This is a genomic window from Streptomyces sp. NPDC002133, assembly GCF_040296405.1.
GTDB lineage: Bacteria > Actinomycetota > Actinomycetes > Streptomycetales > Streptomycetaceae > Streptomyces.
The window spans coordinates 1-57,671 of record NZ_JBEOXF010000029.1 but is presented as its reverse complement, the minus strand read 5'-3'; the positions used below and the strand labels follow the sequence as shown (position 1 = coordinate 57,671).

Below are 57,671 nucleotides of genomic sequence, written 5' to 3'. Positions count from 1 at the left end.
AGGGCGCCGCCGAACCCGCGTTGGCGAGGGTCAGGGAGCGGATGCGGGACTGCTCGGCCGGCAGGACCAGCTCGTACTTCTCGGTGTCGGCCGAAACCACACCGGTCGTGAGGACCGCGTCGGCGACCTCGATGCCGCCCGCCTTCACCGAGCGGGTGGCGCTCACCGTGGAGTAGTGGGCGGCGGTGAGGGACACCGCGTGGTCGGCAGCGTCGGTGCCCGCCGGGACGGACACCAGGTACTGGCCGTCGGCGGCGGTGGTGCCACTGCCCACGGTTGCGCCGTCCTTGGCGACGGTGACGGTACCGCCCCCGACGGCCATGCCGTCGTTGGCGTCGGTGACCGTGCCGGTGACCACACCGCTCTTGGTGGTGCGGAAGGCGATGCTCATGCCGTCGGTGACGGTCTTCTGGTTCAGGGAGTACAGGAAGGCCTCGGTGCCGGTCTCGTTCTCCACACCGATGGTGGCGCCCTCACCGCCCTCGTACGTCCCGGTGCCGATGTCCTTGTAGTGGTAGGACACCGAGCCGTCCTCGGAGATCACGGCAGCGAAGGTGACGCGGTTGGCGCTGGCGCTGGAGAAGTACACGTTGCGCCACTCGACGACGATCTGGCGGTGCGGCGCGGTGCCCCGGGCCGCCCAGTAGATGCCGGCTTCCGCGTCCACCGTCATGTTGTCCCAGAACGGGTAGAGCGAGCCGTTCGGGGTCGACGTGCTGGGCAGGCTGCCGTTGAGGCTGCTGGTGCTGGTGGTCCCGAAGTTCAGCGAGCCTTCGGTGGTGGCGGTCGCCGCCCGGTACGCCTTGCCGTACAGCGGCACCGGGAACGGGAAGTCGATCCTGGCCTGGGCGGTGGTGGTGCTGGACAGGGTCAGCTTGGTCTCACCGGTCGGAAAGTCGCCGCCCGACGAGAGCCGGCAGGTGTGGCCGAACGCGTCGGCTCGGTTGGGCAGTTGGATGTCCTGCGTCTTGTCGGCGGCCAGCTCGACGGTGACGCTGGTGGCCGAGGCGCACTTGCCGGTGGGGGTGACGGCCACGTTGTACGTGCCGACCGGCAGCGTCATCTCGTACGCGCCGTCAGCCGCCGCGGTGGCCGTGACCGGGGTGCCCTGGACGACCAGGGACGCGCCCGCCTCCGGGCCCCCGTCACTGGACACCTTGCCCTTGAGGACGGCCGACGGAGCCGGGTCCACGGTGAAGTCCCGGGAGGTGGTCTGTCCTTCGGTGACGGTGAGGTCACCGGTGCCGGTGAGGTAGCCGAACTTGGTGACGTTGACCTTGTAGTCGCCGACCATCAGCTTGGGCCAGGAGAAGGAACCGTCGCTGCCGGTGGTCTTGGTCGTCTTCATCGGGCCGTCGAGGGCGACGGAGGCATCGGCCAGCGCGTTGCCGCCCGAGGTGACTTTGCCCGCCAGGGCGCCGAGCGCGCCGCGCGGGGTTGCGCTGACCGCGGCGAACGCGTCCAGGCGGCCTTCGCCGAAGACGTTGTTGTTGGCCGCGGTGCCGCCGCAGGTGGTGGCGTCGACGTCGATGGCGGTCTGGTTGAGCAGCTTCTCCGTCTCCGCGATGTCGCCGCGGATGGCCGGCGAGGCCGACCACATCAGGGCCACGGCGGCGGCGGTGTGCGGGGAGGCCATCGAGGTGCCGGAGTTGGCTCCGTAGCCGCCGCCGGCCACGGAGGAGCGCACGTTGACGCCGGGGGCCGCGATGTTCGGCTTGATCGTCCCGCTCTCACCGGTGCCGCGCGAGGAGAAGGAGGCGATGTTGTTGTTCACGTCGAAGGCACCGCTGGCGTACGAGTTCACGTACGCGCCGGGCGAGCCTGCGGTGTTGCAGCCGGGGCCCGCGTTGCCGTTGGAGAAGGCGGGGAAGATGCCCGCGTTCCGCCAGGACTGGACGGTGTCCTTGTACCAGGTGTCGATGACGTTGGCGCCCCAGGAGTTGTTGACGACGTCCGGGGCGAGTTCCGGCCTGGGGTTGGCGCCGGTGAGGTCGGTGGGCGCGACTACCCACTGGCCCGAGGCGAGCAGCGAGTCACGGGAGCAGCTGCCGGACTCACAGCCCTTGGCCGCGATCCACTTTGCCGCCGGGGCCACACCGATCTGGTTGGCGCCGCCGTCGTCGCCGACCATGGTGCCCATGGTGTGGGTGCCGTGCCCGTTGTTGTCGCAGGGGGTGTCGCCCGCGCAGACGTTGGCCGGGTCGAAGAAGTTGTAGTTGTGGTCGTACGTCCCGTCCGGCTTCAGGCCGCGGTACTTGGCCTTGAGCGCCGGATGGTCGTACTGGGCGCCGGTGTCGATGTTGGCGACAACGATGTCCTCGCCCCTGATACCCAGCTCGTTCCAGACCTTGGGGGCGTTGACCCGGTCGACGTTCCACTCGACGCCGTTGACCGGGGGTTCGGTGTCCGAGGCGATCGGGTCGGGGATCTCGACGGGGCTGTCGGCCTCCAGGGCCGCCACGTCGGAGCGCGCCGCGAGTTTCTCGGCGAGCGCCTGGGTGCCGGTGACCTTGACCGTGTTGGAGATCCAGAAGGACTTGTACTTCGCCCCTGCCGCCTCGGCGTCGGCGATGACCCCGGCCTGCGACTCCTTGGCGAAGGCGGTCTCGGCGGCGCGAACCGCGCGCGCCTTGGCCGCCTTGGACTTCGCCTTCTTCGCCGCGCTCAGGTCGGCCGAGTCCTTCATCGTGACCCAGAAGGCGACCTTGGCCCCGTCGGCCTTCTTGGCGAACTGGTCGAGCAGTTCGCCCTCGCTCTTGGCCGTGAAGGCGCTGGACGCGGGCGGGTCGTCGGTCTGCGCCAGGGCCGGCTGGGCCCCGATCGCGAAGGGAAGCGCCATGACCGCGGTGGTCAGTACGCCGAGCGCCGTTCTCCGTCGTCTGCCGAAGCTGGTATTTCCGCGTCTAGCCACGAACTCTCCTCGGGTTAAGTGGGGTCCGTACCGACGCTCAATCCGCTCAGTCCTGTCCCTGATGTGGGGGTCGTGCGCGGGATATCCAGTTGTGCCCCGTGCGGTTGGGGGGTGCAGAGGCGGCGGTGAGCCGAGAGAGAGCATGCAGGGCTCCCCCGCGACTTGACCAGTACACCTCAGGTGCACTTTCGGCCAACTACGCACCACAGGGAACTCCGGCCCGCCGAGCACCTCGACCGCACGAGGAAGGCCTGACGAATCGGCGAAAACCAGCCAACAGCCGCTCACCGCTCATCCCGGCGCTCGGCACCGTGAATGCCCGGTTCCACAGCAGGCGACGAAGGTCACCGAGGGGGCCGATCACACCGAGCGCGATCAGCGCGATATCGGCCACGGCCGGGCCGCCGGGTCGGCGCAGCGCCCGGCGGCATCGCCTTCACCTCACCGCCGAACAGCGGAGTCCGCGATCACCGCGACCGTCAGCGCTCCGGGAAAGACCACACGTCCAGAGTGCTTCTGGCGGGTAAAAATGCAGCGCGAATGGCGAGATCCCGACCAGGGCACCCCCTTCACCGATACAGCGGAACCGTGACGCTGGTTACGTTTCAGCACTGGCTGTGGGAACCGGTCGCGCCTGCGCCCGGCCGACTTCGACCACGACTTCCCCGCCCTGATCGCCCGCACGCTCAGCGACCTCACCACCGACGAACGGCACGTCCTGCGCTCGATCGCGCTGCCCGACAGCTTCGATCTGGCTCTGGCGACCCTGGCCGCGGGCCCGAGCCACCAGGCACCCGCGATGCGGCTGATCGAGCGCCCCTTCATCCGCGAGGACCCGCTCGGCCTGCGGCCGTACCACCTCCATGGGCTGATCCGCTCCACCATCCGCAACGCCGGCGACCACGCCGATGCCACGAGAACCGGGCCGCTGTGCTCGGGCTGGGCATCGCGCAGGTAGTGCATGGCGGTGTGCGCGGACATGCCGAAGAGCCTCATCAGGTACATGGGATCGGAGATGTGCTTGGCCTCGTCGTAAACCGACCGCAGGAGCTCGGATACCGGCTCTGAACTGCGACGATTCATAGACTACATGTCCGTGACGCCGAGTTGGGGTCGATGTTGTCGTCCGTCCGAGTGATCCGGGGGTGCCCCATGTCTTTGGTCAAGGGAAACGAGGCTGCGCTGGATCGGGGAGCCGGGCAGCATGGCGGTGTGGCTGATCTGCTGTGGGATGACGTGAGCTGTTTCTTCGACCCGGACCTGATGGGGTCGCTGCCGGACTTGCGTGTCCCAGATGCCTCGGTCGAGGACTGGCAGGCGGTCCTCGATCTTGTCGAGGCGAGAGGTTGGCAGTGCCAGTACTCCGAAGGCGAGACGGTGCTGCCGGTGCCTCGGGCGGAGACCGTGCTGTCCCGCCCGGCGGGCGCTGAGTGCCCAAACCTGCGGGTCTGGCCGACTGCCGATGTTCTGGCGGTCTTCCGTTTCCATGACGACCATGAAATCGACTTCGACGTTGACCTGCGGGAGTTGCAAGGTCAGGAGCGACTCGATGTGTTCTGCGACTTCTTGCGGGAGATCGGCCTACGCTTGGGCAAGCCGGTGCTGATGGACCCGGAGGGCGATTATGGCCATCCGGTGCTCGGCTTCGACATCGAGGCCGATCGAGTCGTCCTCTTGGCTGAGCCGCTGGTCAGGTGATTGCGGCCATCGAGCGCGAGGATCAGTCGGCGGCGCCCGCCGAGCGCCCGAGATCGCCCCTGGTCCGCGGCCGGCCCTTCACAGGCATCGCCCCCGAGCACACGCCGGGCCGAGCCGGTCAACCAGGAGATGGTCTCCGCGGTCGTGGACGTCGCGTACGAGCTGTCCACCCGCCGCAGGGAAGCAGACGACATCCCCGGCGCCTTGTGGACCACTCACCGCGGCCTGCTCGCTGCCGAGGAGAGCGAGATGCTGCACCGCCAGATCTTCCTTGCGCACCACGCTGCGGGCGACATTGACGCCCTGCGCGAGGCTGCCGCCCGTCTCGCCCGCATCGACGAACAGCTGCTCGGCGGCGTCGACATGGAGGCCGAGACCGCCGAACTGCTGCGCAACCTGCTGCCCCGACCGATCACCCGCGCTCGTTGACGGACGGACTCCACGCGAGGACGGGTCGCCGTCTCAGGCCTCCTCAACCCACCACGTAGTAGACCGTCTAACCCAGTAGGTGTCTTTCGACCTCGAAGCCGCAGGTCAGGGCGGGTTGTGTGGCTCACGAGGCAGAAGCCGCCGTTTCAGTTTCGCGTGTCGGAAACGACATATCGAGACGGCAATGGAGCGACAATCCGTTCACAGAGACCTCTGATCGCGTTCGCCAAGCCGCCCGACGCCGCGAGCGCGTCCCCTCGACCGGCCGGAACAGAGGTTCGTCATGGATGACCGAGCGGCTCGGAGCGGGGCCCGGAAGCGCGGGCAGGGGACGATGAGCACAGAAAGGACCGAGATGACTGACGATGTCCAGATCGCGAACCGCCGACTCGACGCGAGCGGGAACGAGGCGCTGATCGGCATGGCTCGGATGGGCGCGGATGCGTTCGGATACACAGCGGAGTTGCGGATCGACCGCGGCCTCGCCCAGCTCCTGCGCCTGCGGGTCTCGCAGCTCAACAACTGCACCTACTGCCTCAACCTGCACTACCAAGCGGCGCGCGAAGCGGGCATCCCCCGAGCCAAGATCGACACGCTGACCGCGTGGTGGGAGACCGAGCTTCACTCCGAGGCCGAGCAGGCGGCGCTCCGCTACGCCGAGGCGCTCACCCGCGCCGCCGACACCGACCGCGACGCAGCGTTCCAGCGCTTCCACGACGCGCTCGCTGTGCACTTCAGCCCGGAGGAGATGCTCGAGATCGTCGCCGTCGTCGTCAACATGAACGTCTGGACCCGCATCAAGCTTGCCGAGGGCGCAATGCCGGGCCCGGCGGATTGAGCGGCTCCCGTAGCTCCCTTCGTCGGGGGAGGCGATGCCCTGCCCGCCGTCCCGGCTGACGACCTGGCGTGGCGCTCGGTTGACGAGGTCGCGCGGTACCCCGCGCCGTCAGATCCAATTCCGTCGCGCCGGCTCCGAGGCCGCGGGGCGCCCCTGGCCCGGGCTGCACGGCAGCCCGGGCCAGGGCATCCTGCCCATGTGAGGCCGCGCGTTCCCAGCAAGCCTCGCCCACGGAAGCCCGCTGGGCCCGACAGGAGGATCACACAGTGACCAGGAACCTCGACGGCATGGCCGCCCAGGACGGCGCACGTGTGCCGCCCGAGCACATCCCAACCGCCGTCACCGCAGGAACCCTCCTCTACGGCGACGGCGCAACGCAGACCTTCGACCCCGACGGAGCCACCCGCTACCTCGAGGCCGGGCGTCGGACGGAGGGGACGTGGACCGTAGACGAGAGCGGCCACTTCAGCTCCTTCTGGCCGCCCTCCTACCGGGCCTCCTACGATCTCCGATGGGTAGTGGAGCAGGGGCAGGTCGTCGGCCTCCGGTTCACGGACCTCAACAGCGGAGCCCGCTTCGACGGCCGCTACCAGTAACGACTGGGTCGGCGATTGAGGCCGGGACGTACTCTCGTGGCGGTTCGGCTGGTGGTTGTTCAGCAGGTGCTCTGTCGGGCGAGCACCAGTTCGGTGCTGTGGGAGGGCTGGGTGGCCCGCTGGGCGGCGCGGTCGGTGACCAGTCCGGCGATGGTGCTGTGTGTCTCGGCGTGATCTTCGCGGCGCCCGGTGCAGCGCTGGCCGACACTGTCGCATTTCGGCGTTGGCGTGCTCGACGACGATGCGGCGGGAGGACTGGCGGCGGCGCATCTCCGATGCTCGTATCTGCGCGGCCATCGTGGACCGCCTCACCTTCGGCGGCAACATCATCGACCGGCAGCGACTCCTACCGCCTCGCCCACACCAAAGCCCGCCAGCAGGCCGCCGCCAGCGCTTGATCACACTTGCTCTGCTGGGACGCGCGTCGGGCGGCGGCCCGGCGCTGGAGATATGAGACTTGACTCTCACAATATGTGAGAGGAAACTCTCACGTCATGGATTCTGGTAATCGTCTGGGCGATATCGAAATCACTGATCCGCAGGCGATGCGGGCGCTGGCGCATCCGGTGCGGCTGGCGATCCTCGAACGCCTTCAGCGGCACGGGCCGGCGACGGCGACGCAACTTGCGCCTGATGTGGGAGCAACCCCGTCGGTGACCAGCTGGCATCTTCGGCATCTGGCGGGCTTCGGCCTGGTCCGCGATGCCGAGCCCGGCCCGGACCGTCGCCAGCGGCGGTGGGAGGCGGTGGCGCGCGGCTTCCGGTTCGAGGTGCCGGAGGACCCGGACGACAAGGAGGGCACGTCGGCCGCGCGGGTCCTGTCCCGGGAGATGTTCCTGCGCTCCGGAGACCTGCAGAACCAGTGGGCTGCCGAGGTCGAGCCCGAGCTCGATCCCGTGTGGCGGCGGCTTGCGGGTCTGGCCAACACCCGCGTCGTCGTCTCCGCCGACGAACTCGCCGCCATCGAGGATGCGATCGAACGCATCCTCGCGCCCTACGTGACGCGTGACGAGGCCGCGCGTCCGGCCGACGGCCGTGGCGTCCGGCTGCTGCGATACGTCCTGCCGGAGGGTGCCGAGGGGCAGACCGGCGGGACGTCATGAGCGCTGCAGACCAGGCCATACCCGTATCGCTGTGGCGTGACCAGCGGTTCCGTCGTTTCTGGGCCGGTCAGTCGATCTCGCAGTTCGGCGACCGGATCACCGAACTGGCCCTGCCGCTGATCGCGGTGGGGGCGCTGCACGCTTCGGCCAATCAGGTGGCGTGGCTGACCGCGCTTATCTGGACCCCGAACCTGCTCGCGATCGTCCTCGGTGCTTGGGTCGACCACCGTGTCCGCAAGCGGCGCCTGATGGTTCTCGCCGACCTGGCGCGCGCCGCGGTATTGCTCTCCATCCCGGCTGCCTATCTGCTGGGGGCGGTGACGCTGAGTCAGTTGTACGCCGTGGCGTTACTGACCGGTGCCGCAGGGGTGCTGTTCAACACCGCCTATCCGCCCTTCTTCGCCCACCTGGTACCTCGGTCGTCCTACGTCGACGCGAACAGCAAGCTCAGCGCCAGCCGGTCCGCGTCATACGTCGCCGGCCCGGCGATAGGTGGCGTTCTGGTCCAGGCGTTGACCGCTCCCGTCACCGTCGTTGTCGACGCCCTGACGTTCCTGGCGTCTGCGGTTCTGGTCGGTCGGGTTTCGATCGACGAACTGCCAGCCGCCCATGACCGAGCGGCACCCCCACTGCTGCGGCGTGCCAGGGAGGGACTGGTGTTCGTCGTCCGTCACCCGGTGCTGCGGGCCAGCCTCGGCTGCGCGGCGACCGTCAACTTCTTCACCTTTGTCGCGGGCAGCGGACTGATCGTGCTGTTCGCCAGCCGGAACCTCGGACTGACCGCGGGAGTCATCGGCCTGGCGTTCGGGATCGGCGCCACCGGCTCACTTCTTGGCGCGGTGATCGCCCCGAAGGTCTCGCGAAGGCTCGGCGTGGGTCGCAGCATCGTCGTGGGCGCTGTGTTGTTCCCGGCACCGATCGCCATCGCCGCTGCTGCGGGCGGCCCCCTCTGGGCTCGCGCCGGAGCCTTGGCCATGGCCGAGTTCCTCTCCGGCGTCGGCGTCATGCTGTTCGACGTCAACCTCAACTCCCTTCAGGCGCACGTGATCCCCGATGGCATGCGCAGTCGAGTGGCCGGCGCCTACAGCACGATCAATTACGGCTTACGCCCTGTGGGCGCCGTCCTCGGCGGCCTCCTCGCTACCCTCATCGGCCTCCGGGTGACTCTCCTCATCGCTGCCGTCGGCGGAGCGCTGTCGCTGCTGTGGCTGCTGCCCTCGCCGATACCACGCATCCACTCCCTGACTCCCGACAATCCGGTAGCTCCAGACAGCGACACGGACTCGGACGCGCGACCATTGCCTTGCTGACCCGCCGCGGAACCATCCGGGTCCGAGCGGAGACCTCCCGAACCCGACGGCCGGCACATACATGCCGGGCCGCGGTCGCTCAGTGCGGACAGTGCTTGGGCGCCCCGCGGCATCGCCCCTGGTTCCGCGTCGCCCCACTTCCGGGGCCGGTGAGGCAAGTTCGAAGGGCTCGCCCCCACAGCGGGCCAGCGGACCGAGCCGCCGGACACCGTCGGGACCGACAAACTCCAGATGGACGTCCGTCGCGTGCTCCCAGGCGGGTACCGCCTCCGCTGGCTCGGCCACGAACACCTCCCCACCGCCCTCGGCCCTGCACTGCGATGGTGGAACACCCCGCGGAGCCCCATGACCCGGACGCGGAAGACATGACCCCAACGAGCGACGCCCCCCGGTCGGCGAGGACGTTCCCAGGCCCTCATGACTCTTGACCTTGCCCAAAGGTGAAGGCTGACACTGTCTGTGGCGGCCAAGCTGGCGAGCTGACCGCTTGTCTCTGACCGAACCCGGATGAGAGGAACCTGCATGGATGACGACGCTCTCCTGGCAGAACAGGTGGCCTACTACAGGGCCGGCGCGGTCGAATACGACCGGCCCTATGCAGCGAACGAAGACCTGCAGAGGCTACTGGCTGCCGTCGATGATCTCCCGATTGCCGGGGATGTGCTGGAGTTGGCCTGCGGAACGGGCCAGTGGACCCCTCTGCTCGCCGCGCGGGCACATTCGGTGACGGCCGTCGACGCGGCAACCGAAGTGTTGGCCCTCGCTCGTGCGCGCACCGCATCCCCCACCGTGCAATTCCTCGAGGCCGACCTGTTCGAGTGGCAGCCGCCACGACGCTACGACACCGTGTTCTTCGCCTTCTGGCTCTCCCATGTCCCGCCGACGCGGTTGCCCGACTTCTGGAACACCGTCGCCGCCGCGCTGGCGCCTGGCGGCAAAGCGATCTTCATCGACGACGGCCCCGCCGCAGCCGCATACGAGGAAGTCCTCACGAACCAGCCGACCCCCGCGGCGCTGCGCCAGCTCGATGACGGCAGTCAGTACCGCATCGTGAAGGTATTCCACGATGCCCAGACCCTTACGGACGACCTCACGGCGCTGGGGTGGTCGGTCCGCATCCGGCCCATGGCCGGGAACTTCATCGGCATTGCCGAACCGCCGACCACCGCTGGCTAACAAGCCGCAATTGCGACGCCCGATTCGAACGCGTAGGCGAACCAGGTCACCTGGGACCGCAGGCGAATCGGGCCAGATCGACAGAGACAGGACACGCAGTCCCGATCACTCAAAGTTCCCTACGTTGTCTGCGGGAGCGGGCGAGCCCTTCGTATGGTTCTCCCACCCAGGGGTGTCGGGCGTGGCTTTCAAAGTTCTGCCGCTTGTGGCAACCAGCGATTGGCCACCCGACGCCCCACGACGACTCGGCTGCCAATTAGGAATTGCGAATGATCGCTCCGTAGGGAATCGACAGCGAGGTCGTCCGTCGGGAGGCACGAGCACACCCCACCGCACGGAGGCACCACATGGCCGCGATCTGGGCCGGCATCGACGCAGGCAAGACCCATCACCACTGCGTCGCGATCGACGAGAGCGGCCGTCGGCTGCTGTCACGACGCATCGCCAACGACGAGCCCGAACTACTCGAACTCCTCACCGCCGTCCTGGCCCTGGGCGACGAGGTGAGCTGGGGAATCGACCTGGCCGACGGCGGAGCCGCCCTGGCCATCGCAATCCTCCTCAACCACGACCAGGTGGTGAACTACATCTCCGGCCGCGCCATCCACCGCGCCTCCGAGAGCTACCACGGCGAGGGCAAGACCGACGCCAAGGACGCCGCCGTCATCGCCGACCAGGTCCGCATCCGCCGCGACCTGCACCCCTTACGCGCCGGCGACGAGACAGTCACCGACCTCAAGATCCTCACCGGCCGCCGCATGGACCTCGTCGCCGACCGCACCCGCACCGTCAACCGGCTCCGAGCCCAGCTGACCGGGATCTTCCCCGGCCTGGAACGGGCCTTGGACCTCACCAACAAGGGCCCGCTGACCCTGCTGACCGGCTACCAGGCCCCCGCGGCCATCCGCCGGCTCGGCGCCAAGCGCCTGGAGACCTGGCTGCGCAACCGCAAGGTTCTCCGCGCCGATCAGCTCGCCGCGACCGCGGTCGAAGCGGCCGAGCGCCAACACACCAGCCTGCCCGGGGAGAAGCTGACCGCCCAGATGGTGCACACGCTCGCGAAGGAGGTGATACTCCTCAACGAGCAGGTCGCCGAGCTCGACAAGCTCATCGAGGCCCGGTTTCGTGACCACCAGCACTTCGAAGTGATCACCAGCATGCCCGGCCTCGGCACCATCCTCGGCGCCGAGTTCCTGGCCGCCACCGGCGGCGACATGGCCGTCTTCGGCACCCCTGACCGCCTCGCCGCCTTCGGCGGCGTCGCACCGGTCCCGCGCGACTCCGGAAAGATCAGCGGCAACCTACGACGCCCCCAGCGATACAACCGACGGCTCCAGCGCGTGCTCTACACCTCCGCGCTGTTCAGCATCCGAAAGTCCGAGGAATCACGCCGGTTCTACGACCGCAAACGAGCCGAGGGCAAGCGCCACACCCAAACGGCTCTGGCTTTGTCGCTACCAGGCCGGCCGCGGATCCTGGCGTTCTGCCGAGAGGTCTGCCGGCACACTGCTGCCCGTGTCCGTCCGCCACAGATACCCCGGACTCGGCGGGAACTCGTCGGAGGACGGAGCTGGTGGATGAAAGCGCTGGGTGCGCGGGAGCGGCACCTCGACCAGTCTGCCGTCATGAATCATCCATAGGCCGAAACAGTCGTCGTCCTCGTCGTGGATCAGCACTTGCACGTCCCCTGGGTTGGGCCATGGAAGCGATTCGAGGTGCTTCAGCAGTCCGGAGCGCGGCCTCATACGGTTGAACTCGATGACCCACCCACCGACGAACAAGTCGAGTGGTTTGAAGTGACCGCGCCAGCTACGCGACTCGTCGGGGCGGGTCAGCGGTTCCCTGACCTCGTCCGCGTACGTCGCCAACACGATGACCTGTGCAATTCTGCTCATGCCGGAATATCGCTGCACGCCACGCGTCAACGGCAACCACTTTCGGCGCAAGTCTGCCTGTGCCGTTCCTCCTGGATCGGCGAGTCTTTGACCCGGGTGTCAGGGAGGCGGAGAGTCAATGACCCAGCCAAGCGCCGCAGTCGGGATTGGCGTGGGCCGGCCCACCGACGGCCCGGCCAACCGGCTGCAGTGCTGCCCACCCCGGCAGTAGGCTGCCCACTCAGGCGCGGACGATCGCCAGCACTTCGTCTTGCAACCGGGCGACCACGTTCGCGTCCGCGGCCTCCACATTGAGCCGCAGCAGCGGTTCGGTGTTGGAGGGGCGCAGGTTGAACCACCAGTCGCCGGCGCTGATCGTCAGCCCGTCGAGCTGGTCGGCGACCGCTCCGTCCCGGTCGGCGAAGACCTCGCGCACGGCGGCGATCGCGCCCTCCTGGTCGGGGACGACGCTGTTGATCTCGCCCGAGGCCGCGTAGCGCTGGTACTCCGCCACCAGAGCGGACAACGGGCCCGGCTGGCTGCCGACGGCGGCGATGACGTGCAGGGCCGCCAGCATGCCGGTGTCGGCGAACCAGAAGTCACGGAAGTAGTAGTGCGCCGAGTGCTCACCGCCGAACACCGCGCCGGTGCGGGCCATTTCGGCCTTGATGAACGAGTGGCCCACCCGGGTGCGGACCGGGGTGCCGCCGTGTTCGCGGACCACGTCGGCCACCGCCCGCGAGGTGATCAGGTTGTGGATGACCGTGCTTCCCGGACGGTCGGCCAGCAGCCGGGATGCGATCAGCGCGGTGATGGTGGACGGGGAGACCGGCTCTCCCCGCTCGTCGACCACGAAGCAGCGGTCGGCGTCGCCGTCGAAGGCCAGCCCGAGGTCCGCGCCGGTCTCCCGCACCTTCCGCTGCAGGTCGACGATGTTCTTCGGGTCGAGTGGATTGGCCTCGTGGTGGGGGAACGTGCCGTCCAGCTCGAAGTACATCGGGACCACGTCCACCGGCAGGTCGCGGAAGACCGCGGGCGTCGTGAGCCCGCCCATGCCGTTGCCCGCGTCCACCACAATCTTCAGTGGGCGGACGGACGAGAGGTCGACCAGCCCCAGGAGGTGGGCGGCATACTCCCCGAGTGTGTCCCGCTCCGTGACGGTACCGTGGCCATGTCGGGCCTCTGGCTGCGGCTCGCCCGCGGACCAGCGCTCCACGAGCTCGCGGATCTCCCGCAGCCCGGTCTCCTCTCCCACCGGCGCCGCACCCGCACGGCACATCTTGATGCCGTTGTACCGGGCCGGATTGTGGCTGGCGGTGAACATCGCACCGGGCCGCTGGAGCTTTCCACTGGCGAAGTACAGGCCGTCGGTGGAGGTCAGACCGATCGCGGTCACGTCGGCGCCGCGCTCGGCGGCGCCGTCCGCGAAGGCGCGCGCAAGGCCCGGGGAGCTGGGGCGCATGTCGTGTCCGATGACGATCGCGTCCGCACCGGTCACCTCGACGAAGGCCGCGCCGAACAGCCTGGCGAGGTTCTCGTCGAGCTGGTCGGGGACGGTGCCGCGGACGTCGTAGGCCTTCACCAGGCCGGAGAGGTCGACGCTGGGCCTGTCGTTCATTGGTTGTACTCCTTGAAGATCATCCAAACGGCCGTGTCCTGGGGGACCGTCCGTCCTTCCAGTGGCGCGCTGGACAGCAGCACCTGGGCATCGTCCTTGAGCTGCAGAGGCTCGGTGCCGAAGTTGACCACGCAGCGCAGCCCGGCACCGCGTTCGAAGCCGAACCACTCGCCGCTGTCGGGACCGTCCAGCTTCAGGGCGGCATCCGAGGCCGGGTGGCCGCGCCGCAGCGCCAGTGCCCTTCGGTACAGCGCGAGCATGGAGTCGCCGTCATCCTCCTGGGCGCGGGCGGTGAGCCCGGCCCAGTCGGCGGGCTGGGGGAACCAGCAGTCCTGCGGGGCGGCGGTGCTGAAGCCGTACGGGGCGGCGTCGCCCTCCCAGGGCAGCGGTACCCGGCAGCCGTCCCGCCCACGTTCCCGGTGTCCCGAGCGCTCCCACAGCGGGTCGCGCAGCCGGTCTTCGGGGAGTTCGGCCTGCGGCAGCCCGAGCTCCTCGCCCTGGTAGACGTAGGCCGCTCCCGGCAGCGCAAGCATCAGCAGCGCCGCGGCCCGGGCACGCCGCTCACCGGCCCGGCCGCCGCCGTAGCGGGTGACCGGCCGAACTGCGTCGTGGCTGGAGAGCACCCAGGTGACCGGGGCTCCCACCACCTGCATGGAGGCGACGGACTGCTCGACCACCTCGCGCATCGCCGCCCCGTCCCACGGGCACTCGAGGAAGGCGAAGTTGAAGGTCTGCTGCATTTCGCCGGGACTCACGTACCGGGCCAGCCGCTCACGGTCGAAGATTCCGGCCTCGGCGACCATCACCCGTTCCCCGGGGGCCACCGAACCGGCGGGCGCCGGATGGCTGTCCAGCAGGGCGCGCCAGTCGCGGAACAGCGGGTGCAGTTCCTCCTGGTCGTAGTAGGGCATCAGGTGGTTGCGATGGATGTCCTTGTGCTGGCCGGGGCCCGCGTCGGGCAGGCCGTCCGCCTTGAACAGCGTGTGGGCGACATCCACCCGGAAACCGTCGACGCCTCGGTCCAACCAGTGCTTCAGGATCCGCTCGAAGTCGGTGACCACCTCGGGGTCGCGCCAGTTCAGGTCGGGCTGCTCCGGCGCGTGGAGGTGCAGGTACCACTCGGTCCGGCGGCCGTCCTGTGCGGTGACCCTGGTCCAGGCGGGGCCGCCGAACGCCGACTGCCAGTCGTTCGGGGGAAGTTCACCGTCGTCGCCGCGGCCCGGCCGGAAGATGTAGCGCTCTCTGGCCCGCGAGCCCGGCTCGGCGGCGACTGCCTCCCGGAACCAGGGGTGTCGGTCGGAGGTGTGGTTGGGGACGAGGTCCACCAGAACCTTGATGCCCAGCGCGTGGGCCCGCTGCACCAGGGCGCCGAAGTCGGCCGGGGTGCCGAGGTCGGGTGCGACACCGGTGTGGTCGGCGATGTCGTAGCCGCCGTCCGCCAGCGGCGAGGGGTAGAACGGCGTGATCCACACTGCGTCCACGCCGAGGCGCCGCAGGTGGTCCAGCCGCGCCGTGGCACCGGGCAGGTCCCCGATGCCGTCCCCGTCGCCGTCGGCGAAGGAGCGCGGGTAGATCTCGTAGCACACCGCGTCCCGCCACCACGGAACGTCCGGCGCACCGGCGCCGCCGGTGCCCGGCCCGGCAAGGGCCGGGCCGGGGACGGGGGTAACGTCGCCGGTGAGTCGGTGCGCGGTCACCTGGGCCCCTCGCCGCCCGACCGAGCCGGGACGATGACGGGCAGGGTGCGACCGGTCTGCGCGGAGCGGGTTGCCGCTTCCGCCACCGCGACGGCGGCCAGTCCGGCGCGGGCGTCGGCCACCGGGGTACCGCCGTGCGCCGCGCAGTGCAGCAGGTCGGTGAAGGCGGCGCGCACGCTCTCGGCGTAGACGTAGGGCTTGCGCGGCTCGCCTCCCAGGTCCACGACGACGTCGACCCGGTGCGGGACACTGCGCCGGATGCCGCGGCCGGAGGCGGGACGGTCCGAGCCGGCGTCACGGGACACCGACACCGTGATCCGCTCGTCCCCGTACGGACGCAGCCCGGGTACCGCCAGGAGGTCGCCGGCCCGCTCGGGCAGCTGCTCCCAGCGGGTGGCCCCCGTCTCGTCGGTCCATGCGGTGAGGGTCGCGTAGGTGGGTATCCAGCCGGTGACCCGGGCTTCGGCGAAGCCGTAGTCCAGGCGCATCAGCTGCCGCTCCGCACGGTGGGCGTGGGTGAAGGAGTGTGTGTGGGTGGCTACGGCCCCGCCGGGATGAACGGCGGTGGCCACCACGATGTCCACCGGCCGGCCGGCTGCCGCCACCGCGGTGCCCTGCACCTCGACGGGGTCGCTGCCCATCAGGGCGCTCGCCGCGTCGAAGAAGTGCACGCCGTGTTCGATGTGGATGCCGCCGCTGTGCGCCGGGTCCCAGAACCAGTGGTCGGGGCCCAGGTCCTCGTCGGAGGCGTCGTTCTCGAAGGCGAACCGCCGCAGCGGGTCCAGCAGGCCCTCCGCGCCGAGCCGCTGGAGCAGCCGCAGGATCGGGTTGTAGCGCAGCACATGGTCGACGACGAGCACGCCGGGTGCCCGGTCGGCATCCTCCTTGACGCGCGCGGCGTCGGCGAGGGTCACGGCGAGGGGCTTCTCGCAGAAGACGTGCTTGCCCGCGCGCAGAGCGGCCGCGGCCGCGTCCGCGTGGGCTCCGGGCGGGGTGGCCAGGGCCACCACGTCGACACCCGGGAACGTGATCGCCTCCTCGACGGTCGTGAGGACCGCCGCGTCGTGCCGCTCGGCCAGGGCGCGGGCGCGGTCACCGTCCGGGTCGGCGCATGCGACGACCCGCAGACCGGGGATGTCGCGCACCGCGTCCAGCACGTAGGCGCCGAAGCCGCCGCAGCCGATCAGCGCCAGCCCGAAGCCCGCCCCGGGTACGGCGGTCACTCGGCCCGGTCCAGGCGGGCCACGCCGATGTGGGCGTCGGCCATGCCGTAGAAGACGTACCGCACGCCGTCGATCTCCTCGATGGCGGTCGGGAACACCACGTTGGGCACGGTGCCGGAGCGCTCCTCCTCGGTCTCCGGAGCCATCAGCGGCTCGCTGGTACGCGAGAGCACCGTGGCCGGGTCCGCGGGGTCCAGGATCATCGCGCCGGCCGCGTAGCTGACTGTCTGCACCTGGGCGAAGGGGTCCTCGATATGGCCGGAGACACCGTGGTGGATGAGCAGCCAGCCCTCCTCGACCCGGATCGGGGCGGGGCCGGCACCGATCTTGAGCTCCTCCCAGGGGTGCTCGGAGAGCGCGACCAGGCGGTGGTGGCGCGGCCGGGTCAGCGCGCGGATGTCGTGCTTGACCTCGTCGACGGGGACATAGGAGATCCAGATGCCCGGACGCTCGTCGGTCACACCCGCGGGCAGGTGCACGCCCTCACCCGGACGGAACCAGCCCAGGTCCCACATCGGGCGGTGCAGCATGGCGAAGTACAGTTCGCCGTCCGGGCCCGGCACGGGCTCGGGGAAGTGCACGACGTCCTTGTTGGGGAAGAGGTTGAGGTCGGTGTCCAGGTCGGCCTGGTACTCGAACTGGATCGGGCCGAGGCGCTCCCAGTTCACCAGGTCCTCGGAGACGGCGAGCGCCGGCTTGGGGCCGAGCGGGCCGTACGCCACGTAGGACATCACGTGCCGGCCGAGGGCCTCGATCCAGGTGATGCGGGGGTCCTCCACGCCGGCGTTGTTCTTCCCGCGCTCCCAGCCCGCGTCGGGGGCGAGGACCACGCCGCGGCGCTCGACACCGGTGGGCATGCCGTTCTCGACGACGACCTCGGCGAGCCCGACGCGGGAGACGTTGCCCTCCGCGACCAGGCGCGGCAGCAGGTGCAGCGTCCCGTCCGGCGTCCGGCCGGAGGCGGGGTTGAGCACGCCCTCGACCTCATTGACCTCGCCGTCCTGGGGGGACATGACGACGCCGACCCTGGTGAGGCGATAGCGGATGGGGTTGGTGGTGCTGTGGGTCACAGGGTTCAGCCCTTCGTGGCGGAATCGATGTCAGTGGAGGAGAAGCGGCTCTGGAAGGCGATGTAGAGCGCGACCGCGGGAGCCGCCAGCACACACGCCCCGGCCAGGATGGCGCCGAACGGGTTGGCGGCGGCCGAGGAGACGGTGCTGATGTAGTTGGCCAGGGAGACGGCCAGTGGCTGCATGTCCTGCTGCTTGGTCACCAGGAACGGCCACAGGAACTCGTTCCACGGCCCGGTGAAGCTCAGCAGCACCACCGAGACGAGGGCGGGCCGGCAGAGCGGCACCGCGATGCGGAACAGGATCTGCAGCTCCGACGCCCCGTCCATGCGGGCCGCCTCGAACATGGCGGGCGGCAGCTGCAGGAAGAACTGCCGGAAGATGAAGACGGCGCTGGTGTTGATCGCGAACGGCAGGATCATGCCCAGGTATGAGTCTGCCAGGCCGTAGTTGCGGACGATCAGCACGTACAGCGGGATCATCAGCAGCTGGAAGGGGACGACCTGCACCAGCAGCACCAGGGCGAAGGTGGAGCTCCGGCCCCGGAAGTGCAGGCGCGCCAGTGCGTAGCCGGCGAGGAGGCCGAAGAAGGTGGTGCAGATGATGACACCACCGGTGAAGATCCCGGAGTTCACCAGCGAGCGCCCCAGCGAGATGGCTGAGTTGATTGCGGCGTAGTTGTGCAGGCTCAGGTTGCCCGGGTTGGGGAAGGCCCCCGTCGGGCTGGAGTCGGGCTCCGTCTGCAGGGAGCCGATGATCATGTAGTAGAAGGGGAAGAGGAAAGCGAACGCTCCGATGAGCAGCGCGATCTTCGACCAGATCGACCCGGACGCCGGTCCCGCGGTATCCGCCTTGCGCCGGTGCTTCGGCCCGGACGAGGCTGTGACGTCGGCGTTCATCTCAGTCCCTCTCTATGAAGCGCCGGTAGGCGAGTGACACGGCCGTGATCAGCACGACGAGGATCACGCCGATGGCGGCGGCCTCGTCGGGGTGCCCCTGCTGCAGACCCCGCTGGTACATCAGCAGGACGGGCGAGGTGGTCGCACCGTCGGGCCCGCCACCGCTGGTGAGCAGGTAGGGCTCGGTGAACAGGTTGGCCCCCGTGACGGTGGCCAGGACCAGGACCAGGAGCGTGGCGGGACGCACCGCGGGAATCGTGATCGACCGGAACATCCGGAACTTTCCCGCTCCGTCGAGTGCTGCCGACTCGTACAGCTCGTTGGGCACGTTCTGCAGTGCCGTCAGGTACAGCACCACGAAGAAGCCCAGTTGCTTCCAGGCGACGAAGACCGCGACGGTCGGCATCGCCAGATGGGAGTTCACCAGCCACGACGGGTCCGGTGCGAGCGGTCCGAGGGCCTGGTTCACCAGTCCGTTGGTGTTGAACAGGAAGATCCACACGCCCACGACCGCGACGCTGGCCGTGACATAGGGGATGTAGTAGGCCGTCCGGAAGAACGAACGGAACCGCAGCTTCCTGTTGAGCGCGCTGGCGAGGAGCAGCGAGGACACCACCGTCAGTGGCACGTTGATGACGAGGAATACGGCGATGTTGAGGAAGGAACGCCACACCTCGGGATCGGAGAGCACCGTGGTGTAGTTGTCGAACCCCACGAAGGGCCGGTCCACCTGTGCACCGGGGGCAGTGAAGAAGTAGTCGTGGAAGGACAACCACACGGCGAAGCCGAGCGGATACACGAAGACCGCGGCCAGGTAGATCAGGTACGGCGAGACGAACAGCATGCCGATGGGCTGATGTCCGCCGAGCCGCAGCCTCCAGAGCTGTCTCCGCTCCGTTGTGCCCCTCCCGGCCCCGGGCTTGCCGCGCCCGGGGCCGTGGGTGTCATGGTGTGTAGAGGACATGGCCGCGGATCACTGGCCCTCTGCCATCTTGTCGACCTTGCCGGCCGCTTCCTTCAGGGTGCTGGTGAGGTCGCCCTTGCCGAAGATGACGGACTTCGTGTAGGCGTCGCGGAAGGTCTGCCAAATTTCGACCGAGTTCGGCACGTTCGGGGACTCGATCGTGTGCGCGGCCTGCTCCGCGAAGACCTCGTACTCCTTGTGCGCGGAGAAGTAGGACGGGAAGGCGGCCGTCAGGTCCGTGCGCATCGGCATCTGGCCGGTCGCCTCGAGGAGCTTGCCGTCCTGCTCCTTGCCGGTGGCGAACTTCATGACGTCCCAGGCGGTCCCCCGGTTGTTGCAGGAGGTGTACATGCCGATGGACTTCTCGTCGCTGAAGGTGCCCTTGGCGGCCGCACCGTCGGCCGTCGGCACCGGGACGGCGCCCCACTCCACCTTGTCGCCGTAGACGGCGACCGCCCACGGACCGACGATGGCCATCGCGGACTTGCCCTCACCGAAGGCGTCGCCGTTGAACATCTCCTTGGGGACCAGGCCCTCGGAATACATGGTCTTCCACAGCTCGGCGGCCTTGATGCCCTCGGGCGAGGCGAATTGGGCCTTGCCGTCCTCGACCAACTGCTTGCCGGTCTGGGCCGTGAACAGCGGGTAGAAGTCGAACCAGGACTGGTAGAACTCGGAGGTCGGCGCGGGCCAGATTGCGGCCTTGGCGCCGCTGCTCTCCACCAGCTTGCGCGAGGTCTTCAGGAAGTCCTGGTAGCTCGCCAGCTTGGGGTTCTCGGCGTCCAGCCCGGCCTTCTTGAAGAGCTCCTTGTTGTAGAAGATCATCACCGGGTTGCTCTTCCACGGCATCTGGTAGTACTTGCCGTCCGGGGACGCGTACTGGGTGAGCCGGTCGCCGACACGGGACTCCAGGTACTGCTTGGCGTCGGGGAACTCGTCGAGCGCGACCAGCCCGCCCTGCTTCTGGAAGCCGGGCACGGCCGCCGGTGCGGTGTTGAGGACCAGGCACGGCGCGTTACCCGCAGTGATTGCCGCGCCGATGACCTCCTCGGAGCTCTTCCCGGCGGGTATCTCCTGCGCCGTCACCTTCTCCTCGGGGTGGGCGGCGTTCCAGGCGGCCACCATGCTCTTTCCCCAAGCGACTTCCTGCGCGTTGTTGGAGTACCAGATCGTGATGGGTCCACGGGCGTCGTTGGAGGCGCTACCGGAGTCCGATCCGCCGCCGCACGCGGTGAGCGTCAGGGCGGCCACGGGCAGCAATGCGATGAGAGCCTTCTTCATTGGAGGTTCCGTTCTCACTGGGTGGGATCAGCTGGCAGTGCCGACGTCGTTGGGCTTGCGTCGGCCGCGTTTCTGAAGGAGGGAAGGTGTGGGTACCACCGTCGCCGGCGGTCATCGGCCCCCACGGGTGGGCGCGGGGCCGGTCGAGCCGCGCAGTACCAGCGTGGCCGGGTCCAGTTCGACGTCTGCGGTGGTGCCCTGTTCGATGACCTCCACGAGCGCCAGCGCGGCGGCCTTGCCCCAACTGGCCGGGTTGGCGCGGCAGGTCGTCAGCGACGGGCGGGTCCAGGAGGCGAGGGGTACGTCATCGAAACCGACCATCGAGAGGTCGTCGGGAAGCAGAAGACCGGCCTCCTGGGCGACGGCCATACCGGCAGTGGCCGACAGATCATTGGCGTACACGATGGCAGTGGGCGGAGTGGCCCGGGCGAGCAGCACCTGGGTCGCCCGGGCTCCGCCCTCGGCGGTGAAGCCTCCGGGCACTACCGGCCCGGACGGCAGACCCGCTTCGGCGAGCGCGTCGGCCCACGCCTGACGGCGGCGCCGGGCGTGCACGAACTCTTCCGGGCCGGCCACGTACGCGATGTCGCGGTGGCCCAGTTCCACCAGGTGGTGCACGGCGTGGCGGACCGCCGGGCGGTCGTCCAGGTTCACCGTGGGCAGATGGGTGCCACCCTCGACGGCGCCCACTGCGACTGCGGGCAGACCCAGTTCGTCCACCAGCGCCGGCCGGAAATCGTCCATGCGCAGGTCCGTGAGGAACACGCCGTCGACCCGCCGGTCGGCCGCCAGTCGGCGGTAGGTCTTCATTTCGTCTCCGGGGCGGCTGATCTGCAGCATCAGGCCGTCCCCGGTCTCCGAGATCACCGACTCGATGCCCGCCATGAACGCCGGAAAGAACGGATCGGTGCCGATGAGGTCGGGTTCGCGGGTCAGGACGAGCCCCACGGCCCGTGCCCGGCCGGTGGACAGCGCCCGCGCACTGCGGCTCGGGGTCCAACCCAGTTCCTCGGCGGCCGCGCGGACGCGCTTCTGCGTGGCGCGGGCCACACCGGGTCGGTCGTTGAGGACGAAGGAAACAGTCGCGCGGGACACCCCGGCCAACTGCGCCACATCCGCAATCGTGGGACGACGGGCCATGCGCGACTCCAGTTTCTGTCGACGGAAGAACCTGCGACTGCTCCCCGGTTCGACGGCGTCCCGGCATGTGGGAGAAGCGCTTGTACAGCACTGCCTTCCGTACCGGAGCGGGATGCCCCCAGACCATGGCGCCGCTGGTGGCGAACACATGACCAGGACTTGAACCGGTTTAAACGAAGCTTGAACTTAATTCGCCAGCGAGTCAAGCGCCGCCTCGCTGGTGCAGTTTTTGACGCCACATGTCCGATTTGTCGAGCTTTATGGATGCCGTCCCGTACGAGCCCGCGGGGCGCCCGCGTCAGGCGCAAACCCCGCTCCGCACTTGCGCCACCCGGTGCGCCTTGGCACGGGTGCGCAGCGGCTCGGCGGTGTTCAGGCGGCTCACACCGCCCGTGAACGGGGGTACGACGGCCAAGTCCCGGCGTGCGGTACGGCAGTCTCTGGCCATCGGAGTCGGCCGGGCTGGTGACCGCCGGCGGCTGCCGGTTGATGACGTTGATGACGTGAGAGGAATTCACCACGGAGATGAGGAATATCCGGGCGTCGAGCTGGTCCTCGTCGTCGTGCTGGGCGGTATTCGCCCAGCCCTCGCCCGAGACATCGGCGGACGCGTCGGCGATCTGGTGCGTGCCCTGTTCCGTCAGTTGCGTCAGTTCCAGGGCGGCGCGCTCAGCACCGGTGAAGACGTTGACTCCCGCCGGATTGCGATCAGGCGAAGGCCGACCGAGGTCTCCCCGGTGTGCGCAGCCTCCTAGGTGTGCCCATCTATGGACAAGCCACAACCTTTGATATGGCTGGCGCCGCACTTCATCAGTTCCTGTGTCGTAGCCAGCGGCCTTGAGTTCGACACCACCTGGCCCGCTGAATCGATGTGCCTCTGGAATGTGACCGCGAAGGAGTTGCCGAAGTGATTGAGAAGGGCATCAAAGCGATCTCCTGTTCCCGTGATGGGGATGACACACCGTTGACAAAACAGCTCGGCAAGATGTGACAGGAAGTCGAGTGAGTTTGCGTTTCCTGGCTGTCCAGTGCGCGGCCGCCGCGGCCCGGATCACCGGGTGGGGTTCGGACGGCGCGAACCCTGGGACTCCGGACTCCGCGACGGCCTCGGTCTCGGTCTCGTTGATCATCATGTACAGGCGGCCCCGGACCGTCGCCGCCGTCTGGCGGACACCCTGAGGCGCGATGAGCGCTTTCGGAGCCGACATGAGCAACCAGTTCGCGATCGGGGCGGCCGACAGAGTCAGGCACACCTGGTCCTCACCCATCGCCGCTCTTCGACGGTGCCTTGGGACCGTCTCGTTTACCGTCCGCAGGACCTCGTACTCGGTGGCCGTCAGGTAGCCGAGCTCCGTACCGCGGAGCGGCGCACCCCGCGTTGGTGCGCGCGGCGCTCCTGGCGGATGAGGACCTTCCCCTGCCGCTCCTGTCGAACGGCGGACACCGAAGGTGCTATTGCATACAGTATTCAAACAGGCTAACGTCTACTCATGCGACTGACGAAGTCCACAGACCCGGCGCTCCCCATGATCATGCGGTTGGCGGGAACTGGTGCGGAACTCACCACCGCACGGCGGTCCCGGGCATGACGATTCATGGCGATGACGCGACAATAAGGCAGATCCTCACCGCTGCCGGAGACACCTGGGCCGTGGTGGGCCTGTCCGACAACCCCGAACGGGCCGCCTACCGCGTGGCCGAGAAGCTGCGGCGCATCGGCAAGAGGGTGGTGCCCGTGCACCCAAAGGCCGAGACGGTGCACGGTGAGCAGGGCTACGCTTCCCTGGCGGAGATCCCTTTCCCGGTGGATGTGGTGGACGTGTTCGTCAACTCCGCCCTCGCCGGAGGCATCGCAGACCAGGCTGTGGCGATCGGCGCCAAGGCGATCTGGTTCCAGCTGGGCGTCATAGACGAAGCCGCCTACGACAGGACTCGCGAGGCCGGCCTGCTGATGGTGATGGACCGCTCCCCGGGACGGGAAATACCCCGGCTGGGGCTGGGCTGACGCCCCCCAGCCTGTGGGGCTCGAAAAGTCGTCGTGGCAGGTCACGCAGCGTATCGTTCCTCGTTGATGATGCCGCCGAAAACCCTGGTGCGGAGCAGGCTTCTGTCGTCGAGGTCGTGCACGTCTGCGGGCTGCCCGGTCGCGCCGGGCGGTAGCTGCTGCCGGGATCGGTGCGGCCGGTGTCCGTTGTAGTGGTGGCTGCGCCACCGGGAACGGAGGGCGCGTCTGCGGACCACCGCGGCCGAACCCCGGCCCGGCACCGCGGTACCGCGAAATGATCACCGCGAGCAGTCCGGCTGACAGCGCGAGCCCGACATCCGCGCTGCCGGAACGACGAACTCGCGGACCCTGCAACCAGGCCAGTGCCTGCGCCGCAAACCGATGGAGCCCTGCGAGATCATGAGCGAATGACCCGCCTACTGACTCGAAGTGACTTGCAGGCCGTGCTGGAGCCGGTGTCTTGCATAGCTGCGCTGCGCGACGGCTTCCGCGCCGCCGTCTCCCCGATAGCCGGGCAACGGATACGTACTGACCTGCCATTTCCCGGAACGGCCACGGCTCTGATCCCTGGCGTACTGCCTGGCATCGAGGCGTACACCGTGAAGGTCAACGCCAAATTCCCGGGAGCCCGACCAGCTCTGCGCGGAGTTGTCTGCCTTCACAGCGGTCACAACGGTGAGCTCCTCGCGCTGATGGATTCCGCCACCATCACCGCATGGCGCACCGGACTGGCTGCGGCCCTGGGAACTCACCTTCTCGCCGGCCCCGCCTCTGCGGACGGCTCAATACTCGGAGTGATCGGCACAGGCGCTCAGGCCGAGCTCATGGTGCATGGTCTGAGCGCCTTGCGGCGGCATCGCGAGATCGTCATTTACGACTCGGATCCGGATCGCGCCAACGCCTTCGCCTCACGCCACGACGGCCGCCTCCTGACATCTGCCACACAGGTCGCCGCGGCCGCTGACATCGTCCTGCTCGCCACCTGGTCACGCTCACCGCTGCTCCGGCTGGCGGATACGCGGCCAGGGCAGCACGTCACAAGCCTAGGAGCCGACGAACCCGGTAAACAGGAACTCTCTGCCGACTTGCTGGAATCTGCACTCCTGGTCGTCGACGACCGAGAACTCGCCGCGACCATGGGCGCTCTGTCGGCCGCCGGCCTTGCAGCCTCCGCTGCTCAGGCCACACTCAGCGAGGTTGTGCGTGGCGACCATCCAGGACGTACCAGCGCGACGGACCGCTCCGTCTACGCGCCTGTCGGACTTCCCTGGCAAGACCTTGCTCTGGCGTGGGTCGCCTACCAACAGGCAGAACAGCATGACATTGGACAGAAGATCGACCTGCTCTCCTGACGCCGACCCGGCCAGAGTCGAACATCGGGTGCGCCACAACGACACCGATATCCTCCCCGAAACACAACGTCGGCTCTCACGACCACAACGGAGTCGTGAGAGCCGACGTCACATGACAGTGGAGCGGGCGAGGTATATCAGGGATGGGTGCTGTTGGTGGGGGTTGTTGTCGGGTGGGTCACTGACACGGGCCGGTATCGGTGGCGGGCGCGGTTCTCATGGGCCGGGATCGGCCCTGGGCTGCTTGTCGGGGCCAGGGCCTCCGGGTCCGAACTCCGGCAAGGGGGCGGGAACGACGAGCGGTTCGTCCTCTGGGGCGGAGGACCGGTCCGGATAGGCGTGGTTCGAATCAGGTCCTCCTTCAGGATCACGTAACCGACTACGAGAACACGCTTGAGGCCGCGGATCCCGGCGAGGCACGAGCAGGCTCCGCAGCGCATCAGCTGCGCCCGGCAGACACGACTCGGCGACCTCCCCGGACCACTCCAGCCCCGCCCTGGCCAGCCGCCCGCCGCGCATCCCGCAGCAGCCCCGACGCCCGCGTCCCGCCCTGCCCTGCCCTGCCCTGAGCAACCAAGACCCCGGCAAGCACCTCGTCGGCCTCAGGCACGTCCTCGCCGTCCAGCGGCACCACCTCGTCACTCACCGGCACACCGTAGACCCGCATCACCCGGAACAGCAGACACATCGGGCTCCCCGAGGACAGGGGCCAGCCGCCGGCCAGCCGGAAGCCCGCCCCTGCCGAGACCCCTGGAAGAGGGACCGAGGGCGGGGCCCTTGCCGGGGCTTGGGACCCAGGTGGGCGATGTGTGGAGCATCGTGTCCGGCGTCCAGCACGACCAGGACCTCGGTCCCCGTTTCCACTGGCTGGCCGCGACGAGTTGCCCGACAACCTCGCAGATCTGGGCCGTGGTCGCCGCGGGCCCAGTTCGCGCCGCAACGCATCCCGGTGCGGGCGAGGATCTCGAGAGCCGGCCGGGCGAACGGGACGGGATCCTGGCGGGCGGCAGCTTCGCCGCAGGCGGACAGATCGGTCGTCATACTGTGCCCATGCATCACAGAATCGTCGAGCCGATCCTCTACTGCGTGCAGTTCAGCCGGGACCTCGGCGACAAGGAAGTCGAACACATCAGCCGCATGATCCTGGAGAGGCCGATCTACGACCTCACTGCACAGGAGCAGTACGCGGCGATCAAGACGGAACTCGCCGCGGAAGTCTGGGACCTGGACCTGTCCTGGCAACCGCACGACGAAGCGTCGGCCAGGGACTTCCTGCGGCGTCTACTGGAGCGCCTCGACGCGCTACGGCCGTGGCAGGAGCCGCCGTACCGCCGCCTCGGCACAGACCGCTGGGAAGAATTCGCACACGGCACACTCCTGGCCCATCTACGGCTCTACGCCCCCTCGCAGGACCAGATGCACGCACAACTGCGCACCATACCCAGCAGCGAACACGGCCTACGGGGACTGGTGCTACGCCTGCGCTCCGGTGACGAAGTCGCCTTGGCCGCACCCCCATTGCCCGATGGATACGAAGCAGTACTCATGGCAGTACCGCCCCACCGACCCGCACGAAAAGTAGTCGAGGCATTCCTGACCCACACGCAATACCCAAGCGAGCGGGTGACGCCGGCGGCCCAACGGTGGTGGCGACGACAGAGCGACGGGGCATTGCCACCCGGAATACACCCACAACAAGGCCTCGGACCTGTGCTCCGTGCGGGTCTAGCAGGGTCATGGGCCGATCCGAACGATCGCCGCCGACGGTGATCTCATCCCGGAGTTTCGGCCGCAGCGTCGTCGAGGAAGCAGGGCAGCGGCTCGTCCGAGATCGGAAAGTCACCGTCGAACACCAGTTGGCGGGGCGGCCGGTCGGCGGCGGTCTGAGATGTCGACCACCAAGACCGCCACTCCGACGGTGTTCCCTGAGGCGTCCCGAAGTGACCGCCGGACGCCCGGCGTCCTCGGGCTCGAGGACGAGCGCGACCAGGACGCGACCGAGGAAGACTTCGGCATCCTCGTCACCGTACAGCTCGGAGCCGTGCGTCCCGGGAGTGGAGTATGCGGGCCCTGACAGAACCCGGAGTTCCGGCGACGCAGCAGTTGGGCACCTGACGCCACCTCCGCCGGTTACGGCCAGAGCCAACGGGCGAAAGTGATGAAGCCGACCACCCAGATGGCGAAGAACCCCAGCACCATCACAACCACGCCGGCGCCGACGAGACAATCGGCGACCGAGTTCTGGTCGTCTTCAGGTTCATCGTCGCGATCGGGCGGGATCGCGGCCCAGGCGACGGGCCGCCCCACGTGGCCCGAGCCGGCCTCTTGTACGGCCGCCAACTGTTGGGCTGCGAATGCGGTATTGGCCAGGGATTCCGGTCCGCGCCAGGCCAGTGCCCGCATCCGCCGCAGCGGCGTGGAGTACCGCTCCTCGAAGGCGCATGTCTCCGCGGGGTCCCGATCCGCTTCGAGGTACATCCATCGGCCGGCTTCTGCGGGCTCGCCGTACAGCCGGTAAACCTCGCCCAGACGGCGCCTCAACGAGAGGTCCTGAGGAAAGGAGGCCACGAGGCCGCGCAGACGCTGCCGCGCCATCGGTATTCGCCCCGCAGCGAGGTCTGCCTCCACGCGAGCGAGGGTGTCCCTGAGAGTCATGGCTGCATGATCCCTCACGGAATGTGCCAGCCGTCCCTCGACCCACAAGCCAGTGCCCACCGGGGGCAGTGCCGCCAGCGACCGTACGCGGCTCTCCCTGAGCGGTTCCTTGAGCGCCTGACACCCTGCGCGCACGTGGTGGCTGCGCCGCCGCCTGACCGGACGCAGACGAAGAAAAAGCGCTTCACTGACGCCGTCAGCCGCGTTTGTCCGCACCGGGGATAAGGACGAAGGGCCCATGATGGCGGTGAAGGTGCCGCGGGGAAAGCCGAGGGAGACGCCGTCCAGCGCGGCCACCTGGCGTCCGCCGGCGCCGTACACCTTGCGCACGCCCCTCACCCCCGGCAGAGCGAATTTCAGGGCGCCGCGTGGCGACGGGGGCGGTGACGGGAGGCGATGGTGGCGGTCAGGGCCTCGACGGCGTCGACGGTTGTGGTGCTCAGGGCGACGGCGCGGCTGGTCGCGGCGTCGCCGGAGCCGTCGGACGCCTCGGCCAGCAGGCCGGAGCGGGCGGTGAAGGAGTCGAAGACCGACCGCAATGCCCCCGGGGCCACGGTCTCGGCTCCAGCGGCGGCGCGGGCCAGGGCGGCGAGGTGTTCGTGCAGCGGATCGGCCAGTTCGGTCAGCTCCGGCACGGTGTCCTGCGAGGTACGCGGCAGGTGTTCGCCCAGCAGGGTGGCACATCCGGCGAGCGTGGAGACCTGAGTCCTGATCTGCTCCAGCTGCGCACTCGACCAGGGTCCGCGGTGCTCGGCCGGCTCGGCGTGCGACTGCTCCACCGCGGCCTCCAGGTGCTCCCTGATCTGCCGTGACCGCGCCCGCAGCGCGTCGACGGCTGCCCGGTCGGTAGTCCCGACGTCGGCGTACCCGGTGAGCAGTTCGGGCAGCAGCCGGTCCTGCACCCGCAGCCACTCCGCGAGCAGGCCCGGCAGCCGGCGGGTGGACCAGGTCGGCCAGACCAGGAAGATGAGTACGGCGAGCGCAGCGCCGACCACCGTGTCGGCAGCGCGCGCCCACGCCGTGGGCCCGGGCAGCCCGCCGACGTGGTGGATCAGAAAGACGATCCAGGTGGTCAGCCACAGGTTGAGCATCAGCTGCCCGGTCCGCAGGGTCACGAACGACGCCGCGGCAAGCACCACCGACGCGACCGCGAGGCCGGTGGGCGACCAGTGCGGCAGGGACAGCACCCAGGCGAAGAGGCCGCCCAGTATGGCCCCGGCCGCCCGTCCCCAGCCGCGGGCGATGGTGTGCCCGTACCCGGGGAAGAGCACCAGCATGGTGGTGAGGGCCACCCAGAAGCCGTGTGCGGAGATGCCCAGCCCGCCCCACCCGCCGATCGACCGGCCGATGACCTCGGCGAGCACCACGCCCACGGCGAGCCGCACCGCATGGCGGAAGATCGGCGACTGGGGATGCAGCTGCGCCCGGATCCGCCGGGCGGTGCGTGCCACTGAGGGGGTGCCCTCGTATAGGCCCGGCACCTCGGTGTGGGGTTCCAGTACATCGCCGAGGCGGTCGTCGGTCGAGCGCCAGGCCAGCTGCTCGGCCAGCCGCAGCCGCGCGGCCAGGTCGCGCGGGCTGCGCACGGGCGAGGCGGCCGCCCACACCTCCAGGAAGGTCCAGACCTCCCCGGGGGTGCGGTGCTCGCGGCCGGAGGCCACCGTACGGGAGATGTTGCCCAGCGCTTGAGCGGCGGCAGCCAGGGCCTCCTGGTTCCCAGCCGCTTCCGCCGCGGCTACCGACACTCGTACGGAATGCAGCGCGCGGCTGATGCGCTCGGCCTCTCCCAGCAGTCCGAACATGGCCGCCGCCGCCGGCCGGCTGAACTGCGGCAGCAGGTCCAGGGCCTGCCGGGCAGCCGTGAACGGAGCGGACCGGCCCAAGGCGGCGGTCCCGGCCGTGACCGAGGCCTCGGCGAGCGACTGGTACAGGGCTGCAAGAGCACGGCGTTGGGAGGCGAACCGCGGACCGTATGGCGGGAGCAACTGCACCACGACGACGAGTCCGGTCCCGACCGCGATCCACCCGGCCATCACCAGGCCGCCATGTACGTCGGGAGCGAGATCAGCTGTGATCAACAGCCCGATGACCGCGAGGCAACCCCGGATGCCGGGCGCGACGCCCACCGTCCGCCACAGTCCGGCGGCGAACGCCGCGACCGTGAGCAGCAGCAGAAACAGCCAGGTGGTGCCGTGCACCAGGGCCCCCAGCACCGCCATTGCGCTGAAGGCCGCAGCCATCCCGAGCGCGTTCACCACAGGGTGTCGCAGCGGGCTCAGGAGCGTACCGATGCCGCAGATGAACGCACCGACGCTGGCCATGGCCCCGGCCACCGGGTCGCCCAGCAGCAGGCCGAGGACCGTGGCGAGCAGAATGGCCAGTACGGCCCGTGCGATCGCCGACGGGGCGGCGAAGGCCCGTTGAATGCGCAGCCCGTCCCGGCCGATCCTGATCAGCGACGGCCACCAGCGCATGTCCGGGCCTCCTTAGCCGACACGGCGCGAGAGCAGCGCTCTCATCCTCTGCCAGCCTCGGCGTGGCTGCCACTCGCTGCACCTGGACGGCGCCGCTCGGGTGGTGGGACAGGCGGCGACCGTGCGCTCATCTCTTCGCGCTCAGCCGTTCCGCCATGGGGTCACCTTATGGCTGGGGTCCGGCCCTGGCGGTCGCCGTCGGGTGCGGCGGGCTGGGTCGGCGGACTCCCGAATAGGCGTTTCGCGATGGGGGCGTGGGACGGCCGGTTCGTCACCGGTTCGCCGGAGCACCCCAACCAGGACGCTGCACGCCGCACCGCGACCGCTCCGGCCCAGCGCCCGTTCGCGGTGCTTTTCGGCTGTTCCGATTCCCGCCTGGCGGCCGAGATCATCTTTGACCAGGGGCTGGGCGACCTGTTCGTGGTGCGGACGGCAGGCCACGTCGTGGGGACGGAGGTGCTGGGCAGCATCGAGTACGGGGTGAGCGTGCTGGACTGCCCGCTGGTCTTGGTTCTCGGTCATGACTCGTGCGGGGCGATCACGGCTGCCCGCGGCGCCGCCGATGGCGGCAGGGTGCCGGCCGGTTTCGTGCGTGACGTCGTCGAGCGGGTGCCCCCGAGGGTGCTGGCGGCTCGTGCCGCTGGGCGTGACCAGGCCGATGAGATCCTCCACGAACACATCCGGCACACCGTCGACCTGCTGTTGGAACGCTCTCGCGTTCTCGCCGAGCGCGTGGCCGTCGGCCGGGTCGCGTGGCGGGCCTGTCCTACCGGCTGGCCGACGGCAGCGCGCACCTGGTCGCCGCACACGGCCTCCCCATGCCCGCTGCCCAGGCATCGTGACAGCGGGCAGCGCCGTGTGAGCCGCTGCCGAGCGGCGATCAGCGTTCCTGAAGGTCCGGCGCGGCCTCTCTAAGCCGTGGGGCGCTGAGAGCACCTGGCTGCCGCCGCACGGATGCATGCCTGAGGCCCTGACCCGCCCGCCCAGGGCCCTGCCTCACGCTCTGCCTGTCAGGCAGCAGTCCACTGATGAGCACACCCGCCACGCCACTCCACCCGACGCGGATCATCGATCACCGTCTCCGGATCGATGATCCCGGCGGCTTCGAGGAACACGACCAGGTCGTGATCCGAAAAGGCAGTGCCGAGAATCTTGTCCCGGCCATGCGAGTGCACTGTGACCCGTCGGCCACCCGAAGCAGACAGCCGGTACACAACGATCGGCGCATAACCCACACCCACCAGGCTGCCCCCGCACCGGCAGCTGGACCAGCCGCGAAGCAGAGACCCGCGGCCAGCCCACGTCGGCCAGGACCAGATCCGCCGGCCACGCCGGGACCAACCTCCAACGGCCACAAAAGGTCAGGTCAGAGGCTGTTCGGCAGATGCGCGGAACGCCGCCCACTGCCCTCCAGTGCTGGTGCCGCATCAAGCAACGTTCGACAGTCCTACTCGTAACTGATTCATCAGTCTCAGTGGTAGGCCTGTGGCGAAATGTCGGCCATGGGCAGGTCTTGATCGTCGCCGCTGCAAGCGTGAGGCGTCGCGTCGTCCAGTACGGCAACGGTCGGCACCCGAAGCGGGAGTCGACCGTTGCGCTGGTTGCTGACGGTCAGGCCACGGCGCCGGGTGTGGGGCCCACGAGCTCTTCCAGGACGTCCTCCATGGTGACGAAGCCTATGACGGTGCCCTTGTTGCCGGTAACGGCGGCGAGGTGGGTGCCGGCCGCACGCATGGCGGTCATGGTGTCGTCCAGCGGGGTGTCGATGGCGACTTTGGTGATCGGATGCAGGGCCTCGCGCGGGAAGGGCCGGGTACGGTCGGCGGCGCCGAGGGCGTCCTTGATGTGGAGGTATCCCAGGATCTCCTCGCCGAGTCCGACGACCGGAAGGCGGGAGAAGCCATTGGCGGCCGCCGCCCGTTCCAGGCCCTGCGGGGTGATGTCGTGCCTGACCGTGACGACCCTGTCCAGCGGCACCATCACCTCGCCGACCGGCCGAGTGCCGAGTTCGAGGGCGTCCTGGAGCCGTTCGCCGTCCTCTGGGTCGAGCAGACCGGCGGCACTGGAGTCCTTGACCAGCCTGGCCAGTTCGTCGTCGGTGAAAACGGAAGCGACCTCGTCCTTCGGTTCGACCTTCATCAGCCGCAGCAGGGCGTTGGCGAACGCGTTGATCCCAAAAATCACGGGCCGCAGGGCGCGGGTCAGGGCGACCAGCGGCGGGCCCAGCCACAGTGCGGTCGGCGCAGGGGCGGCGAGCGCGATGTTCTTCGGGACCATCTCGCCGACCAGCATGTGCAGATACGTGGCCAAGGCCAGGGCGATGACGAAGGCGATGGGGTGGATCAACGCGTCGGGCACGCCGATCGCGTGGAACGGCGGCTCCAACAGGTGCGCGATGGCCGGTTCCGCGACCGCACCGAGCACCAGCGACGAGACGGTGATACCGAGTTGCGCCGTGGCCATCATCGCGGACAGGTGCTCAAGACCCCACAGCGTGCTCTTCGCCCGGCGGTCGCCCTTGAGTGCGGCCGGTTCGATCTGGCTGCGGCGCACGGAGATCAGTGCGAACTCCGCGCCGACGAAGAAGGCGTTGGTGAGGAGCGTGAAGGCACCGATCAGAAGCTGCAGGGTGGTCATCGGCTCTTCTCCACGCTCTGCGTGGTGGCGGGGACGGTGATACGGACACGGTCGGAGCGGTGGTGTTCGACACGGAGCACGGCCAGCTGCCAGCCGTCGACGTCGAGACGGTCAGACACCGTGGGGATGCGCTCGAGACGGGTGGCGATCAAGCCGGCCAGCGTCTCGTACGGGCCCTCTGGGGCAGTGAGACCGATCTCTTCGAGCTCGTCGAGGCGGACGCTGCCCTCGGCCTCCCACACGGCACGGCCGTCCGGCGACGGCTCGACGGCGATCAGGTCGGGTGCCTCGTGCGGGTCGTGCTCGTCACGGACCTCGCCGACGACTTCCTCGACGATGTCCTCGACCGTGACCACGCCCGCAGTACCGCCGTATTCGTCGATGACGATGGCCATGGTGCGGGCCTTGCGCAGCCGTACGAGGAGCTTGTCCACGGGTAGGGAGTGCGGCACCAGCAGCGGCGCGGTGGCCAGGTCGACCACGGGCGTAAGGGGGCGCTTGCCCTCGTCCAGGGCGAGGACGTCGCGGATGTGGATGGTGCCGATCACTTCGTCGAGAGTGTTGCGGTAGACGGGGAACCGGGAAAGGCCGGTGGCCAGGGTGAGGTTCGCGGCGTCCGCGGCGGTGGCGTGGGCCTCGAGGGCCTGGACATCGATGCGGGGCGTCATCACGTTCTCCGCGGTCAGCTCGCCCAGGTGCAGGGTGCGGACGAACAGCTCGGCCGAGTCCGCCTCGATCGCACCCTGGCGAGCCGAGTGCTGCACGAGCGCGACGAGCTCCTCGGGCGTGCGGGCCGAGGCCAACTCCTCCTGGGGCTCCAGACCGAAGCGTCGCACCAGCCGGTTCGCCGTGTTGTTCAGGTGATGGATCAGCGGTCCGAACGCGGCGGTGAAGCCACGCTGCGGTCCGGCGACGACCTTGGCCACGGCCAGCGGACGGGAGATCGCCCAGTTCTTCGGCACCAGCTCGCCGACCACCATCAGCACCACGGTGGAGATCGCGACACCCAGGAGCGTGGCCACGGACGAGACGGCCGCGGCGGGAACACCGACGGCTTCGAGCGGGCCGCGCAGCAGTGCCGAAACGGACGGCTCGGCCAGCATGCCGATGATCAGCGACGTCACCGTGATGCCCAGCTGGGCCCCGGACAGCTGGAAGGTCAGGCGCTTCGCGGCCTTCAGCGCGCCCTCGGCGCCGCGTTCACCGGCCTCGGCGGCGCGTTCCAGCTCGCTGCGCTCGACCGTGGTCAGCGAGAACTCCGCCGCGACGAATACGGCGCACGCCAGCGTCAGCGCGAGGGCGAGGAGCAGCAGAAGTACTTCGGTCACCGTGCCACCCCCGATCCCTCAATGGTGAGCGGGCGGGATGCGGCACGGCTGGGACTGGGAGGTTCACCCATCGCGGGTCTGCTGCTCCTTCGTGACTAGATGGACGCTGCGGTCCGTGTTGGCTGGTTCGTGGCGGAACAGTGTCCGCGAAACCATGGTAAAGGGTCGGTAAAGCGCCTGACCATCCCCTGTGGCTGGTCCGGCGCGAGGCCTTTCGGACTGTGCAGCCCAGCCTCCCGCGTCGACGGCTTCGCAAGGCTCGCACTGCTCTTATGCTTCTACATGTCTGTAGATAATGCCAGGGTCATCCGGGATGTTCCCGGGTGTTCCCGCACGCATCAAAGAAGGAGCGAACGCCACGATGGTGTTCAAGCGACTGCTCGGCTCGCTCGTCGGCGGGCCTGCCGTGGACACGGTCCTTGCCCCGGGAGCCGTCCAGCCCGGCGGCAGCCTCACCGGCGAGGTCCACCTCAAGGGCGGCGAGGCCGCCTTCGACATCGAGCACATCACCCTGGAACTCGTCACCCGCGTCGAGGCGGAGCCCCACGACGGCGAGCTCGAAGGCGTCCTCGTGTTCGACCGGTTCACCGTCGGCGGTGGCTTCCGCCTCGCCGCGGACGAGCAACGGGTCGTGCCGTTCGCGGTGACGCTGCCGTGGGAGACCCCCGTGACCGAGCTGCACGGCCAGGCGCTCGGCATCGTCCTCGGCGTACGGACCGAGCTCGGCGTGGCCGGGGCGAAGGACAAGGGCGACCTCGACATGCTCGCCGTGCGGCCGCTGCCCGTGCAGGAGGCGATCCTGGAGGCGTTCGGGCAGCTCGGCTTCGGTTTCAAGTCCGCGGATCTTGAGTACGGCCGCATCGGCGGCACCGGCCAGCAGCTGCCCTTCTACCAGGAGATCGAACTCACGGCGGCTCCGCAGTACGCGCACGCGATCAGCGAGATCGAGGTGACGTTCCTCGCGCTTCCCGGCGAGATGGAGGTCATCCTGGAGGCCGACAAGCGGGACGGCCTGTTCTCCGAGGGCCACGACGCGCTCACCGGCTTCACCGTCGGCCAGGAGGGCGTCGAACGCGTCAACTGGAACACCGAGGTCGACAACTGGGTACGACTGCTGGTCGAGCACCGTCACTCCTACGGCTCCCACAGCTCGTACGACCACGGCCAATCTCGCGCTGCCGGACATGGCCACGGTGACCACCACCACGACGGTCATCACCACGGCAGCCATCACGGCGGCCACCACCGCGCCGGCCACGGCATGGGCACCGCCATCGCCGCCGGAGCGGCCAGTGTTGCCGGCGGCATGGTCGCCGCTGAAGTGGTCGACGAGATCGGGGACGCCTTCGAGGGCGAAGACGAAGGTGGGGAAGAAGGTAACGAGGGCTAAGCGAGTACGGCTATCGCCAGTGCGCCGAAGGCGTCGACGACACAGCACCATTCCGCCCATCCCCGGGGGACGACGGCCAGCCGTCGCGCACCACGCGGAGAGTCGGACGGAGGCGGCCGGTTTGGGTCAGGGGCGCATTGCGGTGAGGCATAGGGCTTTCTGGTTCTGCATGAGGAAGCGCACGGGTTTCGTGAGACCTCGACGCTGGAACAGGGAAGACCGCGCGCAGGTCGGCCTGTTGAGGGCCGTGGGCGCGCGGGTTGGGGCTGGGGTGCCAGGCGCCGGTGAGCCTGCGGGAGGCATCCATGAGGCGCTGGGTGGTCGTGACGTCCAGTTCGGCCGGGTCGTCGCCAGACCTGCCGGTGTCACCCGTCGCATGGGGCGAGAGCAAGGGCCGCTGGCGTTCGACTGACGCCAGTCGGCCCTTCGGCATGTCACAGCCAGCCGACTTCTACAAATGCGTAGATTCCATACCCCGAGGCGCTCACCTTCCGAGACGGGCGGAAGGCACTGCCCCAGCCTGCGCCCACCCGTCACCAGGACCGGTGCCGGCTGGGGCGCGAGCGCCCGGGATTCCGGGCCGACAGGCGGCGGCCGGTTTCCGCGGCCAGATCTCTCCTCGCCAAGGAGCACACCATGCGAGCCCACCATCTTGCCGTAGCCCTGCTCGTCACTCTCGCGCTGACGGGCTGCGGATCGGGCCGGGATACGTCCGTCACAGCCCCAGGGACGTACGGACCGGACATCGGCGGCGCGGGACCGGCCGCCGTACCGGACGTTCTCCGCTTCAGGACCACGGCCCTGGACGGCAAGCCGTTCGACGGCACGGCTCTCGCCGGAAAACCGGCCGCTCTGTGGTTCTACGGGCTGTCATGCGTCACGTGTCATGAGCGGGCACGCGAGTTCGCGACGACGGCCGACCAGTACTTGGGAGCGGTGAATGTCGTCGGTGTGGCCGAGCCGGGCAACAGCGAGCACCTGCGCGAGTTCGTCTCCTCGACCAACGCCGGCAATTTCCCTCACCTTGTGGATGCAGGCCAGGAGATCCGCAAGCGGTTCAAGGTCACGGGAGAGAGCGCCTACGTCTTCCTCGACAGAAGGGGCAATACGGTGTTCCATGGCGACAACCTTCACGGCCAGCGTCTGGCCGACACGTTCGAAGTCGTCGCCCGCTGACCGGTCCTGGGCCGTAGGCACGGTCCCGCTACCGCACGCGCTCACAGCCGGCTGCTCAAAGGGGCGTCGCCGCCTTGAGGACGAGAAACAGCGCCACAGCCGAGTTCGCCGAGGACAGGGCCGAGGCCGTCGCTCCCGCGGCGGCCGTCCAGATGGCGGCGCCGGCCACGGTGAAGGCGGGCGGCCACGCCCGAGCTGACGGCACGGGACCGAGCAAAGCGGCGACGCGCCGCGGCACGGGCCCTGCCGCGAAACCGGCCAGGGTCGGCGAAGGGGTTCCCCGTGAGATCAGGGCGGCCTTGCCGACGGCACGCGCCATCACGCGGCGGTTGCCGATCACCTCGGCGGCCTCCTCGTCCGCCCAGCGTTCAGCGCTGTAGGCGACCGCGGTGTACAGCGGGCGCAGGAACGGATTGGCCCGCGCCGACAACTGCGCTGCGAGGAGATGGCGGTGATGGCCGGCCGCCAGGTGCGCGCGCTCGTGCGCGAACAGCGCCCGACGCTCGCGGGAGTCCAGACGGGCCAGCATGGCCGTGGACACCACGATCCGTCCCCGGCCACCGGGCAGAGCGTAGGCGTACGGTTCCTCGTCGGGCAGCACCGCCACCGGCGACGGCGGAAGCCCCTCCAGGGCGCGCACGGCGCGGCGCCGTAGCCGGTGGTGACGCCACACCGTCCGGGCGGCAGCCACCGCGACCGCGATCAGCGCCGGGATCGCCGCCTTGCCGACGACTTCGTCGTACGGAACCGCCTCGCGCACCTCGGGGTCGGACCAGCTGTCCGGCAGCGGGTTTCCGGGCAGCTGCGCGGTACCCACCACCATGATCAGCGCCAGGCACACGGTGCTGCACAAGGCCATCAGCGCGCTCACCCCGGCCAGGAGCCGGGTCGCGGTACGCGGATGGAGATGCTGCTCCGCAAGGCGCGCTATCGGCCATGCCGTCAACGGCAGAACCAGCGGCAGGAAGACGAAGACGCCCACCCGGTCACTCCTCCGGTTCGTCGTCCGCGTGGCTGAGCAGCTCGCGCAGCACGTGCTCGTCCTCGGGCGACAGGGACGTGATGAAACTGGTCAGCACTGCTTCCCGGTCTCTCTCCCCGTCAAGGACACGGCGCATGCGCAGCGCGGCCAGCCCTGCCTGGTCGGCGGTCGCCTGCCAGGCGAAAGACCGCCCTTCCCGCTGCCGCGTGACGGCGTTCTTGGCCTGCAGGCGGGACAGGATGGTCATGACGGTGGTGTAGGCGAGGTCTCCGGGCAGGCGCTCTTGAACCCACGCGGCAGTGACCGGCCCCGGCGCGGTCCGCAGCACGGACAGCACCTGCGCCTCCAGTTCACCCTGACCGCGCCGACGTCCCCCGCCGCCCGCAGGGAGCGAGCCAGATGTTCCCCGGTTCCTCAACTCCGTCTCCCTCCGCATTGTTCTCCCGCGCATCCCGCGGCCTCATCGTACTGAGTCGTGGCGCTGCCACCCTTCAACTTCTACAGTCATGTAGATTTTGAAGCCAGTGACCGTGCGCCGGGCACACAGCACGTCCGGCGCACCCAGGTATAGATGAGGAGCAACAGCATGGGTGTGAGCCTCGCCAAGGGTGGCAACGTTTCGCTGAGCAAGGAGGCACCGGGACTGAGCGCCGTGCTCGTCGGACTCGGCTGGGACGTGCGCACGACCACGGGCACGGACTTCGACCTCGACGCCAGCGCCCTGCTGGTCGACGAGGGCGGCAAGGTCGCCTCCGACAAGCACTTCGTCTTCTACAACAACCTCAAGAGCCCCGACGGCTCGGTCGAGCACACCGGCGACAACCTCACCGGTGAGGGCGAGGGCGACGACGAACAGATCAAGGTCAACCTCGCCGCCGTACCGGCCGACGTCCAGAAGATCGTCTTCCCGGTCTCGATCCACGACGCCGAAGCCCGCAGCCAGAGCTTCGGCCAGGTCCGCAACGCCTTCATCCGCGTGGTCAACCAGGCGGACAGCGCCGAACTGGCCCGCTACGACCTCTCCGAGGACGCCTCCACCGAGACCGCCATGGTCTTCGGAGAGCTGTACCGCAACGGTGCTGAATGGAAGTTCCGGGCCGTCGGCCAGGGGTACGCGTCCGGACTCGCCGGCATCGTCTCCGACTTCGGCGTGGGCGTCTGACGTCACCGTCCCGACACCGCACAACCAGGAGAAACCCTGAATGAGCGTCGATCTGGCCAAAGGCCAGCAGATCAGCCTGACCAAGACCAGCGGCGCCACTCTCACCCTCATCCGGATGGGTCTCGGCTGGAAGTCCGCCGCCCGCAAGGGCTTCCTCGCCAGACTGACCGCCCGCGACGTCGACCTGGACGCCTCCGCAGTCCTCTTCTGCGGCGACAAGCCGACAGATGTCGTCTTCTTCCGGCACCTGACCAGTGACGACGGCTCCGTACAGCACAGCGGGGACAACCTCACCGGCGGCACCGGCCAGGGAGAGGAGGACGAGTGGATTCTCGTCAACCTGGAGCGCGTACCGAGCCACATCGACCAGATCGTGTTCGTCGCCACTTCCTTCAGTGGCCAGACGTTCGACGAGGTCGACAGCGCCTTCTGCCGCCTGGTCGACGAGACCACCCGCGAGGAACTGGCGCGCTACACCCTCACCGGCGGAGGGCGCCACACCGCCCAGATCATGGCCAAAGTCCAGCGCTCCGACAGCGGCTGGACCATGACCGCCATCGGCTCGCCCGCCGGCGGCCGAACCTTCCAGGACCTGATGCCCGCGATCAGCGACCACCTGTAAGCCGCAGGGCGCACCCGCGCGGCGGACTGCAGGCGTACGCGTCCAACCACCACCCCACCCCAACGCACTCATCGCATCCAAGGAGAAGGCCCATGGCCCTGTGGGACCGCATAAAAGAATCCGCCTCGACAATGCAGACTCAGCTCAACGCCAAGAAGAACGACCTCAAGAGCGGCGCCTTCCGCGACGCCAGCATGGCGATCTGCGCCCTCGTCGCCGCCGCGGACAGCACGATCGACCCGTCCGAGCGCCGGCGCGTGGCCCAGCTCATCGCCACCAACGAAGTCCTGCAGAACTTCCCCGCGGACGATCTTCAGCGGCGCTTCGAGGAGAACCTGAGCAAACTCACCGCCGACTTCGACTTCGGCAAGGTCAGCGTCCTCCAGGAGATCGCCAAGGCCAAGAAGAAGCCCGCCGAGGCCCGCGCCGTCATCCAGATAGGCATCGTCATCGGTGGCGCCGACGGCGACTTCGACAAGACCGAACAGGCCATCGTCCGCGAAGCCTGCTACGCCCTCGACCTCCCGCCCCACGAGTTCGACCTGTAAGCAGTCTCCTCCGGGGCGTGCCGACCCCCTGCGGCACGCCCCGGCCGGCCGCAGGTCGAATCCTCCGGACCCAGCCGGCTGGAACACAGCCACTGATGCCGCATCAGGCAACGTACCCGTTCTGCCACCAGCACAGTTTCGCCGCCTCACGCTACCGGCAGCGTTCAGTCCACAGGAGCGCCTACCCGTAGGCGGTTACCGTCAGGAGCGGCGCCGGGGCCGGTCTGAACTGGCCCCTGGAGTGCGGTTGTTGTCGCGCCCGGGCTTCGGCATGATGGATGCCGCATGCCGTGAGTCGACGCTGACCATCCTCTCCGTGAGCGGGCCCAGCCCGGGATCCATGTCGCGATATAGCGTTAGTCTTCCACTCGCGCCGCTGCCTGCGTCGCGCGAAGACGTTCGACAGGACCAGGACGGAAGCATGTCGAAAGAGATTTCGCCCACCGGGAAGCGCTCCGGCTCCGGCTCGTCGCCCGAGCTGCGAGCCTCTCATGCGGACCGGGACCGGCTGGTGGATGTGCTGCGTATCGCGGCAGGGGAGGGCCTGCTGACCGCGGACGAGTTGGACGAGCGCCTGGAAGCTGCCCTGTCGGCGCGGACCCTGAGCGAACTGGCCGCGCTCACCGCTGACCTGCCGCCCGTATCGGCTACGGGTGGCATTGCTGGAGCAGAGGTCAAGGACGTAGTCCGGATCGAACAGGTCCACAGCGGCGCGATCGAGCGCGTGGGGCGCTGGGTGGTGCCGCGGAGGATGGAGCTCGCGGTGTACTGGTGTGAGGTGACGCTCGACTTCACTGACGCCGTGATCACGCAGGACACCTTGCGGATCGACGTGGACATGGCGGGGAAGACCCTGACGCTGGTCACGAGGCCGGGTATCGAGGTCGATACCGATGGTCTGCAGCTGGTACACAGCAGGGTCAAGTACCGTCAGACTCCGACGAATCCTGATACACCGGTCACTCTGCGGGTGGAGCTGGTCGGTCAGAAGGCCCACGGCCGCGTGGTGGTACGGCCCGCGCGTCGGACGTTCGGGCAGTGGCTGCTGCGCAGGCCCACGTCCCTTTCTGCAGGCGGTTGACTCCTGTCAACTGTCGGCGGGGCTCACTACACGAGTGAGCCCAAGAGCCGCGAGGAGCTGGCCAAGGATGTCGCCGCCTCGACGGGAATCCGCCCAATAAGATCCTGAGCCCAGGCCACGGATGTCGGAGGGCGACGATGGAACAGCCGCGGATACGTCTTGGCAACGCTGATGTGTGGCTGGAACTGACTCGGACTGGCGGGGAAAGCTGGCAGATCACCGCGGATTGGTGCTCCTGGCTGACAGCTGACTTCACCGCGGATCTCAGCGCTGCGGAGGCCGTGGACTTCGTGGCACGGATGCTCTCTCACCTGAGCGTGCCGGCGGGCGGACGCTTTTCGGCGGCGGTGACTCCCGGTCGCAACAATCCGCTGACGTTGAACGCGGAGCCGGTTGGGGACGGTTTCGCCTTCTTCGTGCGCCTCACCCCCAACGGCGACGACGACGCGTGTCACTTGCAGATGGAGATCGATCCGATCGCCACGCCGGAACTTCGTGAGGCATTCGATGCGCTGCACGCGGCATTGGCGGTCTGACCGCCCGGAGCGATACGGTCAAGCCGCGGTCGTGAGTCGGCGTCCGCCCCAGCCGATGCCTTTCTCGCTTCGGATGCGGGCGCGTTCCTTGCGTTCGGCGGCCAGGACGTCGCCGGCGGGCGAGCGCCGTCGGCGACACGGGCGGGCGCCCCCGAACGGAGAACGCCTCAGCGAAGGATTCGTCCGCGAGCAGCGGGCCGAGCGTCTCACGCACGCGGACAGCCGGCGTCCCCTTGGGGAACGACGCGCGCACCACCCGAGCATTCAGCTCCGGCACCCCACCGTCACCCCGAGAGTCCAGCGACACCCAGCCCCAGCCGTCGCTCCGAGGAACAGAGCGATCATGACGACCTCAGCAGGTCGGCGAAGCCGCTTTGGGGATTTCCCAACGGAGTCGTGAACGCCCGGGGTTCCTCGCAAGATCAAGCTGAACTTTAGGGCGTCAAAGTCACGTCGGTGATGACGGGTTGCTCGATTGTGACCGTGCCCGCGGCGCCGTCGACGGTGATCAGTTGTCCGGTCCGGATGCGTTCTGTGGCGCCTGGGACGCAGATCACGGCGGGGATGCCGTATTCCCGTGCCACGGTCGGCCCGTGCGCCATCACCGCGCCGGTCTCGGTGACGAGCCCGCCGGCGGTGAGGAACAGCGGCGTCCAGCCCGGGTCGGTCGTCGGCGCGACGAGGATCTCGCCCGGCTCTATCGACGCGCTTGCCGGGTCGCGGACCACGCGGGCGCGGCCGCTGATCCGCCCGGATGCCGCGCCCGTGCCGGTGAGCGTGTGGCCGTCCGATGCCCGGGCTGGCAGCAGCGTCTCCACGTCTGTGCCGTCGGAGAGCAGGGCGACCGGAACGGTCCGGCGCCGCAGCTCCCGCGCGTACTCCGATCGCCGTCCGGCGACTGGCTGGCGCAGGTCGTCGCCGCGCTCCACTGCTGTGCGCAGCTCGGGCAGCGTGAGGAACATGACGTCGTCTGCGCGCTCAAGGAGCCCGTTCGACTGGAGCTCGGCACCGATCAGAAGGAGGCGCCGGCGCCGGTCGCGCAGCGCGTACAGTCCGGCGAACTTCCCCGCCTCTCGCAGACCGGTCAGCTCCCGCGACCGGCTCAGGAAGAAGCCGGTGAGCCGGCCACGCACCGGCCGCTTGCGGCGTGCCCGCTGGGCGAGCTCGGCGAGCATCGCCTCGGCCCTGGCCGCGGCGCGTTCGAACCGCCGGTCCGGGGCCTGCTCGGGATCGGTGACCCGCAGGTAGTTGGCGAGCATCGCGAACACCGGCGTGGGATCCTCCGACCAGCGAGGTACACCGACGTCGACCTCCGCGGCGGACCTGTTGCCGTACGTGTCGAGGAATGCGCTCAGGCCGACGTCCGGCAGCTCGCCCTCCAGGTGGGCCGCGGCGAGCTCGTTCGGTGGCGTGTGCAGCAGCATCTCGCGGTACGGCACAGCACGCTGGGCCACCCGCCAGAGCGCGAGGTCCATCTCGATCGTGACGTTGTACGGCATGCCGCCGAGCACGGTGCGTATCTCGTCGTCGCTCGCAACCCCCTTGAGCAGCGGCGGCAGCGCTGCGGAGACCACGAGTCCGCTGACAACGGGCCAGACAATCGCGTCGAGGCGCGCGCTCGACTCCGTGGCCTCCTCGACCAGGTCCAGCAGCTCCGCGGCCGTGGACGGATCGGCAACCGGCTGCTGCCGGAGACGTTCGATCTCGCCGAACACACGTGCCCGCGCCGCCGCCGGCCGGGCCAACGCACCAAGGATCCCAGCCGCCGCTTTCGGCCCCATCGTCAGCGCGGCCGCGCCGCGCCGTCGGGCGCCATGCTCCGGGGCGAACCGCGGGTCGTTCAGCAGATGCTCGACCACCGCCTGCGCGCGCGGCCCGAAGTCCACCGCCATCAGCTTCACCAGCCGCTGCCGGGTCGACGGGTCGCGCATCGCGTCGGTCAGGTCGCCGTACAGCCGCCCGCCGATGTCGACGATCTCGACCGTGAGGCCGAACGACGCGAGCATGCCCGCCAGCATCGACTTCAGCGTCGACATCCCCATCGGCGTCGCCGGCTGGAGCATGCCCTGAACATGACCGAACTCGACGTACAGCCGCGGTCCCGGCTTCGTGCTCTTCGGCGGCGCCGGGTACAGCGTGGTGATCGGCCGCGACTGCAGCAGCCACAACGTGCCGTCGCGGTCGTAGGACCACTCGACGTCCTGCTCCGCGCCGAGCTGGTGTCGGAGCCGCTTACCGACGTCGCGAAGCTCCTTCAGTCGGACTGGGGTGAGGCAGCCGCGTTCCGCCGGTTCCGTGCCGTCCAGTACATAGTGGTCGGCGGCCGTCGTCCCATCGACGACCGCCGTGCCCAGTCCGGGTGCGGCGTCGACGACGGCCTCACTCCGCGAGCCGGTGAGCGGGTTGGCGGTGAACAGCACGCCCGCGACCTCGGCATCGACCATCCGCTGAACGACGACCGCCATGCGTGCGCTCTCGTGCGCGACTCCGGCGGCCTCGCGGTAAGCGATCGCGCGGTCGTTGTGCAGCGAGTCCCAGCAGGCGCGGATCGCCTCGAGCAGCTCCTCGATGCCCGTCACCGATAGATGCGTGTCCTGCTGGCCGGCGAAGCTCGCGTCCGGAAGGTCTTCGGCGGTGGCGCTGGATCGCACCGCAACCGGCCCGCCGCCGAGGCGGTCGTACGCCGAGAGCACCTCGTCCCGCGGCACCTCGCCGCGGTGATGCGCTTCGGTCGTGCGCGTTCGATGTCGTCGGCCCAGGTCTCGTAGCCCCAGGCTCGCGGGCGGGGAATCGTAAAGCGCCCGGCCACTTCCAAGGACCCCTCGGCGAGTTTGACGAGCTCTGTTTCGAAACGCACTTGACTCGCCGCATTCGCCTGGGCCAGCGCTGTATCCAAGGTGGCCTGGCTCTCAGTGTTGGGCCCCCTCTTGGACAGAAACTTCTCGCAATTGCCGACGGTATTACCCGAGATGCCCAGTTCCTCGGCGAAGGCACGGACGCTCAAGCGGAGAGCCTTCCGGAGGGCAAGCGCCTCCAGGCCGGTTCATTCATGAACGGTTGCCACGTGCCACTCCTTTCCGTCGCCATCGATGCACGCTGTGTCGCGCCGTGTGGACGGAAGTGGGGCGGTCGTGGATTCCCCGACCGCCCGGCCGCCATCAGGCTCGAAATGCCACTCAGCCGACGGCCTGATGGACAGTCATGATCATGGACCTCTCACGGAACAGCGGCACGTCACCGGTCCCGGGCCCGGCTGGAGACGCTCTTCCTGTCGCCGGCCTGAAGCCCCGCGGGGCACTGCGGTGGGCGTCCGGGACACGGCCGCCCGTAGCAGGCCCTGCCGGCGCTTCACAGCAGTGTGCCGATCCCCATGGCCGCGGCGACGGCCAGCAGCAGGCTGCCGAAGACGCGTTGCAGCGTGGCAGGTGAGACCTTCGCGCTCAGCCGCTTGCCGTCCCAGGCGCCCAGGACCGCGGTCGCGATGAACGGCATGATCAGCGCCCAGTCCAGGGTGGTGGTTGCGGTGGCCGCCCGTGCGGCGAGGGCCACCAGCGCGTTGGCGATGATGACCAGCAGGCTGGTGCCCACGGCCGCGCTCATGGGTACGGCGAGCACGGCCACCAGGGCCGGGACGGCGAGGAATCCGCCGCCGACCCCGAGGAACCCGGTCACCGCGCCCAGGCCGGCCCCCGCTCCCGCCGCGCGGGGCCCCGACACCGTCCCGTTCTCCGGCGGAGTGCGGCGGCGCAGCATGCCCAGCGCCGCGAGCACGGCGAGCGCCGCGAACGCCAGGGTCAGCACGGTGGCGGGGATGTGCGCGGACAGGACACCGGCCGCGGCGGCGGGCAGCAGGCCGGCCGCGGCGAACAGCAGCCCGGCCCGCCAGCGCACCTTCCCGGCGCGCGCGTGCGCCAGCAGCGCGGTGCTGGACGTGACGATCACGATGATCAGGCCGGCGGTGGTCGCCTCGGCCGGCGTGAAACCGAGGAGGTAGATCAGGGCGGGGACGGTGATGATGCTGCCGCCCGCCCCGAGCGAGCCGAGCGCCAGGCCGACCAGCGCCCCGGCGAGCAGGGCAAGGATGAACGCCGTCATATGACGGTGCCCGCCTGCCCGTGCGCGTCCTGGACGGGCAGTCCCTGGGCGGCCCAGTCGCGCATGCCGCCGGTGATGTCGACCGACTCCACGCCCCTCCCGGCCAGCAGGCGTGCGGCGTGCTGGGAGCGGTTGCCCGAGCGGCAGATCAGCACCAAGCGGCGCCCGTCCTGGCTGTCGGGCACATCCGCGCCGGCGGCCAGCCGCGACAGCGGCACATGCAGCGCACCGGGCGCGTGACCGGCCTGGTATTCGTCCGCCTCACGGACATCGAGGAGCACGGCCGTACCTTCCTGGAGCATGCGGTGGGCCTGTGCAGGGGTGATGCGGCCGGGGCCGCCTTGGGGCAAGAGCATGACTGTGTTCCCTCGGGGTGCTCCTGGCCTGCCGGAACCGTCGGCGGCCCGGCAGACCAGGTGGTGCGGGTCAGTGCTGCGCGGGCGTCACGAGCGTGAGACCGGCATCGGCGGCGGCCGCGTAGCCGTCGTCGACGGCCACCACGTCACGGCCGGCGGGAGATACCCAGGGGGTATTTCCCAAGGCGTGCGGCAACCGTCACGTGAGCGGTTCAACTGCAGGCGACAGAGAGGCGGTCGCGAGCAGGCAGATCGGCTCTCATAAACGTTCCATTGCCGGAGCAAGGTCGAAAATGGGCCGTCGAGACCTCGTCGATCTTCGATCGGTCTCAGAACCAAAAGCGGGACGGACTCCCTACTGAGACTTCATCATGCGAAATTCCGGCCTATGACGGGCTCTCAGCAGCCCTCCCAGCCCGACCGGTCGGACGCGGACGACAACGCGGTCAAATGCGCGGTCGGACAGGAGTAGAACTTGCCCCAGAGGCACGGAAGTTCCGCAGGCGACTCCATGCGGGGATCGCGATGCAGCGGACTCATCCTCACGGACTTCGTGCTCTGAATGTGTGTGTCCCCTGGTCGGAGCACATGCTCAGACGAAGGCCGCTTCCGCGTACGCCGGTTACTGCACCGAGTGATCAAGTATGACGCATCGCTCAAAGTCCGAGGTCAAAGATCAGGCTAGTGCGTCACGTCGAGGCGGACGACCGCGCCGATCTCGACGAGCTGGTCGGGCAGCGCGAGGTCGGACACGCCCATGACGGTGCTGGTGGGCCGGCGGTCGCCGCAGTACGCGGCGTGCAGCCGGGCGACCGTGTCGAAGTGCTCCCGCAGGTCCTTCACGAGGACGGTGGTCTCGACGATCTGGCCGCGGGTGGCACCGAAGTGCTCCAGCACTCGGTCGAGGTTGTCGAGCGTCGTCCTGACCTGGAGTTCGAAGTCGCCCGCCCCGACGAAGGCCCCGGCGCTGTCGTGCGACAACTGCCCGGAGATGTAGAGCGTGTCGCCGGCCTGCACGGCCTGGCTGTACCCGTAAAGAGATTCCCACGGCATACCGAAGCCGTATTCCTTGGACTCAACAGTCACGATTCTCTCCCTGTAGCCGACCGAACCACCCCGCGGAGGCGGGACGACAACTAAGACCAGCATCGCCCCGATGGTGTGACACACCCCCCCGCGCGGATGAGGACGATCTGACCGGGCCGTATGCCCACAGCACGGCGTCAGCCGGCTCGAACAGCGCGTCCGCACGCCTGGTCCGACAGGAATAGAACTCGCCCCACAGGTATGGCAGTTCAGCGAACGCATCCTGCCCGGAATGCTGACACAGCAGACTCATCCTCAACGGCCTTCGCGCTGGTCACGTGTATTCCTTGGTTGAAGCCATGGTCAGCCGAAGGACGCATACGGCGGACACCAGGCCGAGTGATCAAGTTCGAGCGGTGACGCGATCTCGCCGCATCGCGCGGGTCAGCCGGCCGAGGGACGCGGGGCGCGCAGGTGCGCCCGCTTCTTCAGCTCCTCCTCGTCGACCAGCGTGTACATCGGCTGACCCGGCTCGCACAGCATGAACGCGACGAAGCCTGACGACCTGATCGACGGCCGCGTCGGCGCGTCCGGAGAGGTCGCGGGTGAGGGTTAGGACGGCGTCGAGGAGGTCGAGAGGGTCGTTGCTTGCTGCGTGGGCGTGGGCCGCCTGGATGAGCTGGTCCACGGTGGGCTCTGAGCTCATGCTGACAACCGTAGGTTGTCAGTCACCCGGGTGACAGTCCCTTGTTGTCACTTTGCGGGGGTGGCGATGATGCGGCAGATGTCCGCCTCCGTGCAGCTGCTCGGGTCGGTGGCTGCGGCGCGCTGGGCCAGGCCGCGCAGGGCGGTGCGGGTCTTGCGCAGTTCGGCCATGCGGCGCTCGATGTCCGCGAGATGCTGCTCGATCAGGTCCGTGACGTGGGCGCAGGGCGCCTCGCCGGAATCGCGCAGCGTCAGGATGGAGCGGATCTCGGCGAGGGTGAGCCCGGCCGACTGGGCGTCGCGGATGAAGGCGAGCCGGTGCGCGGACTGCGGCGGGTAGTCGCGATAGCCGCCCGGTGTGCGTGGCGGCTCGGGCAGCAGCCCGGCGTCCTCGTAGAAGCGGATGGTCTTGGCCGTCAGCCCGCTCGCGGCGGCCAGTTCTCCGGTGCGCATACGTCGAGGTTACGCCTTGACCTTCCAGTGCACTGGAAGGTCTAGCGTCGGTCACAGAGGTTCTGAGCTGGGAGGACGATGCCATGCGCATCACTGTGTTGATCGTGTCGGACTGCCCCAACGCCCCGGTGATCGAGGAACGGATCGCCCATGCGGCCGAGGGCCGTGGCGTGGAGGTGGAGCTGGTCGAGGTCGCGGATCAGGAGGAGGCGGCTCGGCTTGGGATGACCGGCTCGCCCACGGTCCTGATCGATGGTGTGGACCCGTTCGCCGTGCCGGGCGCACCCGCGTCCTTGTCCTGCCGCCTGTACCGGGGGGCGGACGGCCGGGTCGAGGGCGCGCCGAGCGTTGTCAAACTGCGGCGCGTGCTGGATGCCGCGGGCACCTCTGGGGACTGCGAGTGCCCGCCGATGGACGCGGCCGGCCGCGGTGGCCGGGGCCGCCTCGCACCCGTGGCCGGCGGGCTGCGCGCCGTCCAGCAAGCCGTGCTCCGCCACTTCGCGACCACCGGAGATGCACCCACGGTGAGCGAACTGGAAATCGCGGCCGACGCCCACGGCCGCGGCGCCGCCGAGGTCCTGGCCGACCTGGCGGCCGAGGACTTCCTCACCCTCGACGACCATGGCCGCATCCGCGCCGCCTATCCGTTCTCCGCCGTACCCACAAACCACCGGGTCCGGCTCGCCAGCGGCATCGACGTGTGGTCGATGTGCGCGGTGGACGCGCTGGGCATTCCGGACATGCTCGGTTCCGACGCCGTGATCACCTCCGCCGACCCGATCACCGGCGAGAGCGTCACCGTCACCTCCACCCGGGGCAGCATGACCTGGCAGCCATCCACCGCCGTGGTCTACGTCGGCCAACGCTCCTGCACCGGCCCGGCCGCCGACGTCACCTGCGGGGCCCTGAACTTCTTCACCAGCCACCGCACCGCCCACACGTGGGCCGAACAGCACCCCGACTACACCGGCAACGCCGTCGACCAGAACCACGCCGAAGCCCTGGGGCGGTCCATCTTCGCCTCCCTGCTGACACAACCGGAGCCAGCCGGAACATCAGCGCACTCGCAACCACTACAGGGATGATGGCCGACATGCGCATCCGCATCGACGCCGTCGACCTGCCCGGCCTCACCTGCCCACCTGGGGCACCAGCCGACGACGGCGCGGCGTACCGCAACATCCACGTCGCGGTACAGCGCCGCGACCGCCGTGCCGAACTCCTCGACCCGCACCCCGGCGACGCCACATCCGCTACCTGGAACCTGGAATGCACCACGAGCGTCACGGCGACCGGCATCGACGTGAAGGGCCCCTGCGTACAGGGCCGTCCGGGCGCCCGGTTCATCTACCTGTCATGGGGCACGGTCGACGACGCGGGCACCTTCACCATGTTCCGCCGCGCCAAGCTCATGCTCGACTCCGTACCGGCCAAAGAACTCGCTGCCGCCGCACGTAGCGGCCTGCTGGTCGGGCGCCTCGGCCTGACCGACGCGTGCGGTGCACCCCTGTGCGCGCGAGTCGTGCCCCCGACCATCACATGGGCTGCCGGGAACGCAATCTAGTGCTCTGACCGAGGCCGTAGGCCGGGCTTGGTGTTCGCGTTCCTTGTGCCCGGTTGGATGCAATGTGCTTTCAGCTCCGCAGGAGTTCAGCGATTGCCCGCGCCGCTTCCCGCGCGGGGCGGCCGACGCCGACGAGGGTTGCCGAGGCGGGTCCGGTCCAGTCGCCGTAGCCGAGGACGTACAGCCCCGGTCCCCCGGCTCCCCGGTCCCCCGGTCCCCCCGGTTGCCTGGGTGCCGGCGGTGGGCGCGTGGCCGCACAGGCCGAGCGGTGACAGGTGGGCAAGTGCGGGGCGGAAGCCGGTGCACCAGATGACGGCGTCGGCCTCGGCGCGGGTGCCGTCCGCCCCTTCGACGCCGTCGGCGGTGAGCCGGGCGAACATGGGCATGCCTTGAGGAGTCCGGCGTCGCGTGCTGTGCGTACGTGCCAACGCTCGCACTCGTATGGTCCTCCGTGGTACCTGAGGGTGCCGCCGATCAGGACAAGCCGAGGCACGAGGGCGTCGGCGATCCATCACGCATCCAGGACGGGCATCCTCACACCGCGGTCGTGGCGTCCGCCGGCCGAGGGAAGGCGTCCTCCCAGACGTCCCTCACGGCGCGCCCGATGAGGGTGCGCAGTACCGGCCACAGGCAGCGTCAGCAGGGTGCTGTCGCCGGCTCCGCCGGAGCGACGCGGAGAGACACTCACCGGGCTGTTCCTCGCCGCCTGTCTGGGCCTGTCTGTTCCGGTGCTCGGTCTGGGACTGGCCGCGCGGACATTGCCGGTCCGCGATGCCGTGCTGGTCTTCGCCGCCCTTGTCGCGGTCCTGGCGGGCCTCCTGGCGCGCCGGTTCGCCCGTCGATGAGCAGTTGATCGAACCGCAGTGGGCGGCCAGGCAGACCCCCATCCGCAACCCTCGGCAACAGGACCGCCGAACGGCTCGGGCTTGGTCAAGGTGCCCAGAACCCGCCGCAGCAGAGCACGCCCAGTGGCACGCGGGAGCCGGTCAGCGGCAGTCGAGAGCGACCTGATGCGGTCCGGGACGAACGCGTCGAGGGCGCCTACCCGGGTTCGGGCGGTGGCTATCGGACCAGCGACGGTCCGCAGGCCCGGCGGGCTGGGAAGGGCTCGGCCCGCGCCCGCTGGTAGGCTGCCGAGAGTGCTCAGGTCGTCCGGCGATGTGCGGACTGAATACCGCTGACGCACGGGTGGACCGTCGACTGGCAGCGTCACCACGCCTACCGCGGCAACTCCTCGCTTACGGTGCGTGTGAGCAGCCACGCTATTCCCATATGGGGCACCTTCGGCTCCGCCTCATCCCCAGTTGGTTGCGCGCACCTGCGGCGGCGCTCCGCGCTGGGCTGCTCATGGCCCACCTTCGCCGCCGATACGCGGACCAGCCAGCGTCCTCACCACGGGATGACCTCCGGCTACGAAAATCTTGTCAGAGCCACATTCACGTGTACGCCGACAACAGCCGACAGGGCTGCCCCAACCACCCATACATGCACAGGAATCACGGGAAACCCGCAGCTGATCGAGCTGCAGTCCGCTTGATCACCACGCTCTGGCATTTCCCCAACGGGGAGTATGGGGCGCATGCCCGGCCGCACGCCCGGTGCAGAATGGAACAATGTTGACTTCCGACACTGCCGCCACACCACCGCCATGGCATGCTTTGCCTGCAACCGACGCGACGGGCCGACTCGACGTCGATCCCGGTGCGGGGCTTTCCTCGGACGAAGCAGCCCGGCGGCTGGCGGAGTATGGGCCGAACCAGCTGGACGAGGCTCCGCGTGAGCCCCGGTGGCGGGCTTTCCTCCGGCAGTTTCAGGATCTTCTCATCATCATTCTGCTGGTGGCCGCTGTGGTCAGCCTGGTGGTGTCCCAGGAGTGGGAGACGCCGATCGCGATCGCGGTGGTAGTGCTGCTCAACGCGACGATCGGGTTCGTGCAGGAGTCCCGCGCCGAAGCGGCACTGGACGCCCTGCGTGAGATGACGGTCACTCACGCCACGGTCCGCCGCGACGGCCGCCTGATGCAACTGGCTGCCAGCGAACTCGTCCCCGGGGACGTGGTCACCCTCGCGCCGGGCGACCGGGTGCCTGCGGACGGACGGCTGCTGACGTCGGCTTCCCTGGAGGTGCAGGAGTCCGTCTTGACCGGCGAGGCGCAGGCCGTGTCAAAGGACGCGGATGCCGAGGTCGCGGAGGACGCCCCGCTGGCCGACCGGCTGACGGCGGTCTTCATGAACACCGCCGTGACGCGTGGCCGCGGCGAGGTCACGGTCACCGCCACCGGTATGGACACCGAGACCGGCCGTATCGCCGACATGCTGCACTCGGCCAAGCCCGGTCCGACGCCGCTGCAGCGTCAGATCGATGCGCTCAGCCGCACCCTCGCTCTGATCGCCGGGCTGGTCATCGCCCTGGTGTTCATTCTCGGCCTGCTGCGTGGGCAGGACTTCGGCGACCTGTTCATCAGTGCCGTGTCGCTGGCGGTGGCGGCCATCCCCGAGGGCCTGCCCGCCGTGGTCGCGTTCACCCTGGCGATGGGCACGGGCCGGATGGCCAAGAAGGGGGCGATCGTCAAGAAGCTGGCGTCGGTCGAAACCCTCGGCAGCACGACCCAGATCTGCACGGACAAGACCGGCACGCTGACGCTGAACCAGATGACGGCGCGGGAGATGCTGCTGGCCGGCCGCCGGCTCACCCTCTCCGGCGAGGGGTACTCCTCCCAGGGACGGATCCACACCACCGACGGACAACCCCTGCCGCAGACACTGGATCACGCACTGACGGCGATGGCCCTGTGTACCGACGCGGTGATCCGCGACGGCGAGGTCGTGGGTGACCCGACCGAGGGCGCCTTGGTGGTCCTGGCCGAGAAGGGCGGCATCGACGTGACCGCGCTGCGACAGGAACGGCCGCGGCGGCTGGAGGTCCCCTTCGACTCCGACTACAAGTTCATGGCGACCTTCCACGACTGGACGGACGACTCCGGGCGCGCGGTGATCAGGTGCTTCGTCAAGGGTGCCCCAGACGTCCTCGCAAACCGCGCGGACCATCTCGTCGGCGAGGAGGGGATCCTGCCGTTCGATGACGCGGCCCGCCGTCGGTTCGAGGAGGGCAACGCCGCGCTCGCCGAGCAGGGCATGCGGGTCATGGCGCTGGGCATGGAGGATTTCCCCGCCAAGGATTTCACGGCTCCCGAGGATCCCAAGGATCTACTCGACCGGATAGCGCTGACTGCCATGGTGGGTATCGTCGACCCGCCCCGACCGGAGGCGCGCACGGCGATCGCCGAGTGCATCGACGCGGGAATCCGGGTCCGCATGATCACCGGTGACCACGCGGTGACCGCCGGCGCCATTGCCCGCGAGCTCGGCATTCCCGGAGACGCCGTAACGGGCGCCCAGCTGGACCGCATCGACGACGACACCGCCCTTGCCGAGCGGCTGGACGAGGTGGGCGTCGTCGCCCGGGTGTCCCCCGAACACAAGATGCGTATCGTCCGGGCGCTGCAGGACCGCGGTGACGTGGTCGCGATGACCGGTGACGGTGTCAACGATGCCCCCGCACTGCGCAAGGCCGACATCGGGGTGGCGATGGGTGTCACCGGAACGGAGGTGACGAAGGAGGCTGGCACCATGGTGCTGACCGACGACAACTTCGCCACCATCGTGTCCGCGGTCCGCGAAGGCCGCGGCATCTACGACAACATCGTGAAGTTCACCCGGTTCCAGGTCTCCACCGCCCTGGGTTTTGTGGCCACCTTCCTGGTCGCCTCACTGACCGGTCTGGCCGGCGGGGCGCCCTTCACCGCCCTGCAGATCCTGTTCGTCAACCTGGTCATGGACGGCCCGCCCGCCATGTCTCTGGGCGTCGACCCGGTCAGCCCGGACGCGATGAAACGCGCTCCCCGCCCGGCCGACGAACGGATCCTCAGCAGGCAGCGCCTCACCCGCATCCTGTTGGCGAGCACGGTGATGGCGGCCGGCACTCTGGCGCTGCTGGTCTGGGCACCCGGTCCCGAGCCGGAACTGGGAGAGGCTACCACCGCGGGCACCATGGCCTTCGTCACCTTCGTGTTCTTCCAGGTCTTCAACCTACTCAACGTGCGGCACGACACCCGCAGCGTGTTCAGCCGTGAAACGCTGCAAAACACCTCCGCGTTCGTCGCCACGGGCGCAGTGATCGCCCTGCTCATCGTCATCGTCGAGACCGACGCGCTGCACGGCCTCTTCACCACCGCCGACCTCACCCCTCGTCAGTGGCTGGTGTGCGCTGCCGTCGGCTCGGCGATCCTGTGGACCGGCGAGGTACTCAAGGCCGTGCTGCGTACCCGTGCACGCCGCACGCGCGGCACCGGCTCGCAGCAACCGACGTCCCAGCAGGCGGCGTGACCGCGGTGCCCACGGTGCGCCGGGCGGACCGAGCTTGACTCCACCGGGGATACAGATTCGTGGTGTTTCACGGCGCTGCTGTGAGAAGCGCGAGTGCCGCCTCGACCGGCACCGGACGCCTCAGCGTCGGCGTTGACACCTGGTGGAATCAGCGCAGACCCCGTGCTCCCACCTGGCGGTCGATCCCCGGTAGTGCCCCGGTATTTCACTTGCGTGGGGTCCGGATCTTGAGCGGAAACGCGAAAGTGCCTTCTGAGCTGGGATGATGAACCTTGCTGAGGGGTTCTGTCGGTCCAGGCGGAGGGCATTTTCTGCGTGCAGGTGCGACACGAGGTCGCGTGTGTTGAGTGGGGGCTCGTGGAGAGGGGGTCGGCGATGTCGCCGACGACAGGGTAGCCCCGGGTCCGTGTCCGATGGCCCGTCCCCACCCGGACGTGCGTCGCTGGTAACGGCGGGGTGCGAAGCTCCGGGGAGAAGCCGAAGTTCCGCCGTTCCACCCGGTGGCAACAGGCAAGGGGAAGACCGGGCGGGCGAACACCCGTGAACCCTCGATGACGTCTCGTGAAGAAAAGCCCTGCCGGTGGGATGCGGCAGCAGGGTGCAGGGCGGGCCGCTGAGATGCGGCAGGCGCCGGGCGGATTTGCATGCCGCTCGGGAGGACACCGCCGTCCCGGGATATAGAGGGCGCCCATTCCGGTCGTATCTCGCATGCGCGGAACGTGGAAGCCCCGACGGAGGCCGCCGCTCTGGCATGGGCGGCGGTGGGCTGACCGTGAGGAAGGCTGATGTCTCCGGCGGGACAGGACGGCTCAGGAAGCGAAGGCCGGCAGGCCGAAAGGCCAGGGGAAACCGGGACAGCACCAGCGGCGGCCTCTCCGCCACCGCCTCGGCCAACTCGCCGGATACCGGGCAGGTTTCCGGGTCCGAAAGGACGCTGACGTGAGCCGGGTGAGTCTGTGAGGAGGGACGATGGCGACAGGGACAGCACCGAAGGACAAGTTGGACGCCCCGGCTGCGGCCGGGGTGAACGGACCGGAGGGCGACTACTTCTTCGCGGACTGGGACAGTATCGACTGGGACCAGGTGGAGAAGAACGTATGCCGCCTGCGCCAGCGCATCTTCACGGCATCGAGGGACGGTGACCTGGCGAAAGTCAGGAACCTGCAGAAACTGATGCTCCGGAGCCTGAGCAACACGCTGGTCAGCGTGCGCCGGGTGACGGAGGTCAACGCCGGACGGAAGACAGCGGGGATCGACGGTCAGGTCGTGCTGACCGCCCCGGGCAAGGCAGAGTTGGCGCGCTTCATCCAGCAGCGCGGAAGAATCTGGCAGGCCCGTCCGGTCCGGCGGGTGTTCATCCCCAAGGCAGGGGGACGCAAACGGCGCCCGCTCGGCATTCCCGTGATCATCGACAGGGCCCACCAGGCCCGGGCGTCGGCGGCACTGGAACCCGAATGGGAGGCCCGGTTCGAGGCGAGGTCGTACGGCTTCCGCCCGGGCCGGGGCTGCCACGACGCGATCGGGGTCATCTACAGCACGCTCAACGGCAAGAACCCGCAACGCGTGTGGATCCTGGACGCAGACCTGGCGGCGGCATTCGACCGCATCGACCACGACCGGCTTCTGGCCCGGCTCGGCACCTTCCCCGCCCGGGGACTGGTCCGGCAGTGGCTGAAGGCCGGAGTGGTGGAACGCGGCCGACTCACCGCGACCAAGGAGGGAACTCCTCAAGGCGGAGTGATCAGCCCCGTGCTGTTGAACGTTGCCCTGCATGGGATGGAGGCGGCTGCGGGCGTGCGGTACTACCCTCCGGGCCGCCGGGCCGGAGAGATTATGCCGGACGCCCCGGTACTGGTCAGATATGCCGACGACCTGGTGGCGATGTGCCACAGCCGCGAAGCGGCCGAGCAGGTCAAGGCACGGCTCGCCGAGTGGCTCGCGCCCCGAGGGCTGGTGTTCAACGAGGACGCACGAGGGTGACACGTTCCGGCTGGCGCAGAACGGCGCGATCGTAAACGGAACCACGGTGTCCGCCTATGTCACCGTGAAGGTGCCCGCGTTCACCTCCACTCCGAGGTGGGACACCACGCTCACACTCCAGTTCCCCGGTGCCACGCCGCGCAGATCGATCGTGGCCGTGAGCGTGCGCCAGTCGGCGGAGGCGGCTCAAGCGGGGGGACGCGCTCATTGGGAAGCTGACGCTCGAAGGCGTCGACATGTTCCGGACCGACTGCCGCTTTGCCCCTGCTTCGGCTTGGAAAACTGTCCGTCCGCTGTTCGAGGCGTCGCGGTATGCCCGGAGACCGCCGTCATGGCGTCGGCTCGTCTCCTGCCCAGGGGCCGGTGGGATCAGCAGGGGGCCTGTGCCAGGGCAACGCGATCTTGAAGTTGACCTGCGCCGAGGTGCTGGAGATCACCGCATAGGCTTCGGCAGACAGAGTCAGGCCGAGCTCGACGCTGATCTCGTCGGGTCTGCGGGCCATGCCCTGGAAGCCGTCGACGAAGTTCTGGGCGACCGGCCTGACCACGGCCACAATCTCGCCCAACGAGCGAGTGGCCCGCGCAACGACCTGTCCCGGCCTGGCGACCCTGACCAGGCCGTCCCCCTCACCTCGACCTGGACCTTCACCTGATTTCTCCCAGGAGGCCCCGGCCTCAGGCCGGGGAGGAATGGGTCCTTGGAGCGGAGCCGCGTAGCGGCGGAGTTCCCTTCGTGTCTGTCGTGGCCTGTGCTTTCGGCTGTTGTCGGTGGTGGCGGTTAGGTTGATGGGGTGAAGGTCGTGGTGCAGGTGAAGCTGTTGCCGTCGCCGGAGGTGGCGGCGGCTTTGGCGGCGACCCTGCGCGTGTGCAACCGGGCGGCTGATGCCGTATCGGTGGTGGCGTACGAGACGGGCACCGCCTCTCGCAACGAGCTGCAGAGGCTCGTCTACGCCCGCTTGAAGGCGGAGTTCGGGCTGGCTGCCCAGCCGGCCGTGCGGGTGGTGAAGAAGGTCGTGGACGCCTACGCCACGTTGCGCGCCAACATCCGGGCGGGAAACCTGGGCCCGGCCACCTCGAAGCGGCGCAGGCGTGCGGAGTCGAAGCCGGTCGTCTTCCAGGCTGATGCGGCCCAGCCGTACGACGACCGGATCCTGTCCTGGCAGCACGACGCACGGACGGTGAGCGTCTGGACGGTGGCCGGGCGGATCAGGAACGTCCGGTACACCGGGCATCCCGGCCAGTTGGCGATGCTCGAGAAATACCGGCGGGGCGAGTCGGATCTCGTGTACCGGGACGGTATGTGGTTCCTGGTCGCCACCTGCGAGGTTCCCG

The 57,671-nt window shown here is 69.0% G+C and carries 46 protein-coding genes and 6 pseudogenes (1 of these 52 running past the window's edge); 27 read left to right on the top strand and 25 right to left on the bottom strand.

Annotated features, from left to right (window positions below; genetic code table 11):
* Window positions 1–2,911 carry the 5' portion of a S8 family serine peptidase gene (locus tag ABT078_RS25005; RefSeq protein ID WP_351231323.1) on the bottom strand. Its footprint begins 689 nt before the window's first position, so the window shows 2,911 of its 3,600 coding nt (coding positions 1–2,911); it begins with the start codon at window positions 2,909–2,911; its stop codon lies beyond the left edge, outside the window.
* A gap of 598 nt (window positions 2,912–3,509) precedes the next feature.
* On the bottom strand, window positions 3,510–3,776 hold the full coding sequence (locus tag ABT078_RS25000; protein ID WP_351231321.1) for a hypothetical protein: 267 nt from the start codon (window positions 3,774–3,776) through the stop codon (window positions 3,510–3,512).
* A 347-nt stretch (window positions 3,777–4,123) separates the two neighbouring features.
* Here ABT078_RS25000 and ABT078_RS24995 point away from each other — a divergent pair, with 347 nt between their 5' ends.
* From ABT078_RS24995 to ABT078_RS24955, 9 genes and pseudogenes are all read left to right on the top strand, one after another.
* Window positions 4,124–4,609: a hypothetical protein gene (locus ABT078_RS24995; protein ID WP_351231319.1), complete on the top strand. Its 486-nt coding sequence runs from the start codon at window positions 4,124–4,126 to the stop codon at window positions 4,607–4,609.
* A gap of 129 nt (window positions 4,610–4,738) precedes the next feature.
* Window positions 4,739–5,038 carry a hypothetical protein gene (locus ABT078_RS24990; protein WP_351231317.1) on the top strand — a complete coding sequence of 100 codons (300 nt, stop codon included), beginning with the start codon at window positions 4,739–4,741 and terminating at the stop codon, window positions 5,036–5,038.
* 355 nt (window positions 5,039–5,393) lie between these two features.
* Window positions 5,394–5,876, top strand: a complete 483-nt coding sequence (locus ABT078_RS24985; protein WP_351231315.1) for a carboxymuconolactone decarboxylase family protein — start codon at window positions 5,394–5,396, stop codon at window positions 5,874–5,876.
* Between the two features lie 266 nt (window positions 5,877–6,142).
* A complete protein-coding gene (locus ABT078_RS24980; RefSeq protein ID WP_351231313.1) occupies window positions 6,143–6,472 on the top strand; it encodes a hypothetical protein in 330 nt (109 codons plus the stop codon).
* 274 nt (window positions 6,473–6,746) lie between these two features.
* Window positions 6,747–6,870 (top strand): annotated as a pseudogene (locus ABT078_RS24975) (IS21-like element helper ATPase IstB); the annotation flags it as partial.
* Window positions 6,871–6,966: 96 nt separating this feature from the next.
* Complete coding sequence (locus ABT078_RS24970; RefSeq protein ID WP_351231310.1) at window positions 6,967–7,575, top strand: ArsR/SmtB family transcription factor; 609 nt, start codon at window positions 6,967–6,969, stop codon at window positions 7,573–7,575.
* Window positions 7,572–8,885, top strand: coding sequence for an MFS transporter (locus ABT078_RS24965; RefSeq protein ID WP_351231308.1), 1,314 nt, complete (start codon window positions 7,572–7,574; stop codon window positions 8,883–8,885). The genes ABT078_RS24970 and ABT078_RS24965 overlap by 4 nt, the downstream gene beginning before the upstream one ends.
* A 522-nt stretch (window positions 8,886–9,407) precedes the next feature.
* The gene (locus ABT078_RS24960) at window positions 9,408–10,061 is read left to right on the top strand and encodes a class I SAM-dependent methyltransferase (RefSeq protein ID WP_351231306.1); all 654 of its coding nucleotides are present in this window, start codon (window positions 9,408–9,410) and stop codon (window positions 10,059–10,061) included.
* A 347-nt stretch (window positions 10,062–10,408) separates the two neighbouring features.
* A pseudogene (locus ABT078_RS24955) lies at window positions 10,409–11,515 on the top strand (IS110 family RNA-guided transposase); the annotation flags it as partial.
* A 661-nt stretch (window positions 11,516–12,176) separates the two neighbouring features.
* Here ABT078_RS24955 and ABT078_RS24950 read toward each other — a convergent pair.
* The 9 genes and pseudogenes from ABT078_RS24950 to ABT078_RS24910 all read right to left on the bottom strand — a co-directional run.
* Window positions 12,177–13,553 carry a phosphomannomutase/phosphoglucomutase gene (locus ABT078_RS24950; protein ID WP_351231302.1) on the bottom strand — a complete coding sequence of 459 codons (1,377 nt, stop codon included), beginning with the start codon at window positions 13,551–13,553 and terminating at the stop codon, window positions 12,177–12,179.
* Window positions 13,550–15,139 carry a glycoside hydrolase family 13 protein gene (locus ABT078_RS24945; RefSeq protein ID WP_351231405.1) on the bottom strand — a complete coding sequence of 530 codons (1,590 nt, stop codon included), beginning with the start codon at window positions 15,137–15,139 and terminating at the stop codon, window positions 13,550–13,552. The genes ABT078_RS24950 and ABT078_RS24945 overlap by 4 nt, the downstream gene beginning before the upstream one ends.
* Window positions 15,140–15,246: 107 nt before the next feature.
* The gene (locus tag ABT078_RS24940; RefSeq protein WP_351231299.1) at window positions 15,247–16,473 is read right to left on the bottom strand and encodes a Gfo/Idh/MocA family protein; all 1,227 of its coding nucleotides are present in this window, start codon (window positions 16,471–16,473) and stop codon (window positions 15,247–15,249) included.
* Window positions 16,470–17,543 (bottom strand): glycoside hydrolase family 130 protein, encoded by a 1,074-nt coding sequence (locus ABT078_RS24935; protein WP_351231297.1) that lies wholly within the window; start codon window positions 17,541–17,543, stop codon window positions 16,470–16,472. The genes ABT078_RS24940 and ABT078_RS24935 overlap by 4 nt, the downstream gene beginning before the upstream one ends.
* A gap of 5 nt (window positions 17,544–17,548) precedes the next feature.
* A complete protein-coding gene (locus ABT078_RS24930) occupies window positions 17,549–18,442 on the bottom strand; it encodes a carbohydrate ABC transporter permease (RefSeq protein ID WP_351231295.1) in 894 nt (297 codons plus the stop codon).
* Between the two features lies 1 nt (window position 18,443).
* Window positions 18,444–19,286 (bottom strand): carbohydrate ABC transporter permease, encoded by an 843-nt coding sequence (locus ABT078_RS24925; protein WP_351231293.1) that lies wholly within the window; start codon window positions 19,284–19,286, stop codon window positions 18,444–18,446.
* A gap of 129 nt (window positions 19,287–19,415) precedes the next feature.
* Complete coding sequence (locus tag ABT078_RS24920; protein ID WP_351231291.1) at window positions 19,416–20,687, bottom strand: extracellular solute-binding protein; 1,272 nt, start codon at window positions 20,685–20,687, stop codon at window positions 19,416–19,418.
* A 111-nt stretch (window positions 20,688–20,798) separates the two neighbouring features.
* Window positions 20,799–21,827 carry a LacI family DNA-binding transcriptional regulator gene (locus ABT078_RS24915; RefSeq protein ID WP_351231289.1) on the bottom strand — a complete coding sequence of 343 codons (1,029 nt, stop codon included), beginning with the start codon at window positions 21,825–21,827 and terminating at the stop codon, window positions 20,799–20,801.
* 453 nt (window positions 21,828–22,280) lie between these two features.
* Window positions 22,281–22,776: pseudogene (locus tag ABT078_RS24910) on the bottom strand (carboxymuconolactone decarboxylase family protein); the annotation flags it as partial.
* Window positions 22,777–23,418: 642 nt separating this feature from the next.
* Between ABT078_RS24910 and ABT078_RS24905 the strand changes: the two are divergent.
* The 4 genes from ABT078_RS24905 (at window position 23,419) to ABT078_RS24890 (ending at window position 27,258) form a co-directional block, all read left to right on the top strand.
* Entirely contained in the window at window positions 23,419–23,832 is a 414-nt protein-coding gene (locus ABT078_RS24905) for a CoA-binding protein (RefSeq protein ID WP_351231403.1), read from the top strand.
* A 407-nt stretch (window positions 23,833–24,239) separates the two neighbouring features.
* Entirely contained in the window at window positions 24,240–25,184 is a 945-nt protein-coding gene (locus ABT078_RS24900) for an ornithine cyclodeaminase family protein (RefSeq protein ID WP_351231287.1), read from the top strand.
* A gap of 807 nt (window positions 25,185–25,991) precedes the next feature.
* Entirely contained in the window at window positions 25,992–26,954 is a 963-nt protein-coding gene (locus ABT078_RS24895) for a hypothetical protein (protein WP_351231285.1), read from the top strand.
* A 118-nt stretch (window positions 26,955–27,072) separates the two neighbouring features.
* Window positions 27,073–27,258 carry a hypothetical protein gene (locus ABT078_RS24890; protein WP_351231283.1) on the top strand — a complete coding sequence of 62 codons (186 nt, stop codon included), beginning with the start codon at window positions 27,073–27,075 and terminating at the stop codon, window positions 27,256–27,258.
* Between the two features lie 56 nt (window positions 27,259–27,314).
* Here the strand turns inward: ABT078_RS24890 and ABT078_RS24885 are convergent, their stop codons facing one another.
* Both ABT078_RS24885 and ABT078_RS24880 read right to left on the bottom strand, forming a co-directional pair.
* Window positions 27,315–27,839 carry a DUF6584 family protein gene (locus ABT078_RS24885; protein ID WP_351231401.1) on the bottom strand — a complete coding sequence of 175 codons (525 nt, stop codon included), beginning with the start codon at window positions 27,837–27,839 and terminating at the stop codon, window positions 27,315–27,317.
* A 356-nt stretch (window positions 27,840–28,195) separates the two neighbouring features.
* Window positions 28,196–30,313, bottom strand: coding sequence for an FUSC family protein (locus tag ABT078_RS24880; RefSeq protein WP_351231281.1), 2,118 nt, complete (start codon window positions 30,311–30,313; stop codon window positions 28,196–28,198).
* A 246-nt stretch (window positions 30,314–30,559) separates the two neighbouring features.
* Between ABT078_RS24880 and ABT078_RS24875 the strand changes: the two are divergent.
* A pseudogene (locus ABT078_RS24875) lies at window positions 30,560–31,155 on the top strand (carbonic anhydrase).
* A gap of 168 nt (window positions 31,156–31,323) precedes the next feature.
* Here ABT078_RS24875 and ABT078_RS24870 read toward each other — a convergent pair.
* The 3 genes from ABT078_RS24870 to ABT078_RS24860 all read right to left on the bottom strand — a co-directional run bounded on the left by ABT078_RS24870 (window position 31,324) and on the right by ABT078_RS24860 (window position 34,278).
* A complete protein-coding gene (locus ABT078_RS24870) occupies window positions 31,324–31,548 on the bottom strand; it encodes a hypothetical protein (RefSeq protein WP_351231279.1) in 225 nt (74 codons plus the stop codon).
* 376 nt (window positions 31,549–31,924) lie between these two features.
* A complete protein-coding gene (locus tag ABT078_RS24865; RefSeq protein WP_351231277.1) occupies window positions 31,925–32,950 on the bottom strand; it encodes a hemolysin family protein in 1,026 nt (341 codons plus the stop codon).
* Window positions 32,947–34,278, bottom strand: a complete 1,332-nt coding sequence (locus tag ABT078_RS24860) for a hemolysin family protein (protein WP_351231275.1) — start codon at window positions 34,276–34,278, stop codon at window positions 32,947–32,949. Before ABT078_RS24860 ends, ABT078_RS24865 begins: the two co-directional genes overlap by 4 nt.
* A gap of 361 nt (window positions 34,279–34,639) precedes the next feature.
* Between ABT078_RS24860 and ABT078_RS24855 the strand changes: the two genes are divergently transcribed.
* Entirely contained in the window at window positions 34,640–35,668 is a 1,029-nt protein-coding gene (locus ABT078_RS24855; RefSeq protein ID WP_351231273.1) for a sporulation protein, read from the top strand.
* A 636-nt stretch (window positions 35,669–36,304) separates the two neighbouring features.
* A complete protein-coding gene (locus ABT078_RS24850; RefSeq protein WP_351231271.1) occupies window positions 36,305–36,844 on the top strand; it encodes a peroxiredoxin family protein in 540 nt (179 codons plus the stop codon).
* Between the two features lie 55 nt (window positions 36,845–36,899).
* On the opposite strand, the gene ABT078_RS24845 is transcribed toward ABT078_RS24850, so the two are convergent.
* Both ABT078_RS24845 and ABT078_RS24840 read right to left on the bottom strand, forming a co-directional pair.
* On the bottom strand, window positions 36,900–37,826 hold the full coding sequence (locus tag ABT078_RS24845; RefSeq protein ID WP_351231269.1) for a M56 family metallopeptidase: 927 nt from the start codon (window positions 37,824–37,826) through the stop codon (window positions 36,900–36,902).
* A 4-nt stretch (window positions 37,827–37,830) separates the two neighbouring features.
* Window positions 37,831–38,262, bottom strand: a complete 432-nt coding sequence (locus ABT078_RS24840) for a BlaI/MecI/CopY family transcriptional regulator (protein ID WP_351231399.1) — start codon at window positions 38,260–38,262, stop codon at window positions 37,831–37,833.
* A gap of 150 nt (window positions 38,263–38,412) precedes the next feature.
* Between ABT078_RS24840 and ABT078_RS24835 the strand changes: the two genes are divergently transcribed.
* From ABT078_RS24835 to ABT078_RS24815, 5 genes are all read left to right on the top strand, one after another.
* Window positions 38,413–38,988 carry a TerD family protein gene (locus ABT078_RS24835; RefSeq protein WP_351231267.1) on the top strand — a complete coding sequence of 192 codons (576 nt, stop codon included), beginning with the start codon at window positions 38,413–38,415 and terminating at the stop codon, window positions 38,986–38,988.
* Window positions 38,989–39,028: 40 nt separating this feature from the next.
* Window positions 39,029–39,610, top strand: coding sequence for a TerD family protein (locus ABT078_RS24830; protein ID WP_351231265.1), 582 nt, complete (start codon window positions 39,029–39,031; stop codon window positions 39,608–39,610).
* Window positions 39,611–39,702: 92 nt separating this feature from the next.
* Window positions 39,703–40,158: a tellurite resistance TerB family protein gene (locus ABT078_RS24825; RefSeq protein WP_351231263.1), complete on the top strand. Its 456-nt coding sequence runs from the start codon at window positions 39,703–39,705 to the stop codon at window positions 40,156–40,158.
* A 247-nt stretch (window positions 40,159–40,405) separates the two neighbouring features.
* Window positions 40,406–41,239: a DUF1707 SHOCT-like domain-containing protein gene (locus ABT078_RS24820; RefSeq protein ID WP_502981300.1), complete on the top strand. Its 834-nt coding sequence runs from the start codon at window positions 40,406–40,408 to the stop codon at window positions 41,237–41,239.
* A gap of 137 nt (window positions 41,240–41,376) precedes the next feature.
* Complete coding sequence (locus ABT078_RS24815) at window positions 41,377–41,775, top strand: hypothetical protein (RefSeq protein WP_351231261.1); 399 nt, start codon at window positions 41,377–41,379, stop codon at window positions 41,773–41,775.
* Window positions 41,776–42,209: 434 nt separating this feature from the next.
* Here the strand turns inward: ABT078_RS24815 and ABT078_RS24810 are convergent, their stop codons facing one another.
* From ABT078_RS24810 to ABT078_RS24785, 5 genes are all read right to left on the bottom strand, one after another.
* Window positions 42,210–44,483, bottom strand: a complete 2,274-nt coding sequence (locus ABT078_RS24810) for a PEP/pyruvate-binding domain-containing protein (RefSeq protein ID WP_351231259.1) — start codon at window positions 44,481–44,483, stop codon at window positions 42,210–42,212.
* A gap of 640 nt (window positions 44,484–45,123) precedes the next feature.
* Window positions 45,124–45,870 (bottom strand): sulfite exporter TauE/SafE family protein, encoded by a 747-nt coding sequence (locus tag ABT078_RS24805; RefSeq protein WP_351231257.1) that lies wholly within the window; start codon window positions 45,868–45,870, stop codon window positions 45,124–45,126.
* Window positions 45,867–46,226 carry a rhodanese-like domain-containing protein gene (locus ABT078_RS24800; RefSeq protein WP_351231255.1) on the bottom strand — a complete coding sequence of 120 codons (360 nt, stop codon included), beginning with the start codon at window positions 46,224–46,226 and terminating at the stop codon, window positions 45,867–45,869. Before ABT078_RS24800 ends, ABT078_RS24805 begins: the two co-directional genes overlap by 4 nt.
* A 681-nt stretch (window positions 46,227–46,907) precedes the next feature.
* Window positions 46,908–47,312, bottom strand: a complete 405-nt coding sequence (locus ABT078_RS24795) for a RidA family protein (RefSeq protein WP_351231253.1) — start codon at window positions 47,310–47,312, stop codon at window positions 46,908–46,910.
* Between the two features lie 693 nt (window positions 47,313–48,005).
* Window positions 48,006–48,410 carry a heavy metal-responsive transcriptional regulator gene (locus tag ABT078_RS24785; RefSeq protein WP_351231251.1) on the bottom strand — a complete coding sequence of 135 codons (405 nt, stop codon included), beginning with the start codon at window positions 48,408–48,410 and terminating at the stop codon, window positions 48,006–48,008.
* An 83-nt stretch (window positions 48,411–48,493) separates the two neighbouring features.
* Here ABT078_RS24785 and merB point away from each other — a divergent pair, with 83 nt between their 5' ends.
* Both merB and ABT078_RS24775 read left to right on the top strand, forming a co-directional pair.
* Window positions 48,494–49,495 carry an organomercurial lyase gene (gene merB, locus ABT078_RS24780; RefSeq protein WP_351231249.1) on the top strand — a complete coding sequence of 334 codons (1,002 nt, stop codon included), beginning with the start codon at window positions 48,494–48,496 and terminating at the stop codon, window positions 49,493–49,495.
* Between the two features lie 8 nt (window positions 49,496–49,503).
* On the top strand, window positions 49,504–49,974 hold the full coding sequence (locus ABT078_RS24775; RefSeq protein WP_351231247.1) for a DUF5990 family protein: 471 nt from the start codon (window positions 49,504–49,506) through the stop codon (window positions 49,972–49,974).
* A 70-nt stretch (window positions 49,975–50,044) separates the two neighbouring features.
* Here the strand turns inward: ABT078_RS24775 and ABT078_RS24770 are convergent.
* A pseudogene (locus ABT078_RS24770) lies at window positions 50,045–50,395 on the bottom strand (pyridine nucleotide-disulfide oxidoreductase); the annotation flags it as partial.
* A 223-nt stretch (window positions 50,396–50,618) separates the two neighbouring features.
* Between ABT078_RS24770 and ABT078_RS24765 the strand changes: the two are divergent.
* The 3 genes from ABT078_RS24765 (at window position 50,619) to ABT078_RS24755 (ending at window position 56,339) form a co-directional block, all read left to right on the top strand.
* The gene (locus tag ABT078_RS24765) at window positions 50,619–50,819 is read left to right on the top strand and encodes a hypothetical protein (protein WP_351231245.1); all 201 of its coding nucleotides are present in this window, start codon (window positions 50,619–50,621) and stop codon (window positions 50,817–50,819) included.
* A gap of 768 nt (window positions 50,820–51,587) precedes the next feature.
* Complete coding sequence (locus ABT078_RS24760; protein ID WP_351231243.1) at window positions 51,588–54,359, top strand: cation-translocating P-type ATPase; 2,772 nt, start codon at window positions 51,588–51,590, stop codon at window positions 54,357–54,359.
* Window positions 54,360–55,328: 969 nt separating this feature from the next.
* Window positions 55,329–56,339, top strand: coding sequence for a reverse transcriptase N-terminal domain-containing protein (locus ABT078_RS24755; RefSeq protein WP_502981299.1), 1,011 nt, complete (start codon window positions 55,329–55,331; stop codon window positions 56,337–56,339).
* Between the two features lie 329 nt (window positions 56,340–56,668).
* Here ABT078_RS24755 and ABT078_RS24750 read toward each other — a convergent pair whose 3' ends face one another.
* Complete coding sequence (locus ABT078_RS24750; RefSeq protein ID WP_351231395.1) at window positions 56,669–56,956, bottom strand: CU044_2847 family protein; 288 nt, start codon at window positions 56,954–56,956, stop codon at window positions 56,669–56,671.
* Window positions 56,957–57,130: 174 nt separating this feature from the next.
* Between ABT078_RS24750 and ABT078_RS24745 the strand changes: the two are divergent.
* A pseudogene (locus ABT078_RS24745) lies at window positions 57,131–57,671 on the top strand (RNA-guided endonuclease TnpB family protein); the annotation flags it as partial.

Coding starts and splice junctions, on each gene's coding strand:
- ABT078_RS24890 (WP_351231283.1), top strand. CDS start 27,073: ATGTCGACCACCAAGACCGCCACTCCGACGGTGTTCCCTGAGGCGTCC.
- ABT078_RS24840 (WP_351231399.1), bottom strand. CDS start 38,262: ATGCGGAGGGAGACGGAGTTGAGGAACCGGGGAACATCTGGCTCGCTC.
- ABT078_RS25000 (WP_351231321.1), bottom strand. CDS start 3,776: ATGGAGGTGGTACGGCCGCAGGCCGAGCGGGTCCTCGCGGATGAAGGG.
- ABT078_RS24785 (WP_351231251.1), bottom strand. CDS start 48,410: ATGCGCACCGGAGAACTGGCCGCCGCGAGCGGGCTGACGGCCAAGACC.
- ABT078_RS24915 (WP_351231289.1), bottom strand. CDS start 21,827: ATGGCCCGTCGTCCCACGATTGCGGATGTGGCGCAGTTGGCCGGGGTG.
- ABT078_RS24830 (WP_351231265.1), top strand. CDS start 39,029: ATGAGCGTCGATCTGGCCAAAGGCCAGCAGATCAGCCTGACCAAGACC.
- ABT078_RS24760 (WP_351231243.1), top strand. CDS start 51,588: ATGTTGACTTCCGACACTGCCGCCACACCACCGCCATGGCATGCTTTG.
- ABT078_RS24965 (WP_351231308.1), top strand. CDS start 7,572: ATGAGCGCTGCAGACCAGGCCATACCCGTATCGCTGTGGCGTGACCAG.
- ABT078_RS24865 (WP_351231277.1), bottom strand. CDS start 32,950: ATGACCACCCTGCAGCTTCTGATCGGTGCCTTCACGCTCCTCACCAAC.
- ABT078_RS24805 (WP_351231257.1), bottom strand. CDS start 45,870: ATGACGGCGTTCATCCTTGCCCTGCTCGCCGGGGCGCTGGTCGGCCTG.
- ABT078_RS24970 (WP_351231310.1), top strand. CDS start 6,967: ATGGATTCTGGTAATCGTCTGGGCGATATCGAAATCACTGATCCGCAG.
- ABT078_RS24815 (WP_351231261.1), top strand. CDS start 41,377: ATGGAACAGCCGCGGATACGTCTTGGCAACGCTGATGTGTGGCTGGAA.
- ABT078_RS24855 (WP_351231273.1), top strand. CDS start 34,640: ATGGTGTTCAAGCGACTGCTCGGCTCGCTCGTCGGCGGGCCTGCCGTG.
- ABT078_RS24775 (WP_351231247.1), top strand. CDS start 49,504: ATGCGCATCCGCATCGACGCCGTCGACCTGCCCGGCCTCACCTGCCCA.
- ABT078_RS24800 (WP_351231255.1), bottom strand. CDS start 46,226: ATGCTCTTGCCCCAAGGCGGCCCCGGCCGCATCACCCCTGCACAGGCC.
- ABT078_RS24755 (WP_502981299.1), top strand. CDS start 55,329: ATGGCGACAGGGACAGCACCGAAGGACAAGTTGGACGCCCCGGCTGCG.
- ABT078_RS24990 (WP_351231317.1), top strand. CDS start 4,739: ATGGTCTCCGCGGTCGTGGACGTCGCGTACGAGCTGTCCACCCGCCGC.
- ABT078_RS24880 (WP_351231281.1), bottom strand. CDS start 30,313: ATGCGCTGGTGGCCGTCGCTGATCAGGATCGGCCGGGACGGGCTGCGC.
- ABT078_RS24850 (WP_351231271.1), top strand. CDS start 36,305: ATGCGAGCCCACCATCTTGCCGTAGCCCTGCTCGTCACTCTCGCGCTG.
- ABT078_RS24930 (WP_351231295.1), bottom strand. CDS start 18,442: ATGAACGCCGACGTCACAGCCTCGTCCGGGCCGAAGCACCGGCGCAAG.
- merB (WP_351231249.1), top strand. CDS start 48,494: ATGCGCATCACTGTGTTGATCGTGTCGGACTGCCCCAACGCCCCGGTG.
- ABT078_RS24835 (WP_351231267.1), top strand. CDS start 38,413: ATGGGTGTGAGCCTCGCCAAGGGTGGCAACGTTTCGCTGAGCAAGGAG.
- ABT078_RS24825 (WP_351231263.1), top strand. CDS start 39,703: ATGGCCCTGTGGGACCGCATAAAAGAATCCGCCTCGACAATGCAGACT.
- ABT078_RS24900 (WP_351231287.1), top strand. CDS start 24,240: ATGACCCGCCTACTGACTCGAAGTGACTTGCAGGCCGTGCTGGAGCCG.
- ABT078_RS24885 (WP_351231401.1), bottom strand. CDS start 27,839: ATGACTCTCAGGGACACCCTCGCTCGCGTGGAGGCAGACCTCGCTGCG.
- ABT078_RS24985 (WP_351231315.1), top strand. CDS start 5,394: ATGACTGACGATGTCCAGATCGCGAACCGCCGACTCGACGCGAGCGGG.
- ABT078_RS24925 (WP_351231293.1), bottom strand. CDS start 19,286: ATGCTGTTCGTCTCGCCGTACCTGATCTACCTGGCCGCGGTCTTCGTG.
- ABT078_RS24950 (WP_351231302.1), bottom strand. CDS start 13,553: ATGAACGACAGGCCCAGCGTCGACCTCTCCGGCCTGGTGAAGGCCTAC.
- ABT078_RS24920 (WP_351231291.1), bottom strand. CDS start 20,687: ATGAAGAAGGCTCTCATCGCATTGCTGCCCGTGGCCGCCCTGACGCTC.
- ABT078_RS24960 (WP_351231306.1), top strand. CDS start 9,408: ATGGATGACGACGCTCTCCTGGCAGAACAGGTGGCCTACTACAGGGCC.